50 protein-coding genes and 2 tRNA genes (2 of these 52 cut by a window edge) are annotated in these 57671 nt (G+C 44.0%); 48 read left to right on the top strand and 4 right to left on the bottom strand.

Annotation, left to right across the window (positions count from 1 at the left end):
• From tkt to whiA, 13 genes are all read left to right on the top strand, one after another.
• Positions 1-886, top strand: the 3' portion of a protein-coding gene (gene tkt / locus WMO37_RS10280) for a transketolase (RefSeq protein WP_349154959.1). 1103 nt of this gene lie to the left of the window's left edge; 886 of the gene's 1989 nt are visible here — the last part of the coding sequence; its start codon lies beyond the left edge, outside the window; it ends in the stop codon at positions 884-886.
• Positions 887-1044: 158 nt separating this feature from the next.
• Complete coding sequence (locus WMO37_RS10275; RefSeq protein WP_022433178.1) at positions 1045-2256, top strand: iron-containing alcohol dehydrogenase; 1212 nt, start codon at positions 1045-1047, stop codon at positions 2254-2256.
• A 153-nt stretch (positions 2257-2409) separates the two neighbouring features.
• Entirely contained in the window at positions 2410-2961 is a 552-nt protein-coding gene (locus WMO37_RS10270; RefSeq protein WP_022433177.1) for an RNA polymerase sigma factor, read from the top strand.
• Entirely contained in the window at positions 2954-3931 is a 978-nt protein-coding gene (locus tag WMO37_RS10265) for a hypothetical protein (RefSeq protein WP_022433176.1), read from the top strand. Before WMO37_RS10270 ends, WMO37_RS10265 begins: the two co-directional genes overlap by 8 nt.
• A gap of 52 nt (positions 3932-3983) precedes the next feature.
• Positions 3984-4961, top strand: coding sequence for an AAA family ATPase (locus WMO37_RS10260; RefSeq protein ID WP_022433175.1), 978 nt, complete (start codon positions 3984-3986; stop codon positions 4959-4961).
• On the top strand, positions 4962-6047 hold the full coding sequence (locus tag WMO37_RS10255) for a DUF58 domain-containing protein (protein ID WP_349154958.1): 1086 nt from the start codon (positions 4962-4964) through the stop codon (positions 6045-6047).
• 33 nt (positions 6048-6080) lie between these two features.
• Positions 6081-8501 carry a transglutaminase-like domain-containing protein gene (locus tag WMO37_RS10250; protein ID WP_349154957.1) on the top strand — a complete coding sequence of 807 codons (2421 nt, stop codon included), beginning with the start codon at positions 6081-6083 and terminating at the stop codon, positions 8499-8501.
• Between the two features lie 12 nt (positions 8502-8513).
• On the top strand, positions 8514-10334 hold the full coding sequence (gene uvrC, locus WMO37_RS10245; RefSeq protein ID WP_022433171.1) for an excinuclease ABC subunit UvrC: 1821 nt from the start codon (positions 8514-8516) through the stop codon (positions 10332-10334).
• Between the two features lie 241 nt (positions 10335-10575).
• On the top strand, positions 10576-11523 hold the full coding sequence (gene hprK / locus WMO37_RS10240) for an HPr(Ser) kinase/phosphatase (RefSeq protein WP_227089830.1): 948 nt from the start codon (positions 10576-10578) through the stop codon (positions 11521-11523).
• Positions 11513-12475, top strand: coding sequence for an ROK family glucokinase (locus WMO37_RS10235; protein WP_349154956.1), 963 nt, complete (start codon positions 11513-11515; stop codon positions 12473-12475). The genes hprK and WMO37_RS10235 overlap by 11 nt, the downstream gene beginning before the upstream one ends.
• Positions 12462-13424 (top strand): UDP-N-acetylmuramate dehydrogenase, encoded by a 963-nt coding sequence (gene murB, locus WMO37_RS10230; RefSeq protein ID WP_349154955.1) that lies wholly within the window; start codon positions 12462-12464, stop codon positions 13422-13424. The genes WMO37_RS10235 and murB overlap by 14 nt, the downstream gene beginning before the upstream one ends.
• Before the next feature lie 28 nt (positions 13425-13452).
• Positions 13453-14325: an RNase adapter RapZ gene (gene rapZ, locus WMO37_RS10225; RefSeq protein WP_022433167.1), complete on the top strand. Its 873-nt coding sequence runs from the start codon at positions 13453-13455 to the stop codon at positions 14323-14325.
• Positions 14326-14336: 11 nt separating this feature from the next.
• Positions 14337-15281, top strand: coding sequence for a DNA-binding protein WhiA (gene whiA, locus WMO37_RS10220; protein WP_349154954.1), 945 nt, complete (start codon positions 14337-14339; stop codon positions 15279-15281).
• A 76-nt stretch (positions 15282-15357) separates the two neighbouring features.
• On the opposite strand, the gene WMO37_RS10215 is transcribed toward whiA, so the two are convergent.
• Positions 15358-16116 (bottom strand): SDR family NAD(P)-dependent oxidoreductase, encoded by a 759-nt coding sequence (locus tag WMO37_RS10215; protein ID WP_349154953.1) that lies wholly within the window; start codon positions 16114-16116, stop codon positions 15358-15360.
• A gap of 16 nt (positions 16117-16132) precedes the next feature.
• Positions 16133-16720, bottom strand: a complete 588-nt coding sequence (locus WMO37_RS10210; protein WP_349154952.1) for an HD domain-containing protein — start codon at positions 16718-16720, stop codon at positions 16133-16135.
• A 275-nt stretch (positions 16721-16995) separates the two neighbouring features.
• On the opposite strand from WMO37_RS10210, the gene WMO37_RS10205 reads away from it, so the two are divergent.
• The 6 genes from WMO37_RS10205 (at position 16996) to WMO37_RS10180 (ending at position 22956) form a co-directional block, all read left to right on the top strand.
• On the top strand, positions 16996-17547 hold the full coding sequence (locus tag WMO37_RS10205) for a YcxB family protein (protein WP_349154951.1): 552 nt from the start codon (positions 16996-16998) through the stop codon (positions 17545-17547).
• A 1-nt stretch (position 17548) separates the two neighbouring features.
• Positions 17549-18130 (top strand): N-acetyltransferase, encoded by a 582-nt coding sequence (locus WMO37_RS10200; protein WP_349154950.1) that lies wholly within the window; start codon positions 17549-17551, stop codon positions 18128-18130.
• Positions 18131-18229: 99 nt separating this feature from the next.
• Positions 18230-19624 carry a citrate/2-methylcitrate synthase gene (locus tag WMO37_RS10195; RefSeq protein ID WP_022433161.1) on the top strand — a complete coding sequence of 465 codons (1395 nt, stop codon included), beginning with the start codon at positions 18230-18232 and terminating at the stop codon, positions 19622-19624.
• A gap of 29 nt (positions 19625-19653) precedes the next feature.
• A complete protein-coding gene (gene aroA, locus WMO37_RS10190) occupies positions 19654-20946 on the top strand; it encodes a 3-phosphoshikimate 1-carboxyvinyltransferase (protein ID WP_349154949.1) in 1293 nt (430 codons plus the stop codon).
• 34 nt (positions 20947-20980) lie between these two features.
• Entirely contained in the window at positions 20981-21649 is a 669-nt protein-coding gene (locus tag WMO37_RS10185) for a GntR family transcriptional regulator (protein ID WP_349154948.1), read from the top strand.
• 191 nt (positions 21650-21840) lie between these two features.
• Positions 21841-22956, top strand: coding sequence for an SGNH/GDSL hydrolase family protein (locus tag WMO37_RS10180; protein WP_349154947.1), 1116 nt, complete (start codon positions 21841-21843; stop codon positions 22954-22956).
• A gap of 3 nt (positions 22957-22959) precedes the next feature.
• Here WMO37_RS10180 and WMO37_RS10175 read toward each other — a convergent pair whose 3' ends face one another.
• Both WMO37_RS10175 and WMO37_RS10170 read right to left on the bottom strand, forming a co-directional pair.
• Positions 22960-23376, bottom strand: coding sequence for a GNAT family N-acetyltransferase (locus tag WMO37_RS10175; protein WP_349154946.1), 417 nt, complete (start codon positions 23374-23376; stop codon positions 22960-22962).
• A gap of 238 nt (positions 23377-23614) precedes the next feature.
• Positions 23615-23902 (bottom strand): CD225/dispanin family protein, encoded by a 288-nt coding sequence (locus WMO37_RS10170; RefSeq protein ID WP_349154945.1) that lies wholly within the window; start codon positions 23900-23902, stop codon positions 23615-23617.
• A gap of 140 nt (positions 23903-24042) precedes the next feature.
• Between WMO37_RS10170 and WMO37_RS10165 the strand changes: the two genes are divergently transcribed.
• The 29 genes from WMO37_RS10165 to WMO37_RS10025 form a co-directional block, all read left to right on the top strand.
• A complete protein-coding gene (locus WMO37_RS10165; protein WP_349154944.1) occupies positions 24043-24726 on the top strand; it encodes an RluA family pseudouridine synthase in 684 nt (227 codons plus the stop codon).
• 213 nt (positions 24727-24939) lie between these two features.
• Positions 24940-26037 carry an AI-2E family transporter gene (locus WMO37_RS10160; RefSeq protein WP_349154943.1) on the top strand — a complete coding sequence of 366 codons (1098 nt, stop codon included), beginning with the start codon at positions 24940-24942 and terminating at the stop codon, positions 26035-26037.
• Positions 26038-26074: 37 nt separating this feature from the next.
• Complete coding sequence (gene proS / locus WMO37_RS10155; protein ID WP_022433151.1) at positions 26075-27514, top strand: proline--tRNA ligase; 1440 nt, start codon at positions 26075-26077, stop codon at positions 27512-27514.
• Positions 27515-27694: 180 nt separating this feature from the next.
• Positions 27695-28939 carry a CCA tRNA nucleotidyltransferase gene (locus tag WMO37_RS10150; protein WP_436970287.1) on the top strand — a complete coding sequence of 415 codons (1245 nt, stop codon included), beginning with the start codon at positions 27695-27697 and terminating at the stop codon, positions 28937-28939.
• A 321-nt stretch (positions 28940-29260) separates the two neighbouring features.
• Positions 29261-30298: a YutH/CotS family kinase-like spore coat protein gene (locus WMO37_RS10145; protein WP_022433149.1), complete on the top strand. Its 1038-nt coding sequence runs from the start codon at positions 29261-29263 to the stop codon at positions 30296-30298.
• Positions 30299-30393: 95 nt separating this feature from the next.
• Positions 30394-31734, top strand: coding sequence for a PEGA domain-containing protein (locus WMO37_RS10140; RefSeq protein ID WP_349154942.1), 1341 nt, complete (start codon positions 30394-30396; stop codon positions 31732-31734).
• Between the two features lie 112 nt (positions 31735-31846).
• Positions 31847-33052 (top strand): DegT/DnrJ/EryC1/StrS family aminotransferase, encoded by a 1206-nt coding sequence (locus WMO37_RS10135; RefSeq protein WP_349154941.1) that lies wholly within the window; start codon positions 31847-31849, stop codon positions 33050-33052.
• Between the two features lie 54 nt (positions 33053-33106).
• Positions 33107-33793 carry a sugar transferase gene (locus WMO37_RS10130; RefSeq protein ID WP_022433146.1) on the top strand — a complete coding sequence of 229 codons (687 nt, stop codon included), beginning with the start codon at positions 33107-33109 and terminating at the stop codon, positions 33791-33793.
• 54 nt (positions 33794-33847) lie between these two features.
• A complete protein-coding gene (locus WMO37_RS10125; protein WP_349154940.1) occupies positions 33848-34936 on the top strand; it encodes a glycosyltransferase in 1089 nt (362 codons plus the stop codon).
• The gene (locus WMO37_RS10120; protein WP_349154939.1) at positions 34923-36785 is read left to right on the top strand and encodes a polysaccharide biosynthesis protein; all 1863 of its coding nucleotides are present in this window, start codon (positions 34923-34925) and stop codon (positions 36783-36785) included. The genes WMO37_RS10125 and WMO37_RS10120 overlap by 14 nt, the downstream gene beginning before the upstream one ends.
• A 20-nt stretch (positions 36786-36805) precedes the next feature.
• A complete protein-coding gene (locus WMO37_RS10115) occupies positions 36806-37873 on the top strand; it encodes a glycosyltransferase family 4 protein (RefSeq protein ID WP_349154938.1) in 1068 nt (355 codons plus the stop codon).
• 121 nt (positions 37874-37994) lie between these two features.
• Complete coding sequence (locus tag WMO37_RS10110; RefSeq protein WP_022433142.1) at positions 37995-39089, top strand: glycosyltransferase family 4 protein; 1095 nt, start codon at positions 37995-37997, stop codon at positions 39087-39089.
• A gap of 7 nt (positions 39090-39096) precedes the next feature.
• Positions 39097-40371, top strand: coding sequence for a glycosyltransferase family 4 protein (locus WMO37_RS10105; RefSeq protein ID WP_349154937.1), 1275 nt, complete (start codon positions 39097-39099; stop codon positions 40369-40371).
• A complete protein-coding gene (locus WMO37_RS10100) occupies positions 40368-41144 on the top strand; it encodes an ABC transporter permease (protein WP_022433140.1) in 777 nt (258 codons plus the stop codon). The genes WMO37_RS10105 and WMO37_RS10100 overlap by 4 nt, the downstream gene beginning before the upstream one ends.
• 22 nt (positions 41145-41166) lie before the next feature.
• Positions 41167-42429 (top strand): ABC transporter ATP-binding protein, encoded by a 1263-nt coding sequence (locus WMO37_RS10095; protein WP_022433139.1) that lies wholly within the window; start codon positions 41167-41169, stop codon positions 42427-42429.
• A 17-nt stretch (positions 42430-42446) separates the two neighbouring features.
• Positions 42447-42908: a hypothetical protein gene (locus tag WMO37_RS10090; RefSeq protein WP_349154936.1), complete on the top strand. Its 462-nt coding sequence runs from the start codon at positions 42447-42449 to the stop codon at positions 42906-42908.
• A gap of 32 nt (positions 42909-42940) precedes the next feature.
• Positions 42941-44023 carry a glycosyltransferase gene (locus tag WMO37_RS10085; protein WP_349154935.1) on the top strand — a complete coding sequence of 361 codons (1083 nt, stop codon included), beginning with the start codon at positions 42941-42943 and terminating at the stop codon, positions 44021-44023.
• 3 nt (positions 44024-44026) lie between these two features.
• Positions 44027-45208, top strand: a complete 1182-nt coding sequence (locus WMO37_RS10080) for a glycosyltransferase family 4 protein (protein WP_022433136.1) — start codon at positions 44027-44029, stop codon at positions 45206-45208.
• Between the two features lie 41 nt (positions 45209-45249).
• Positions 45250-46449 carry a glycosyltransferase family 4 protein gene (locus tag WMO37_RS10075; RefSeq protein WP_022433135.1) on the top strand — a complete coding sequence of 400 codons (1200 nt, stop codon included), beginning with the start codon at positions 45250-45252 and terminating at the stop codon, positions 46447-46449.
• Positions 46439-47488 (top strand): glycosyltransferase family 4 protein, encoded by a 1050-nt coding sequence (locus WMO37_RS10070; protein WP_349154934.1) that lies wholly within the window; start codon positions 46439-46441, stop codon positions 47486-47488. Before WMO37_RS10075 ends, WMO37_RS10070 begins: the two co-directional genes overlap by 11 nt.
• Positions 47489-47495: 7 nt before the next feature.
• Positions 47496-48608 carry a hypothetical protein gene (locus tag WMO37_RS10065; protein WP_349154933.1) on the top strand — a complete coding sequence of 371 codons (1113 nt, stop codon included), beginning with the start codon at positions 47496-47498 and terminating at the stop codon, positions 48606-48608.
• 2 nt (positions 48609-48610) lie between these two features.
• Positions 48611-50200: an MBOAT family O-acyltransferase gene (locus tag WMO37_RS10060; RefSeq protein ID WP_349154932.1), complete on the top strand. Its 1590-nt coding sequence runs from the start codon at positions 48611-48613 to the stop codon at positions 50198-50200.
• A 373-nt stretch (positions 50201-50573) separates the two neighbouring features.
• Complete coding sequence (locus tag WMO37_RS10055; protein WP_349154931.1) at positions 50574-51644, top strand: mannose-1-phosphate guanylyltransferase; 1071 nt, start codon at positions 50574-50576, stop codon at positions 51642-51644.
• Between the two features lie 45 nt (positions 51645-51689).
• Positions 51690-52718, top strand: a complete 1029-nt coding sequence (gmd, locus tag WMO37_RS10050; protein WP_349154930.1) for a GDP-mannose 4,6-dehydratase — start codon at positions 51690-51692, stop codon at positions 52716-52718.
• 25 nt (positions 52719-52743) lie between these two features.
• A complete protein-coding gene (locus tag WMO37_RS10045) occupies positions 52744-53694 on the top strand; it encodes a GDP-mannose 4,6-dehydratase (protein WP_349154929.1) in 951 nt (316 codons plus the stop codon).
• 85 nt (positions 53695-53779) lie between these two features.
• A tRNA-Tyr gene (locus WMO37_RS10040) sits at positions 53780-53861 on the top strand.
• A 40-nt stretch (positions 53862-53901) separates the two neighbouring features.
• Positions 53902-53988 (top strand) — tRNA-Leu (locus WMO37_RS10035).
• Positions 53989-54066: 78 nt separating this feature from the next.
• The gene (locus WMO37_RS10030) at positions 54067-55845 is read left to right on the top strand and encodes a hypothetical protein (RefSeq protein ID WP_349154928.1); all 1779 of its coding nucleotides are present in this window, start codon (positions 54067-54069) and stop codon (positions 55843-55845) included.
• A 27-nt stretch (positions 55846-55872) separates the two neighbouring features.
• Positions 55873-57671, top strand: partial view of a hypothetical protein gene (locus WMO37_RS10025; protein WP_349154927.1) — the 5' portion only. The gene runs 901 nt beyond the window's last position; 1799 of the gene's 2700 nt are visible here — the first part of the coding sequence; the start codon lies at positions 55873-55875; its stop codon lies off the right edge, out of view.

Here is a 57671-nt window from a genome sequence, read left to right as displayed (position 1 = left end):
TAAACAGCTCATGCCAAACCTGATTGGCGGTTCAGCCGACCTTGCACCGTCCAATAAGACAAACATGAAGGATGCCGGTGATTTTTCAAAAGACAATTATGCAGGCACCAATCTGCATTTCGGCGTCAGGGAACAGGCGATGGCGGCAATCGGCAACGGACTTGCACTGCATGGCGGATTAAAGGCATTTGTAGCGACATTCTTTGTATTCAGTGATTATACAAAGCCAATGGCAAGACTGTCCGCATTAATGAATCTGCCGCTGACATTTATCTTTACACATGATAGCATCGGTGTCGGAGAAGACGGACCGACACACGAACCGGTTGAACAGCTTGCGGCATTCCGCTCTCTGCCAAATTTCTGTGTATACAGACCGTGTGACAGAACAGAAACCGCAGCGGCATGGTACCGTGCAGTTACTTCAAAAGACCAGCCGACAGCACTTGTGCTGACAAGACAGAATCTTTCACAGATGCAGGGGTCTTCAAAGGAAGCGTTAAAGGGTGGCTATATCTTAGAGGATTCTAAGAAGGAAGTGCCGGATGCCATCATTATTGCCAGTGGTTCGGAAGTAGAACTGGCAGTTAATGCAAAGGCAGAACTTGCAAAAGACGGCGTGGACGTGCGTGTTGTCAGTATGCCGAGTATGGAGGCATTTGAAGAACAGACAGCAGAATACAAGGAATCCGTTCTTCCGAAGGCATGCCGGAAGAGAGTTGCGGTCGAAGCGCTTTCAGACTTCGGCTGGTACCGTTACGTGGGCTTAGACGGCAAAGTTGTTTCCATGACAGGCTTTGGCGCATCCGGTCCTGCGGCATCACTGTTTGAAAAATTCGGATTTACAACAGAAAATGTTGTAGCGACTGTAAAATCTGTTTTATAAAAGTATTGAAAAATTTATGTAAAACATACAAAAAATTCAAAAAAAACACTTGCAATTCACAGCAGATAATACTATAATAAACTCAAGATTGTTGAAAAATTAACAAAGTCCTGTGGGGACATTCAACAAAATACATAGTATATGGAGGATTTTGAGTTATGACACGTTTTACATTACCAAGAGACTTATATCACGGAAAAGGATCATTAGAGGCATTAAAGACACTGGAAGGTAAGAAAGCCATTATCTGTGTAGGCGGCGGTTCTATGAAGCGCAACGGCTTCTTACAGAAGGCAGAAGACTACTTAAAAGAAGCAGGAATGGAAGTAAAACTGTTTGAGGGCATCGAATCCGACCCGTCAGTAGACACTGTCATGAAGGGTGCTAAGGTTATGGAAGAATACGGACCGGACTGGATTGTAGCGATTGGCGGCGGTTCTCCGATTGATGCAGCAAAGGCAATGTGGGTAAAATATGAATATCCTGACATTACATTTGAAGAAATGTGCAAGGTATTCGGTATGCCGAAGCTTCGTAAAAAAGCACATTTCTGTGCAGTATCTTCTACATCCGGTACAGCAACGGAAGTTACGGCATTCTCAGTTATCACAGATTACGAAAAAGGTATTAAGTATCCGCTGGCTGATTTTGAAATCACACCGGATGTTGCAATCGTAGACCCTGAACTGGCTGAAACAATGCCTGTAAAGCTGGTAGCCCATACAGGTATGGATGCAATGACACATGCCATTGAAGCGTATGTATCAACCGCAAACTGCGATTATACAGACCCACTGGCACTTCATGCAATTAAGATGATTCATGAAACACTGATTAAGTCATACAACGGAGATATGGCAGCCCGTGATTCTATGCACAACGCACAGTGTCTTGCAGGTATGGCATTCTCCAACGCATTACTCGGTATCGTTCATTCAATGGCACATAAGACCGGTGCTGCATTTGAAGGCGGACATATTATCCACGGTGCTGCCAATGCAATGTATCTGCCAAAGGTTATCAAATACAATGCCAAGAATGAGGAAGCTGCCAAGAGATATGCAGAAATTGCAGATTTCATTCACTTAGGCGGTAATACAACAGAAGAAAAGATTGATAAACTCATCGAACTGCTCCGCAAGATGAATGATGAACTCAATATCCCGCACTGCATCAAGCATTATGGTGAAGGCGGACTTCCGGCAGAAGAAGGTATTGTACCGGAAGATGAGTTCTTAAAGAAGCTTCCTGAAATTGCAGCAAACGCAATTCTTGATGCCTGTACAGGTTCTAATCCTCGTCAGCCAAATCAGGAAGAAATGGAGAAATTACTGAAGTGCTGCTATTATGACACAGAAGTAGATTTCTAATCAATAAGCTTATAACGGAAAAATAAATTTTCCATTTTACGTTTCTCCTTTCATAAATGCCGTATTTTTCATAGAATATATGAAAATACGGCATTTTTTTTGCAACTATATCATGTCCGGTTTCGTATAAAGAATAAGAGGAGGTGGCAGGAAGTGTTTGAAACAGATGAAACGCTTATCAGGCGCATATTACAGGGGAAAGACCGTGAGGCAGGTGAACTGCTGGTTGAACGGCATTATAAAAGAATATATAAAGAGATTTACTTAAAAACTTCAGATGAGGAGCTTGCAAAAGACCTTACGCAGGAAGCATTTATACAGATATTAAAAAATCTATATCAGTTTGACAGTAAAAAGGCGTCCTTTAAGACGTGGATTACAAGAATTGCCTGCAATAAAGTGATTGATTACATGAGAAGCCGCCAGCACCATGAAATGCTTATGACTGAAATTTTGGACGATTATGATAAAGAAGATGCGCACAATCTTGAGGAACGTGTGACAAACCGCATGGCAACACAGCGGGTAGAGCAATTACTTGAAAAAGAGGAAGTACAAAACCAGAAGATATTTAACCTGAAAGCACAGCAGGGTTACACATTTGAAGAAGTCAGTACGATTACGGGGGTAACAAAAACTGCTGTAAAAAACCGCTATTACTCCATGGTGAGAAAGATGAGAAAGGAGCTGAGTGATTATGAGTAGGATTAAATATCCGGGTGAACAGGAAATGAAGCGCCAGATTCAGGTGATTTTGGATGAGTCCGGCATGTTTGAAGATGACGAAAAAAGTCAGGGTTATACAGAGTGTGTGCAGGTGAAGAAACGTCCGGCGGTAAAGACGGCGATTTTATTTCCCCTGGCAGCCGCGGCGGTAATGTTTCTTGTTGTCACTGCGGCAGGACTGATACCGCAGCAGACAAATTCCAGGGTCGAACCGATGACAAATGTGCTGACGGATGATACAATAAGATCAGTATCAAAAACACAGCTAAGCGACGATATTACGGTTCAGATTTGTACAGACTGTTCTTATCTGCCATTAAAAGCATCCGGGTCAGACAGCGTATCGGACAGACAGATACAGTTTAGTTATACGTATCCGAAAATTTATTATCAGGGAACAGAGGTGGAGTCTGTTACGCGCTATTACGAGGACAGAATCGAACAGTTAAAAACACAGGCGCAGACACAGTTTAAGAATGTTGCCTTTGTAAAGGATTTGGATATTCCGGTAAAGATTTCATATCATTGTTCGGCATTAAACGATGTGACCGCACCGGAAAATAATCTGGTGTCAATTTATGAAAATTATTCGGAGAGTTATACAGCATACGATAAAGATGGGGCGTATGTTACGGTAATGACCAATGCTGTTTATGGTGGGAATTTTAATGCAAAGACAGGAAAGAAGCTCTCTTTAAATGAACTTTTTGAAGAAAATGACTTGTCAGGGCTGGAAAAAGAATGGATCGGTATCGGACAGACAGAACAGGAATTACAGACGATTGCAGATACGGATGCATGGTATTTATCGCAGGACGGACTGGCACTGTGTATCAACGGCTGTGAAAACGATTATGAGAATAACGCAGGAAAGCTGCGGTATCACAATGTTTCATGCAAAACAAATGTCGTGGCTTATGACACGCTTTCCGGATTAAAGAAAGGCTAAAAATCCACAGGCAGAATGAATACAGGAAGATACGGCAGAATGTGAGGAGAGTATGCCAAACGAGATGGAAGAATTAGAATTTTATTTAAAAAAGGCAAAACAGGTTGTATATGAAGTCAAAAAGACAGTTGTCGGCAAAGATGAGGCTATCTGCAAACTGCTGATGGCAATCTTAGCAAAGGGACATATTCTGATTGAAGATATTCCGGGGGTCGGAAAGACAACGATGGCGCTGGCATTTTCAAAGGCACTGGGACTGGAATGTAACCGGCTGCAGTTTACACCGGATATTATGCCGTCGGATCTGACGGGATTTAACTTATACAACCGTCAAACAGGGCAGTTTGAGTACAAGCCGGGAGCTGTGCTGTGCAATATTTTACTGGCAGATGAAATTAACAGAACCTCGCCAAAGACCCAGTCTGCGCTGTTAGAGGTGATGGAGGAGCGCAGGGTGACGGTGGACAGCCAGAGCATTGAGCTGCCAAAGCCGTTTATGGTCATGGCAACACAGAATCCGTTTGGTTCAATCGGAACACAGAAACTTCCGGAATCCCAGCTTGACCGTTTTATGATTCAGATATCACTGGGATATCCGACCGTGGAAGATGAAATTGCTATTTTAAAAAATAAGACAAACGGCAGTCCGAAAATTATTTCGGAAAAGGTGCTGACAGCAGAAGAATTAATGGCAATGCAGGCTTATGTGGAACAAATCTATGTCGATGACAGGGTTTATGATTATGTGGCGCGGATTGCAAAGGCAACGAGAAACAGCCCGGAGATTTTACAGGGCATCAGTCCGAGAGGAAGTATCGCGGTGCTTGCGATTGCCAAGGCGGAAGCGTTCTTACGCGGACATACTTATGTGCTGCCGTCGGATATCCAGTATGTATTAATGGATGCTGCGGCACACCGTATTATTGTGGATAACGGATTGAGAAATGGAAATGTGACGGCAGAAACGGCATTAAAAAATGTGCTTGAAACCGTTTCCGTGCCGAAACTGGATGTGAAAAGGGTCGTTTAAATGAGAAAAAGAAGACTTTTGTATATCGTCTGTCTGCTGGGGGTATTCTGGCTGAATGTCATCTATGTCGAATACCAGTTCTTTCTGCTGCTGGTACTGCTGATTGTTGTTCCGGCGATTTCCGGGGTGCTGTTTGAACTGGCGGCAAACGGATTAAAGCTGTATCTGAACATTCCACAGAAGGAAGTGCATCCCGGACAGCTGGTGACAGTGTGCATTAAGGCCGTAAACCGCCATGTGATATTTTTAGGGAAACAGCAGTTTCAGATTGGCGTGGTCTATCTGAATACTCCGGGAAATGAAAAGGAAATGCTGCAATGTGACGGAGTTACGGAAAAAGTACAGCAGACAATGGCGGAATTTAGTCCAAAGCACTGCGGCATCGCACAAATTGACATTGAAAAAGTATTTTTGCAGGATTATCTGGGGCTGATTGGTACACAAAAGAATTTTCGCGGAAGCTGCCAGCTTGCCGTACTGCCGGAGCCGGTTTTATCCACGCGGGTCAGGACGGGGATGGAAAAACAGCAGGAATACCGCTATTCAGCGGTAGCAGATGACGATTCGGATATTCTGGATTTGCGGGCGTTTCGTCCGGGTGATAATTTAAACCATATCCACTGGAATTTAAGCCTTCGTACAGATGATTTGATTGTGCGGCAGTATGGAGAACAGATTGATGTAAAAAAAGTGATTCTTGTGGATTTAAGCATTTTGAACACAGCGCAGTACAGGAGCCGGATGGATGCAGTCTATACAGCAGTGGCTTCCATTGCCAATTTATACGTTGAAAATGAGGTGAATACGCTGATTCTTGCATGGAACGGACAGAAACAAAGTGCAGAGTATCTGGAAGTCCATGACCGGACAGAATTAAACCGTGCCATGATACGGCTGATGCAGATTCCATGCAGCAGCAGGGCAGGAGAGCATGCAGCGGCGGTATATTTAAAGGACATTGAAGCACAGGGACAGCAGGCATTATTTGTGACAGCAGGAAGCTATGAGAATAACAAAGTAAGAATTGTCAATGTGGAAAAGATACAGTTACAGGAACTGATCGATGAACTTTGGGAAAAGATATAAGGGACAGAAATTAGAAACAAGGGGTAAGACAGCATGGAAGAAAATCGTGAAATCAGTTACATCGTAAGAATGCTTCTTACAACAATCGGATCATATGGAATTATAAGGGTGCTGACTTCATGCGCCCTTTTTCAGGTATCGGATATGGCAGTGATTTTTGGAATTTTGGCGGCTGCTGTTATTTGTGTGTACGGACTGTACGGCAGAAAAAAGCATTTTTTAATCGTGACGGGGATTATATTTGCCGGATTGTCCGTTTTGAGTTTTGGCATTTTAAGAGCCGGATTCTGCCACATTTATAATGACTGTATGACAGCCCTTGAAAAGCCATACGGACTGAGTCTTGGCAGAATTGCCGTAAAGGAAACGGCGGCGCGGTCGATGCAGGAAACAATAGCGGTGTTGTTTATTGCAGTTCTTGTGACATTTGCAGCAGCAGTTATTGTGATTTACCTGCACAGTATGCTGGGGACACTGCTTTCTATTCTGCCGTTGCTTATTTTATTCGTATCGCTGGGAGCAGTCCCGGACAGCTGTACATTTTTTCTGTGTATCAGCTACGTGCTTGGTGTTTCGGCTTTGCAGGGGCAAAAAGGCGGGGAACAGCAGTCACTGATGGTTTTGTTTTTATGTCTGATTGCACTGACGGTTTCGGTTATTGTGCGCCCGCCGGTAAACTATGAACGGTTTCAGGTATTTCAGGTGTTAAATGAAGAAGCGAAAAACTGTTTTTCATGGGTCGGCGGAGATTTAGAAACAGATGTTGACCTTGCAAACGGTGGAATTAATAACGGGGAACTGGGGAAAATTGATGGTATCCGCTACAGCAACCAGACCCTGCTGACAGTAACCACGCAAAGTACCGGGAAAAATCAGTATTTTCCGAGGTTTATCGGGTTGGATTATGATACAGGCCGGTGGTCAGAGCTGCTAAGCAGTACACTAAAAAACGATCAGAAGGAAAATCTTGTGGATTATATGGATACACAGGCGCAGGCGCAGCAGTATATTGAAAATACAGTGGGCAGTTATTACCAGATGATAAAAAAAGTACCATATATTCTCCGGTATACGGATGGAACGACACAGAACGGAACCAATGTCATTGCCGGTGTGAATAGTTACAGTGCTTTTAATAATCTTTTGGAGTATCTGCGGTATGAGTATCTTGGCGGTGGTGCGCCTTTGTATAAAAATATGGTTTCTTATCAGAATCTGGTAAAAAATAATTATCTTGATGTGCCGTATGATGTACGGGAAGTGATTGAAAATCTGCTCGGAGAAACCAGCGTTACAACGACGGAACAAAAAGAAAATTATATTAAATATGTAAAAGATTATCTTTCACAAAACTATACTTACAATATGTTTCCGGGGAAAGTGCCGGAAAATGAAGATTTTGTAAAATATTTTCTGACAGAAAGCAAAGAGGGATATTGTACATATTTTGCAACGGCGGCAGTACTGATGTACCGCTGTGCAGGAATTCCGGCAAGATATGTCGAAGGATATGTGGCGGCAGATGATACTATAAAGTCGGGAGTTCCGATACAGACGACACAGACAAGAAAGACATCGGACAATGTGCAGACGGAAGAAAATGTTGTTGAATATCAGGTGGATTTAAAGGACAATGCGGCACATGCATGGGCAGAAGTCTATATGGACGGTTACGGCTGGGTTACGGTGGAAGTGACACCGTCGGCATCGGCGCAGGGCAGTACCGGTGCAGCCACAGAAGCAGGCGCATCATCCGGGGAAGGACAGAATATACAGCAGGAATTACAGACAGAAAGCCCGTCAGAAGTTTCCACAGACGGACAGGAACTGACACAGGATGCAGCCGTACAGCCGTTGGAACAGCAGACAGATTCAGTTCCGGAAATTTCACAGGGTGCAGCCGGAGAGGCAGATAACACGGCACAGGATGACAGCAGTGCAGGTAGTACGGATGTGGGGAAGGCGCAGACAGAATCTGCTTTTACACGGCTTGTAAAACAGTATCCGCTGCTTTGGATTCCAATCGGACTGATATTGCTGTTTACAGTAATGTCTGCTATAATTCTGATACGGTATTTTACTGTCAGACAGATGCGCACAGCAAAGAAAAGAAAGACAGATATTAAGAGTATGGTACAGGAAGAACGGCAGGAAATGGTGATGGAGGCTTACCGTAGTTTTGAAAAAATGCTTGCGGCAGCGGGATATGGCAGAACAAGCGGTCTGGAGTACGAAGCGTATGCGGGCTATCTGACCGAGGCGTCGGAAATTTTTAAGGAAAATCATATCAAACGGATTTTTGATCTGGTACTGCGGTGTTCATTTTCCGAAATACCGGTCAGTGAGCAGGAGTACCGCGGATACCGCAGGGATATGCAGAATATCCGCAATGCCATAGAACAAAAGCTTGGATTTTGGGAAAGACTGTATTTTAAGTATATACGGTTGTTTTAAATAAGGAGAGGTATGTTTGATTTAGAAGATGAGTTAAAGAAACTCCCGGCAAAGCCGGGAGTTTATATTATGCATGACAATACGGATACGATTATTTATGTGGGAAAAGCTGTGAGCCTGAAAAACAGGGTGCGGCAGTATTTTCAAAGCAGCCGGAATCATTCGTCCAAAATAAAGAAAATGGTTTCGCACATCGCTTATTTTGAGTATATTATTACAGATTCCGAACTGGAAGCGCTGGTTTTGGAGTGCAACCTGATTAAGGAGCACCGCCCGAAGTATAATACGATGTTAAAGGACGATAAAACCTATCCGTTTATCAAAGTTACGACAGGTGAAGCGTATCCGAGAGTTTTATTTTCAAGGGATATGAAGCATGGCGCGGGCAGATACTTTGGCCCGTATACTTCGGCAGGGGCGGTCAAGGACACGATTGAACTGCTCTGCAAGCTCTATAAAATCAGAACGTGCAGCCGCAATCTGCCAAAAGATGAGGGGAAACAGCGCCCATGCCTGAATTACCATATCGGGCAGTGCAGTGCGCCGTGCCAGGGATACATTTCTGAAATCGAATACAGAAAAAACGTAGATAGTGTGCTGGAATTTTTAAACGGCAATTATGATAAAATTTTAAAACAGCTGACGGCGCAGATGAATGACTGCGCGGAAAAACTCGAATATGAAGAAGCGGCGCGCTTCCGGGATTTAATCCAAAGTGTTAAGCAGGTGGCACAGAAGCAGAAAATTACGGCAGATGACGAAACCGACCGTGACGTGGTGGCGTGTGCAAGTGACGGCACGGATGCGGTGGTACAGATTTTTTATATCCGCAGCGGAAAGCTTCTCGGCAGGGATCATTTTCATATGAGCGTGGCGGAAGGTGATACCAGAAGTGATATTATCAGCGGATTTTTAAAGCAGTATTACGGCGGGACACCCTATATTCCAAATGTAGTAATGCTACAGGAAGAAATTGAAGATGCGCAGATTATCAGCGAGTGGCTCGGCAGTATGAAAAAGCGCAAGGTGTCTGTTGTGACACCGAAAAAAGGCACAAAGGAAAAACTCGTGGAGCTGGCATATAAAAATGCACAGATGGTGCTGCTTCAGGATACGGAAAAGATTAAACGGGAAGAACAGCGGACGGTCGGTGCAATGCAGGAAATTGCAGACTGGCTTTCCCTGCCGCATCTGGTACGCGCGGAAGCTTATGATATTTCCAACACCAGCGGTATTGAATCCGTTGGTTCAATGGTTGTTTTTGAAAACGGACGGCCAAAGAAAAATGATTACAGAAAATTTAAGATAAAAACGGTGAAAGGACCGGACGATTATAAAAGTATGCGCGAAGTACTGACAAGGCGTTTTCTGCGCGGAAAAGAGCAGTCGGAAGGATTTGCGGTATACCCGGATATTATCATGATGGATGGCGGCAGAGGACAGGTCAATATTGCACTGGAGGTTTTAAAGGAGCTGGATTTACACATTCCGGTGTGCGGCATGGTCAAAGACGACAATCACAGAACCCGCGGACTCTACTATAATAATATAGAAATTCCAATTGACAGGAACAGTGAAGGGTTTAAGCTGATTACAAGGATTCAGGACGAAGCACACCGTTTTGCCATTACGTATCACAGAAGCCTGCGAAGCAAGGCACAGGTTCATTCGGTATTAGACGGTATTGACGGTATTGGTCCGGCAAGAAGAAAGGCACTGATGAAGCATTTCTTAGACATTGAAAAAATCCGTACGGCACCGGTGGAGGAGCTGATGAAGGTGGACGGCATTACGGAAAAGGTGGCAGAAAATATTTATGCGTTTTTCCATTAAAAACCCATAATTGACCGCGTACTATACGGTGTGATAAAATAAAAATACTAAAAAGTCAGTGTAAAGAGTGCGACAAAGTCGCCCAGAAATAAGAGGATAGTGTGAAAAATCCTTAAATCAAAGATTTTTCACACAACAGAATTTGTGCCGCAGGCGTCACGAATTCTGTTTATATCGCAGGACTGAATAATCAGTCCGCGATTCCTCCGGCATTAAAAATGCCTGCGGAAAGAGGAGTAGTATGAATGGAAGCGAAAGAGTGAAGCTGTCTAAAGTCGTTGAGAAGATGCAGCTTGAGAACATGACACCACAGATTGATATTTCAGGAACATGGCTTCATATTCCGGAGGTCAACAGACCGGCATTGCAGTTGACCGGGTTTTATAACCAGTTTGATAATGACCGGTTACAGATTATCGGAAATGTAGAATATTCATATTTAAAAAGCCTTTCGGAAACAGAGCGGTATGAGCGGTATATGCAGCTGCTTTCAAGCAATATTCCGTGTCTGGTATTCTGCCGCGGATTAGAGCCGGAACCGAAAATTTTAGAGCTTGCGGTGAAATGCCAGATACCGATTTTTAAATCACAGGAAGCGACCTCTTCCTTTATGGCAGAGGTTATCGGCTGGTTAAAGGTACAGCTTGCACCGTGTATTGTTATTCACGGGGTGTTGGTTGATGTATATGGTGTCGGTGTGTTAATTACCGGTGAAAGTGGTATCGGTAAGAGTGAAGCGGCATTGGAACTCATTAAAAGAGGACACCGTCTTGTAACCGATGATGCAGTAGAAATCCGCAAAGTCAGCAACGAAACGCTGGTCGGTTCTGCGCCGGGTGTCACAAAGTATTTTATTGAACTGCGTGGTATCGGCATTATTGATGTTAAGACCCTGTTTGGTGTAGAAAGCGTTAAAGAAACCCAGCAGATTGATATGGTTATGCAGTTAGAAGACTGGAATAAAGACAGGGAATACGACAGACTGGGTCTGGAGGAAGAATATACAGAATACCTTGGCAATAAAGTGGTATGCCACGCACTGCCGGTACGTCCGGGACGAAATCTTGCGGTTATTGTAGAAGCGGCTGCGGTCAACCACAGACAGAAAAAAATGGGTTATAATGCGGCGAAGGAATTATACCGCAGAGTACAGGAAAATCTCATGCGGGGAGATGATGATGATGAATAAAGTTCTTTTTGGCATTGATATCGGCGGTACAACTGTAAAATGTGGATTATTTACACTGAATGGGGAACTGCTTGAAAAGTCAGAAATTCCAACGGATAAGCAGGATAACGGAAGCCGGATTCTGTCTGATGTGGCAGCACATATACGGAATATATTGGAAAAAAGGTGCCTGACAGTTTCAGATGTGGCGGGTGTCGGTATCGGTGTGCCGGGTGCGGTGACACCGGACGGCATTGTTAATAAATGTGTTAATTTAGGCTGGGATATCAAAGATGTTGCAAAAGAAATGCAGACATTTCTGCCGGTCTTTGTAAAAGTGGGAAATGATGCCAACATGGCGGCACTCGGTGAATTCTGGAAGGGCAGTGCGAAAGGCTATCAGAGCGTTATGCTGGTAACGGTAGGAACCGGTGTCGGCGGCGGGCTGATTATAGACGGAAAGCCGGTTGCCGGTGTACATGGTGCGGCGGCGGAAATCGGGCATCTGCCGATTGTGGAAGGCGAACAGGAAGCCTGCAACTGTGGGAAAAAAGGCTGTCTGGAGCAGGCAGCTTCCGCGACAGGCATTGTACGTGTTGCAAAGCGGATTCTGGCAGCAGCAGAAACAGAATCGGTTCTTAGAAATATAGACAATCTTACGGCAAAGGATGTATTTGATGCGGCACAGGCGGGAGATGCGCTTGCTGTGCAGACGGCAGAAATGGTCTGTGAATATTTAGGCAGGGGGCTTGCGTGCGTGGCGGCAGTTGTAGATCCGGAGTGCTTTTTAATCGGCGGCGGGGTATCCAAGGCAGGTAAATATTTTACGGATTTAATTGGGAAATATTATCAAAAGCATGCATTTCACCCAAGCCGCGGTACGAAGATTGTAACGGCACAGCTTGGTAACGATGCAGGCATGTATGGCGCGGCAAAGCTGGCGGCAGACAATATAAAGAATGGAGCAGAATAAAGAAATGGATAGGCTGGCAGAAATATTTGGAAAAGAAAATGTACTCAAAGATGAACCGATGAGCAGACATACGACATTTCGTATCGGGGGAGCGGCAGATTTCTTTGTTAAAGTACAGACAATATCGCAGCTTCAGGAAGCCATGCGCTATTTAAAAAAAGAGCAGATTCCATTTTATATTGTCGGAAATGGAAGCAATCTTTTAGTGCGTGATGAGGGTGTGCGCGGTGTTGTATTGCAGCTGGGGGAGCGTTTCAGCGGTTATGAATTTCTGCACGAAACGCCCGGCAGTGTGGCACAGTCAGGCACGGCGGTTGACAAGAATCAGATTGTGATGGTGCGTGCAAAGGCGGGTTCCCTGCTTGGCAGACTGGGTAAAGAATTTGCGGAATACAGTCTTTCGGGATTTGAATTTGCTTCGGGAATTCCGGGAACACTCGGCGGTGCGGTTTATATGAATGCCGGGGCTTACGGCGGAGAAATCAAAGACATTTTAGTGCGTGCAACCCTTATGGATATGGACGGCAGTCTGTTTGAATTTACGAATCAGCAGATGCAGTTCGGATACCGCAAAAGCATTGCGGCAGAGAAAAATTATATTGTACTGGAAGCCGATCTGGCGCTGCACGTATCATCGAAAGAAGAAGTGCTTGCAAAAATGGCAGAGCTTTCCGCACAGCGCAGATTAAAACAGCCGCTGGAATATCCGAGCGCCGGAAGTACGTTTAAACGACCGGAAGGATATTTTGCAGGCAAGTTAATTTCCGATGCCGGATTAAAAGGATTTTCTGTCGGCGGCGCACAGGTTTCCGAAAAACATGCCGGATTTGTGATTAATACCGGCAATGCAACGGCTGCAGATGTCATTGCACTGACTGATGCCGTGCGCGATAAAGTATTTGAAAAATACGGTGTAAAACTGGAATTAGAGATAAAGCAGTTAGGATAGGCTTTCAGTGAAAGGACGGCTCATCGTTATGAAAATGGTTATTGTTACAGGAATGTCGGGTGCGGGCAAATCAACGGCACTCAATGTATTGGAAGACGAAGGCTATTATTGCGTCGATAATATGCCGATTTCCTTAGTCGTAAAATTTGCGGAGCTGGCGGCAGGTCAGGAAGAAGGATATTCAGACATTGCGCTGGGAATTGATATCCGCAGCGGCAACGCACTCGGGGAATTCGATGAGGTTTTAGATGAGCTTTCCCGCAGGCACTACCGGTATAAAATCCTGTATCTGGACTCAAGCGATGAGGTGCTTGTCAAACGCTATAAAGAAACGCGCAGAACGCATCCGCTTGCAAAAGATGACCGTGTTGATAAAGGCATTGCAAGAGAGCGCAAAAAGCTGGAGTTTTTAAAGAAGCGCGCGGATTACATTATTGATACCAGCCAGCTTCTGACAAGGGAATTTAAGCAGGAGCTTGAAAAGATTTTTATTCAGGGAGAGCATTACAACAACCTGTTTGTAACCGTGTTATCCTTTGGATTTAAATACGGGATTCCGTCGGATGCCGACCTTGTTTTTGATGTCCGTTTTCTGCCAAATCCCTACTACGTCAGTGAATTAAAGCCGCTGACGGGAAATGATAAGGCGATTCAGGATTATGTCATGGGATTTAAGGCGGCAAGGGATTTTTTGGACAAAATTACGGACTTAGTGGCATTTTTACTGCCCAACTATGTGCAGGAGGGAAAAAACAGCTTAGTTATTGCGATAGGCTGTACCGGTGGAAAACACCGCTCCGTGACACTTGCAAATGCCCTTGCGGACAGGTTAAAACACACGGAATACGGCTGTAAGGTCGAACACCGGGATATAGATAAAGATACGAAACGTAAAAAGTGAGGACAGGAAACATGTCGTTTTCATCTGAGGTGAAAGAAGAATTAGGAAAAAGGCTGGATACGGCAAGGCACTGCCAGATTGCGGAATTTGCCGCCATTATGGCATTTTGTGGAAAAATGCGCAGTGACAGCGGTGAGGAAATGCAGATTGAGGTCATGACGGAAAATGAAGTCGTTTTGCGGAAATTCATCCTGCTGGCAGAAAGCATTTTTGAAATGGAAGAACACGATTTTGTCATTGAACATGAGGGAAAGAAAAACAGTCTGATTCATGTGTATATTAAAGAGCCGGTTTATGTTACAAAGATTCTGATGACATTAAAGTGGTGTGATGAGCAGTTTACGCAGATTGAGCCGGTTTTTGTGCATCCGATTCTGGTGCAGAAGGAGTGCTGTAAAAAAGCATTTATCCGCGGGGCGTATCTTGCGGCGGGTTCAATCAGCGACCCTAACAAATTTTATCATTATGAAATTGTCTGCGAATACGAAGAAGATGCGGTGCAGCTACAGGAATTACTGCTGTATTTTGAGCTGGATGCCAAGGTGATTCAGCGCAAGCGCAATTACATTGTATATTTAAAAGAAGGAAATAACATTACAGATGTACTCAATCTCATGGGTGCGGTGGTGTCCCAGATGAATCTGTATAATATTATGATTTTAAAGGGGATGCGAAATGATGTAAACCGCAAGGTCAACTGTGAAACTGCCAATTTAAATAAGACGATTGAGGCGGCGGTCAAACAGATCCGCGACATTGAATATCTGCGGGATACGGTCGGATTAGAGAGCCTGTCGGACGGACTGCGCCAGGTCGCCTATGTGCGCCTTGAAAATCCCGATATGAATTTAAAGGACATCGGGGAACGCTTAAATCCGACAGTTGGCAAATCCGGTGTGAATCATCGCCTGCGTAAAATCAGTGAAATGGCAGAACAGCTTCGCGGAGAAGCCTAAGGCGCCAACCGGCATAAACAGACATAAAGGGCAGATGAGAAAACGTCCGTGCGGATTTCTCATCTGCCCTTTGCAGTTAGTAGCCTTTCTTTTTTTGCTGTTTAGAAAGAATGGAAAGTAAAATCTTTTTCGGTGTGAAGCGGCTGCCCCATACGGCGGCACGCATAAGTGGTGATGGTACAATCGTAAGCGTACCTTTTGACATTTCCTTTAAGCAGTAAGAAACACAGCGTTTTGCGGAAATGCCCGGAAGGGCGAAAGTGACATTTGCCGTTTCGTTAAAATTTGTATTGACAGGACCCGGACAGAGCATACTGATATGGACATTGCTGTGTACTTCCTGTAATTCCTGATAAATGGCATTGGTCAGGCTGGTGACGTAGGCCTTGGTTGCGTAATAAGTAGACATATACGGTCCGCCGGGCAGCAGTCCGGCACTGGAAGCAACATTTAAAATGTAGCCGCGGTCTTTTTTCATCAATTCCGGCAGCAGTTTGCGCGTTAAAATGTGCAGTGCTTTGATGTTCACATTAATCATGTCCAGTGATTTTGATAAATCCGACTGCGCGAAGCGGTCTAAGTCGCCAAATCCTGCGTTGTTAATCAGAATTTGGATATCAAGCGGTTTTAATTCTTCTGTAAGCTGCATACACTGTGCTTCTTTGGATAAGTCGCAGGAAATGATGCGGCATTTGCAGGCAAGTTCTGCGGCAAGTTCTTCTAACGCTTTGGTGTTACGTGCCACTAAAATCAAGTTGTAGCCGCGTGCGGCAAGCTGCGCTGCAAATTCTTTTCCGATGCCGGAGCTGGCACCGGTGATACATGCTGTAGGCATAAAATCCCTTCTTTCTTTAATTTATGATGGTTCCTTTTTCGATGTTTTCACGAATGATACGGTCAACGACCTCAAATAACTGTTCTGAGCCGAGGCGGGTTTTGGACTGACGTCCGTAAACCTGTTCTGCGGTAACACCGTGTTCACGCCAGTCTCCGCCGCCGTTGCTGTTATTTAAAAGTAACGGCTGTAAATTATCCATGGAATGTGCAAATTTAGATTCCGGTGTTTCATACGCTTCAAATTCGTCAAACAGCGCAGTCAGTTCTTCTTTTTGTTCGTCTGGAAGCAGGGAGAAAATGCGTTCCTTTGCGGCATCTTCCCTTGCTTTCTGCGTTTTTAAGCCCTCGGCATCATACGCATACGTATCGCCTGCATCAATTTCCACAATATCGTGAATCAGGCACATCAGCATAACTTTTGCAATGTCTACAGGCTCATTGGAATATTCCTGCAGCAGATATGCCATGATAGCCATATGCCATGCGTGTTCGGCATCATTTTCATTTCTTCCGTGCCCCGACAGGTGGGTCTGTCGGAAAATATTTTTTTCTTTGTCAATTTCCAGCGCAAAATCCAGCTGTTGTTTTAATCGGTTATTCATACTATCCTCATTCCTGAGCAACTTGTTGCGAAGTGGCGATGAGAAATTCGCACAGGCGATTTCTCATCTGCCATTATAGCTATTTGTTTTTGCTCAGAAACAAATAGCCTTGTGAAAAATAAGCGCATCAGCGTTATTTTTCACATTATCTCCATTTCATACTAATCTCCTGATTCTTATTGTAACTTTTTCAATTCTGATTTACAATAAGAACATATTTGTTTTTCATAAGGGAAAAGAAAATGTCCGGACGCCGGATAAAGGGGTATAAGTATATGGTAATAAAGAATCAGACAAAAATGAAAAAGGAGCATATTCAGGCAGTCATGCGCGCGGCAAATTTCGACAATGACCGCTATAAAAAGTTTAAGCTGATGTACAATTTTTTCGGACTGTTATTCGGCATGATGTTTGTGCGCTATCTCATATTTGAAATGCTTGGAAGCAGTGAGCGCCAGCCGGTCATGATGGTGTTATACGGCATTGTGGGAGCAGTCTTTTTGTATATCGGCATGTACGGCATGGATAAAAGCAATTATAAAAAGTATTACCGCATTTACGGCAATATGATAGGAATTACGTTTACTTACGAGGCAGACAGTGAAGGAATCCGCATGACTGATGAGGAAGGCGACAATGAATTTTTTGAATGGGAACGCATGTTAAAATGGGTAGAAGATTTAGACAGCTTTTTTGTATACATGGGGCTGGAGGAGTGCCTGATTTTAGACAAGAACAGTTTTGTGGAAGGAACGGACATTAATTTTAAGGAACTGCTGACGGCGGTTGCGGGACTGAAAAAAGAGGAAAATGGAGATGAGTATTAGCATGACAGAAAAAGTATATATGCGTGAACTGACCGAACAGGAAATGACAGAAATTTATCAAAGTCATCTGGTTGAGGATTTTCCGGCGGGGGAGGTAAAGCCGCTGGCACATATGTTAGAGGGCAGAAAAAAGGGACAGTATGAGGCATACGGGCTGTTTGAGAAGGATACGTTAAAGGGTTATGCGTATTTTATCAAAAACAGCACACAGCCGATTGCACTGCTGGACTATTTTGCGATTGTCCGGGGGCTGCGGAGTGCCGGTTACGGTTCACTGTTTTTAAAGAAATTACAGGCAATGTGCATAGAACAGCAAAAACAGCTGATTCTGGAAGTGGAAAACCCGGATTATGAAACGAGGGAAGATAAAAAGGTACTGATGCACCGCCGCATTGCATTTTATCAGAAAAACGGCATGCAGTTAAGCGGTGTGACATGCAATTTTTATGACAATGAATACCGCATTATGTATGCGGGAGCGCATTGTGAAGATACAAAAGTGCAGGAAATAACGATGAATACATATCTGAACTTTTTCGGTGCAGATGTTGTCCGGAAACGTGCGGTATTTCATGTGCTTTAATGCTGTAGCGAATTGACAAAGAAAAGTAAATGTTGCATAATACATTGAAGACTTTTTTGAAAATGAGAAAAGACAACGGGGAAAAAAGGAGGAAGCAATATGAATAATCAGCAGATGATGGAATTGACAACCGTAGAAAAGAGTGAGTTTGAACAGTTGGTATCTGAATGTACCCGCTCCGGTTCAATTGATTCCAATTTGTATATTGAATACGACGTTAAGAGAGGTCTGCGTGACAGTAACGGTAACGGTGTGCTTACCGGTCTGACAGAGATTTCCGACGTCTGCGGATGTCATAGTGTGAACGGACGAAAGATTCCGGTGGACGGTGAATTATATTTCCAGGGATACAATGTGGAAGATATTATCAAGGGTTCATCCAGAGACCGTTTCCGTTTTGAGGAAGTGACGTATCTGCTGTTATTCGGTTCGCTGCCGGATGATAAGCAGTTTGAAAGCTTTCTTAGAATCCTTACGGATTTACAGGAACTTTCTGGTGCGTTTATCCGTGATGTTATCATGAAGGCAACCAGTGCGAATCTGATGAATTCCCTGATGAAAAGTATTTTAAGCCTGTATTCTTACGATGAAAATCCGGACGATATTTCCGTGCCGAATGTCCTGCGCCAGTCATTACAGCTGATTGCAAAAATGCCGCTGCTTGCGGTTTATGCATATCAGGCATACAGACATTACAAGCTGGACGGCACACTGATGATTAAGAATCCGAAAAAGGGCTATTCCACAGCGGAAAATATTTTATATATGTTAAGAGATGACGGACAGTTCAGCGAACTTGAAGCCAAGGTACTCGACATCTGTCTGGTACTTCATGCAGAGCACGGCGGCGGTAACAACTCTACATTTACAACACACGTTGTTACATCTTCCGGTACGGATACGTATTCTGCGATTTCTGCATCAATTGCATCTTTAAAAGGACCAAAGCACGGCGGTGCCAACTTAAAGGTACAGAAAATGTTTGCAGACATCGAAGCAAACTGCAAGGATTGGGAAGACAGAGAGGAAGTCTGTGCATATCTTAACAAAATTCTTGATAAGGAAGCCTTTGACAAGGCAGGACTGATTTACGGTATGGGACATGCTGTTTATACCAATTCTGACCCGCGTGAAGTGATTTTAAAGAGATTTGCAAAGCGCCTGTCAGAGGAAAAGGGCATGCAGAGAGAATTTGCACTGTATGAACTGGTAGAAAAGGAAGCCGGGGAACTGATTATGCACAAGAGAAAGCTGTTTAAGCCGGTTTGTGCAAATGTCGATTTCTACAGCGGATTTGTATACAGTATGCTGGGAATCCCGGAAGAATTATTTACTCCGATTTTTGCGATTGCAAGAATTTCAGGATGGTGTGCACACCGCCTGGAAGAACTTGTTAATGCAGGAAAGATTATCCGTCCGGCATATAAGTATGTGGGACATCACAGACCATACTGCACAATGCAGGATCGAAATGAAGGAAAACAGCCGAGATAGGCGAATATAGATAAAAGCAGGAGAAGAAAATGTCACAGTATAAGGTAAAAACAGTTCATCACCCGCTGAACTGTACGGTTGAAGTACCGGGGTCTAAGAGTATCACAAACAGGGCACTGTTAATGGCGGCGCTTTCAGATGGGGAGTGTACGCTTCATAGCGTGTTATTCAGCGATGATTCAAGACATTTTTTGACAAGTTTAATTGCCCTTGGATATGTCATTGAAGTCAATGAGGTGGATAAGTATGTGCTGATTCACGGAAAAGGCAGACAGATTCCGAAGAAGGAAGCAGCGATTGATGTAGGAAGTGCGGGTACGGCAGCAAGATTTTTAACGGCAATGCTGGCACTTTCCGATGGGGCATATACCATTCAGGCATCAGAACAGATGAAAAAACGTCCGATGCGGCCGCTGTTTGAGGCGCTGACCTCGATGGGGGCGGAATTTACATTTTTAGAAAAACCGGGACATCTTCCGGTACAGGTTAAGGGTGCGGCATTTGGCGGAAAAAAGCCTGCCGATAAGGTACAGGTAGATATCAGCGAAAGTACACAGTTTTTAAGTGCATTGCTTATGGTTGCGCCGATGCTTGAAAATGGTTTAAAGATTCACATTACCAGTAGAAAAACAGACGGCTCGTATATCCGCATTACAACGAAGATGATGCACCAGTTTGGCTGTAACGTAGTTCATGAAGGCAGTTTATATGCGATTGCACCGGCAGAGCGGTATATGCCGGGAACATATCAGATTGAGCCGGACGTATCGGCGGCATGCTATTTTTATGCAGCAGCGGCGCTGACAGGCGGACACGTTATTGTAAAAAATGTGCATTCAACCTCCATGCAGGGTGATATGAAATTTATTGACGTTTTAAAACAGATGGGATGTGCCGTTACGGAAGAACGAGAAGGCATCTGTGTGACAGGACCAAAAGACGGTGTATACAGTGGAGTGGACATTGATATGAATGATTTTTCAGACCAGACCATGACACTGGCGGCGCTGGCACCGTTTGCCCAGACACCGACGTATATCCGCAACATCGGACATATCCGTTTACAGGAGTCTGACAGAATCCATGCCATTGTAACGGAGCTTACACGGCTTGGCATTGAAGTAAAAGAAGAAGAATCTGCAATTTTAATTTATCCGGGAACGGTAAAGCCTGGAATTGTCAGTACATATGATGACCACCGTATGGCAATGGCATTTGCACTGCTCGGTATTCGTGCGGAAGGAATTGTGATTGATAACTGTGAGTGCTGCCGAAAGACCTTTGAAGATTACTTTAAGGTACTGGATCGGGTACTTGCGTAAATGACAGCAAATCAGCGGGAAATGGGGTGTGCAGTTGGACAGCAGGCGACAGGGGTCAGCGAAAGACTATGTGGTACAGGAGCTGATTCATGACATTATAAATATAAAGTTAAAGCCGGGAGAAAAGTTATGTGAACCGGCATTGTGTGAGCGCTTCGGGGTCAGCCGCACACCGTTTCGGGAAGCGGAACTGGAACTGGCACAGCGGAAATTAATCGTTGTCCGTCCGAAGATTGGCACATTTGTATCGTTTATTGATAAGGAACTGGTAGAGGAAGTGCGCCATTTAAGAAGCGTTCTGGAAGCGGAGCTTGCGGTGATGGCATGCTCTATGCTGACAAAAAAAGATATTGACCGGCTCTGGGAAAATGTTGCGGTCTGGGAAATGTATATGCAGCGGGGCGATTACGAGAAAATTTTACAGCTGGATCAATCGTTTCATGCCATGGTGTATGAGATGTGCGGCAGAACTTACTGGCACGAACTGGTGGAAAGTATTTCGCCGCATTTTGACAGGACAACCGTGCTGAGTTTCCAGTGCAGACCAACGGACAGTATTTTATCGGATCACAAAAATCTAGTGGAAGCCATAGAAAAGAAGGATACAGGACTTGCAGGGCAGGTGGCAAGGCAGCACATGGAACGCTATTCCGAAAATATTGATACTATTTATGAACAGTTTAGTGAATATTTTGCAAAATGATGAAAGTTACAGCTCTTTATGGGCTGTAATTTTTTTAGTAAAGTGGAACATTGATAATAAAATATCAATGTGCTATTATATTTGTAAACATTTACGGACAAGTACGATGAATATAAAAGCAGATTTTAGCAGAGTTAAAAATCGAGTTGACGTAAAAATCAGTCAGAGTATGGTGAAAAGGGGAAAATAGCATGCAGATTCATGTATTGGGAGATTCAATTGTAACGGCGTATGGCAGTGATGAGAACAATTTTATTGGCGGCTGGGGCGACCATTTAGACAGTTTTTTTAAAAAGGAAGTACCGGTGCTTGTTTATGCAGAAGGCGGCAGGAGCAGCCGGAGTTTTCTAAACGAGGGCAGGTTTATGAATTATGGAATATTTTCAAAGGATGAATTTCCGTATGGCATGGGACCGGCATATGACAGGATTTGCCCCGGGGATTATGTTCTGATGCAGTTTTGTCATAATGATGATGAGAGCAAAGGATACGGCACCTATGTAGACAGGATGACACCGCTTGGAAAGCCGGATAGTCATGGAATTTATCCGACAGTCGTGCCTGATGAACAGATGAAGGTGTCAACCGGACAACTTCCGTCGGAATATGCTGCACTGCTGAGAAAAAACGGAATGACAGAGCAGGAAATAGCTGTTTATGAAAGAAAGTACCGGGAACTGATTTTGCAGTACGGTGAAAAATACTGGTCGTATGACTGTGGTGCAACTTATAAAGGCTATTTGAAATTTTATATTGATAAAATAAGGGAACGTGGAGCAGTTCCGGTATTAGTAACACCACCGCCGCGTCAGTATTATAAAAATGGAAAAATTGCGGCAGTTGCAGGACAGCATGGTGGAGAGGATGCATTTGGCGCATTTCCTTATGTGAGGGCAATCAGGCAGCTTGGAAGACAGGAAAATGTTGTTGTATTGGATTTGTTTCAAAGAAGTCTGGAGTTGCTGGAGCAGCTTGGAGAAATGGCGGCAAAAAGTCTTCAAAGCATTAAAGATAAAGAGGGCGTAACGATTGGGGAAGCACGGTACGGCAGACCAAAGAAATGGGTGGAGGATTATGATGTATATTGGGAAAAGGGGAATTTTACAGTGGATAACACACATCAGAACCGTCTGGGGTCATATCTGTATGCGGCAATGATTGCAGACTGTATCAGTGAGCAGCTTCCCAATCTGGCGCAATGGCAGCTTCCATGTGCATCAAAGTCTATGCGTTGTCCGGCGCGGATTCGGACACTAATTCCAGTAATGGAAGCCGCAGTGCATCATATTGGTATAAAGATAGTATAAAAATTACAGTTTTTTTTCCATATAAATATGCGGGCAGTTTTCGTCCAGGTATTCTTCACCCTGACGGACAAAGCCCAGTGTTTCATAAAAGCCTGCGGCGCGCACCTGCGCAGAAATGCCGATTTTTTTGGCATTTTTAGCAGTGACATAGGACTGTGCTTCTGTTAAGAGCAAAGAACCCAGCCCCATGCCGCGGTAAGGCTTTAAAACGGCGATTCTTCCAAAGATATAGATATTTTTTACTGTATCAAAAAAAATTCTGCAAGTTGCAATTGGATTGTCATTTTCGTATCCGACAAGAAAATGCGCTTCGTTATCTTTCTCGTCAAATTCGTTTTTAAATCCCTGTTCTTTTACAAAAACTTCTTTCCGGATAAAAATGGCGTCTTCAGGTAAAGTATCAAAATGTTTTATCTTCATAATGGTTCTCATTTCTGTGGTTGTTTTATAAATGTTTTTGTTAAATTGGTAAATTGTATGATACTATATTGGAGGGGAAAGTGTCAATTTAATCGATGGAGGCGTAAATTCGGTGGTAAATGATGTATTAGAATTGGAGAGCGATAAAATTATTGCGCGGATTCGTGCGGAATTATTAAAGTAGAAAATCATAAAAACAGGGAGCGGTTCAGCAATTCCTGAATAACTCCCTGTCTGATTAAAGAAAAAGTATGCTTACCATTCCGAAGAAGAGACGGAATATAATTTTGATAATGCCGAGAATAACACCGATTAGTAAAGCAATTTTTACAGTCTTAAAATTAGATTCATATTTTTCATAATTGCCCTGCATATAAGCGGTGTTTGCAAAAACAATGTATACAATGGCAACGATGCCGCAGATTTTATTGGCAAGAAGCAGACATACAATGCTTAGTGCCAGCCACAGACTAAAGGAAGGGCAGGACTGATTTGGAGGCATTGGATTATTATTATAATTGTTCATGAGAAAATCTCCTTTAATTTTAGTAAGAGTATATATGCTATTGTAGAGGATTACACAATATTCGTCAATAAGGAAATAATAATCGGAATTACAGGAACAAATACTGGGAAAAAGCACATTAGTAGTAGAAAGGAAAAAACGTGAAAATTATCTATGAAGATACGGAAAAATTAATTGTAGAAAAACCGGCAGGGGTATTGACCCAGTCGGCGCGTTCCTTTGATACAGACCTTGTCAGTGAAGTGCTGACCTACAGAAGGAGCAAAAAAGAAACAGCATATGCGGCAGTTATTAACCGGCTGGACAGACCGGTTGGCGGGCTGGTGCTGTTTGCAAAGACAAAGCAGGCGGCGGCGCGGCTGTCAAAGGAAATGCAGCAAAATACACTGAATAAACAGTATTATGCGTTGATTTGTGGAAAACCGGAGCAGTCAAAGGGAACGTTTGTGGATTATCTGCAAAAAGATGCGAAAGCGAATCTGTCCAAAGTTGTTTCAAAGGAAAGCAAAGAAGCAAAGCGGGCAGAGTTAGAATATGAAGTACTAAAAACCGTGTATGTACAAGCGCATGAACAGATGCCGGTTACACTTGTAAAAATTCATCTGATTACCGGAAGACATCACCAGATACGGGTGCAGTTTGCTTCCCGCGGACTGCCGTTACTGGGAGATACCCGGTACGGCGGCCAGACAGAAGCAGACTGCCGGATGGCTTTACAAAAAAGCGGAAAACCGCTGATACAGCGGTATGAAATTGCGTTGTGTGCGTATGCACTGACCGTAGACAAAAAGACTTATGAACTTGCACTGCCGTGGCAGGTTTAAATTCTAAAAAAAACGGAAATACTGTTCTCATAAAAGCGGCATAAAAATGCCTGCGGAAATCGAGGGAGTATGAAAAATAATGCTGATGCGATTATTTTTCATACGGTTGTTTATTTTCAGATGAAAACAAACAACCTTGATGGCAGATGAGAAATCGCCTGCGCGAATTTCTCATCGCCACTTCGCAGCAAAGCTGCTCAGAATCGAGGGAGTATGAATAATAAAGAATCAGTATGGACGTTTAGGCGGCGGATGGTATTGCTTTTGGGAAGCGGTGTCATTGTTTTTTTGGTATATCTGGCGGTGCGGTATCTTTTTGTACTGGCATCTCCGTTTATTATTGCTTATGGTATTGCACTGGTGATTGAAAAACCGGTCAATGCGCTGGCAAAGGTGTTCAGAGGGAAAAAGACGCTGGCATCGACTTTGATTGTAACAGGGCTGACCATTATCATTGCGGCGGCGGTTTTTTATATTACATGGCTGGGTGTGGCAGAAATTAAGAGTTTTATTGCTAATTTTGAATATTTATTTATTATGGTACGGCAGAAAACCGCGGGGATTTGTCTGGATGTTGATGGAATGTTAGGGCTTTCGGACGGATGCAGCCTGGAATTTGTATGCAGCTGTGCAGACAGAATCCGGCGCATTTTCCAAAACGGACATCCGGAAGAAGTTGTTAGCAGTGTGCTGCGGATTTCCTTTCCGATTCTTGTAAACACGGCGGTTATTGCAGGTGCAGTCATTGTGTGCCTGATTTCCGTAGTGTATTTATCCGGTGTGCTTGAAAAGGTAAGAAAATGGCGGGAAAACAGCATTTTCAGGGAGGAAGTCTGTGCGCTGACACTGGAACTCAAAAAACTGATACAGGTTTATTTTAAAATAGAACTTATCATTATGCTTATTAATGCCGGAATCTGTATTGCGGGATTGCTGCTTATTCACAATCCGTATGCGGTTGTGATTGGCATTTTAATCGGACTGGTGGATGCACTGCCGTTTTTTGGCACGGGGACGGTACTGATTCCGTGGGCGGTTATTTTACTGCTGTTTCGCAATTACTATGCCGGTGCGGTACTGCTGTCCGTGTATGTGATGACGTATTTTGTCCGCGAAATCATGGAGTCAAAATGTATGGGCGACCGGCTGGGCATTGCACCTTTTACAATGCTGATGGTCATATTTACGGGCATTATGGTGTATGGAATTTTGGGATTTATTTTAGGACCGTTGTCATACTGTATGATGAAAGCACTCATAAGATATTTTGCAAGTGTTCTTGAAAATGCGGGGGGAACGTGGTACACTTGAAGCTATCTAGCGATTGCGAGGAAAATGGAGGAGAATCATGGCTGAAGAGAAGAAGTTAGTTGAGGCAATTACATCCATGGATGTGGACTTTGCCCAGTGGTATACAGATGTTGTAAAAAAAGCAGAACTGATGGGATATTCCAGTGTCAAGGGCTGCATGATTTTTAAACCGGCAGGTTATGCAATCTGGGAAAATATCCAGAAGGAACTGGACAGAAGATTTAAGGAAACAGGCGTTGAAAATGTATATATGCCGATGTTCATTCCGGAAAGCCTGTTAGAGCGTGAAAAAGACCATGTAGAAGGCTTTGCACCGGAAGTTGCATGGGTAACATACGGCGGCTTAAATCCGCTTCAGGAAAGACTGTGTGTCAGACCGACTTCCGAAACACTGTTTTGCGATTTTTATAAAGATGAAATCCAGTCTTACAGAGATTTGCCAAAGGTATACAACCAGTGGTGTTCTGTTGTAAGATGGGAAAAGGAAACAAGACCATTCCTTCGTTCAAGGGAATTCTTATGGCAGGAAGGCCACACAGCACATGCGACAGCAGAAGAAGCTGAGGCAAGAACACAGCAGATGTTAAATGTTTATGCGGATTTCTGTGAACAGGTGCTTGCTATTCCGGTTGTAAAGGGACGTAAGACGGATAAAGAAAAATTTGCAGGTGCAGAAGCAACGTATACAATTGAAGCATTAATGCATGACGGTAAGGCATTACAGTCCGGTACAAGCCATAACTTCGGTGACGGATTTGCCAAGGCATTTGGTATACAGTATACAGACAAAGACAATAAGTTAAAGTATGTACATCAGACTTCATGGGGTATGACAACACGATTAATCGGTGCGCTGATTATGGTACACGGCGATGATTCGGGACTGGTGCTTCCGCCAAAGATTGCGCCGGTACAGGTTGACGTGATTCCGATTATGCAGAATAAGGACGGCGTGCTTAATAAGGCATATGAAGTGAAGGAAGCCCTTGTAAAGGCGGGTCTGCGTGTCAAAGTAGACGACACCGACAAGAAGCCGGGCTGGAAGTTCTCAGAACAGGAAATGAGAGGTATTCCGGTCAGAGTTGAAATGGGACCGCGTGATATTGAAGCCGGACAGGCGATTATCGTAAGACGTGATACCAGAGAAAAGACAACGGTTGCAATTGAATCACTTGCAGAAGAAATCAAGAACATTTTAGACAAGATGCAGACTGAAATGTTAGAGCGTGCAAGAACACATCGTGAAGCACATACCTATGTTGCGACAAATTACGACGAATTTAAAGATGTTGTTGCCAATAAGCCGGGCTTTGTAAAGGCAATGTGGTGTGGTGACCAGGCATGTGAAGATAAAATTAAAGAAGAAACAACGGCAACTTCAAGATGTATGCCATTTGAACAGGAACACCTTTCCGATGTATGTGTATGCTGTGGCAGACCTGCAAAGAAAATGGTTTACTGGGGTAAAGCATACTAAGAGTTGAAATACGTTAAATAAATCCGTCTTGTACGGGTGATTATGGGCGCAACGCAGCATAATGGCTTGTATAAGGCGGATAATTTTATTTATTTTCAAAAATTACGGTGACAGACAGAAACAAAAATGAAAAGTGGAATTGAAATGGGAGCAGGAATGGAACAACAGGAAAAAAATGAAATCAGGCTGGAACTGCCGGAAAAAGTGCGGCAGATAATAGAACAGATTCAGAAACACGGATTTGAGGCATATGCGGTTGGCGGCTGTGTAAGGGACAGTCTGCTTGGCAGAACGCCGGATGACTGGGACATTACCACATCGGCAAAGCCGCAGGAAGTCAAGGCAATTTTTCCAAGGACGATAGATACGGGTATTGAACACGGCACGGTAACGGTCATGATGGGAAAAGAGGGATTTGAAGTGACAACCTACCGGATTGACGGCGCTTATTTAGATGGCAGACACCCGGAATCCGTGGAATTTTCTTCAAATCTGGTTGAAGATTTAAAGCGCAGGGATTTTACGATTAATGCCATGGCATATAATGAACAGCAGGGGCTGGTAGATGTATTTGAAGGCATAGAGGATATGCAGAGGAAAGTTATCCGTTGTGTCGGCAATCCCAAAGAGCGTTTTGGCGAAGATGCACTGCGCATGATGCGCGCAATCCGTTTTTCGGCACAGCTTGGTTTTGAAATTGAAGAAGAAACATACCGTGCTGTAGAAGAACTGGCACCGACACTTGAAAAAGTCAGCATGGAGCGGATACAGGTGGAACTGGTAAAGACTCTTTTGTCCGCACACCCGGATTACGTGCGGTTTTATCAGGAAACAGGACTGTTTTGTGATGTATTGCCGCAGGCGGATGTTATTTTGTCCGGAAAATTTAAAAATCCGACGTTAAAGCTTCTTACACATGCTAAAAATACGTCGGTACTGCGCTATGCGGCGCTGTTTTACCATGCCGGACCGGATACGGCAAAAGAGGCGTTAAAGCGGCTGAAACTGGATAATTACACGGTCAATACGGTATCAAAGCTTCTGTTGTATACACAGAAGTCTATAGAGGAAAATGAACCGGCGGTGCGTGAGGCAACTTATACATATGGAAAAGAGATGATGCCGCTCATTTTTGCACATCAACATGCGCTGTTAGACACGACAGAGGAGCTGGTCGGCATTGGCATGACGACAAAGCGCAGGCATCTGGAAACCGTAGAGCGGATGTATGAAGACATTATAAAGCGCGGCGACTGCATTTCTATCAAAGACCTGGATATTACGGGAAATGACCTTATGGAATACGGACTTACCGGAACGCAGATTGGAAAGACGTTAAAAGACCTGCTCCATATTGTGCTTGAAAATCCAAAGCTCAATGAGAAGGAAACGCTGGTTGCCATGATAGAACATTTAGACCTCTAAAAATGTGTTCATTTTTTACCATTACCCCTCATATGATAAGTTGGGAAGTGCGAAAATCCATAAATCAAAGATTTTCGCACGACACTTTGTGCCGCAGGCGCCGCAAAGTGTTATTATCGCAGAGCCAAATAAGATATGGCTCGCGGTTCCTCCGGCATTAAAATGCCTACGGAGTTTGAAGAAGCCTTAAATCAGAGCTTCTTCAAACGGCTATTTGTTTCTGAGCGAAAACAAATAGCCATGATTGCAGATGAGAAATCGCCTGCGCGAATTTCTCATCGCATCTTCGCGACAAGGTCGCTCAGGAATGTGGGGAATGGTATGAATGAGAAATCGCTAGAGGTGTTGAAACAGTATGATTTTGAAGTGAACCGCGTACTGCGGGGACGCGGCGGTATGATTTTAAATACGGACCGCGGTGTGAAATTATTTCTGGAATGTGTAAAAAGTGATAAATATTATGAGCGTGAAAACGACATTACAAGACGTGTTGCGGACAGCGGATTTTTGTGGGTGGATACCTATGTGCAAAACAGCAGTGGGGAGATTCTGACACCGGATGAAGACGGCAGACGGTTTTATGTCAAAGACTGGTATGAAGGAAAAGAGTGTAATGTGCGGGATTTAAAGGATTTGTGCAGGGCGGTGCAGACATTGGCACAGCTGCACCTTGTGCTTTTAGAGGTTGCAGGAGAGTTTTCCGGTACCACAGAAGAACAAAATGAAAAGGATGTGAAAGCCAAAGCTTTGTCAGGCATTGAAGCGGGAGGAGAAACCCAGCTGCGCCTGATGTATACACGCCATATGAAAGAGCTGAAACTCACGGGAAATTACCTGAAAAATAAAAAAAAGAAGTCCGAATTTGAGCAGCTTGCATATAAGAATATAGGAAGCTTTTTTTCGGAGGCGGAAAAAGCAGTACAGCTGCTTGCAGGACCACAATTTCAGGAGCGTCTTTCTTATGCGAAAAAAACAGGTGAGCTATGTCATGGCAGCTATAATTATCACAATATTATATTTTCTAACGGAAATACTGCGGTTACTAATTTTGATAAGTATAAAAATGAATGTCAGATTAGTGATTTGTATCAGTTCATGCGTAAAATTCTTGAAAAATACGACTGGGATATCCAGACAGCCTATAAGATGATGGAAGAATACGACAAAATCAAGCCGGTCAGCGATACTGAGCGGGCGCTGCTTGCGGCACTGTTTGCATTTCCAGAAAAATTCTGGAAAGTCATGAATTACTATTTTAATTCCAATAAGGCATGGATTCCGCCAAAAACGAAAGAAAAACTGGAAAAAGTCGTGCAGCAGAATGAAAAAAGACAAAAATTTTTAGAAACGCTTTTGTAAAAATATGAAAAAATGATGGCAATAATTGCATATACCGTCCGCTTGTGATAGAATTGCCCATGACAGTCGAAAAGAATATTGGGGTACAGATATTTATGAATAATAAAAAAACGATAAAAAAAATATTTGCGGTTTTCCTGCTTCCGGCGCTTTTATTGTCCGGCTGCGGAAAGCAGAGCAGCAATAAGACACTGATTCCGGGCAGTTCTATTCTGCCGGCACCGACAAAGGCAGTGACGGAAATGGAAACAAAGAAAGCCAATCAGATTGATTTAACAGGAGTGCTTACGTACGTCAATACAGACGATCTGATTATGCACTTTGTGGATATAGACACAGGAACAGAATATGAAGTAGCGTATACGGGTGGTACGGATATTCAGGACAAATACGGAAAAATTATTGCGGCAACAGGGACGCAGCTGGGTCAGATTTATGATGTGACCTGCAATAAGAGCGGAAAAGCGACTGAGATTCACGGCTCATCAGATGCATGGGAAAAGAACAGCCTGACCGGTGTTGAGTTTGATGAAAGTGCAAGGAGAGTGAAGCAGGCAGGCAGCTCTTATGTTTACGCTTCCTATGCGGCAGTGCTGTCAAATGCCAATAAGATTAATATTGCACAGATTGTTGCACAGGACGAAGTGACACTGCGCGGTGTGGGAGATACCGTTTATTCAATTACAGTTGATAAGGGGCACGGATACATTACCTTTCAGGGTGTAGATGCATTTATCGGCGGCTATGCAAGTATCGGAACAAAGCAGTTATTTGAAGTGACAAGCGGAATGCTTACAACAACACAGGAAGGAACTTATACAGTTGAGCTGCAAAAGGGAAGCCTGACGGGAACAAAGACCGTGACAGTGGCAAGAGATGCTTCCGTGACAGTGGATTTTAGTGAATTTACAACAAAAGCGACCCAGCGGGGGGCTGTGAACTTCTCGATTACACCGGCAAATGCGGTGATGACGATTGACGGCGTAGAAACGGATTATTCACAGCCTGTTTCCTTAGCCTACGGAAAACACCGCGTGGTATTGTCCGCAAACGGCTACGAGCAGTATGTTGAAACGGTTGCAGTCAGCCAGGCGTATCAGACGGTTGTGATTGACATGACGGCATCATCAGCAACGACGACAGCCGCAAGTTCAACCAAGACGGCGACAACGGCAGCGAATAAAGCAACGACAGCAGCGGATTTAACTTCGGGCTATACCGTAAATATTACGGCGCCGGAAGGGGCGGCACTGTATGTAGACAGTGTTTACATCGGACTTGTGCCATGCTCATTCCATAAATCCTATGGAAGTAAGACGATTACGTTATCCAAGAGCGGATATAAGACGGTCAGCTATACGGTTGCCATTGCCAATGCAGCAGGAAACTTAACGTATGCGTTCCCGGATATGGAGGAAGGCAGTGACGCGCAGTAGCCGCCGTTCTGCATAGAAGAATACAGGATAAATTAATGAATAAACCGGTTTTGTACGGATAAGCTAGTATAAAACGGATACCACGCCGTCAGACGGCAGATTGTGAGGAACTATGACGAAGAAATTAAACATACCGTTTTCACCTCCGGATATTACAGAAGAAGAAATTCAGGCAGTGGCAGAAGTGATGCGGTCAGGATGGATTACAACAGGACCAAAGACAAAACAGTTCGAAAAAGAGATTGCGGCATACTGCCATACACAAAAGGCAGTGTGCATGAATTCGGCAACCGCCTGTCTTGAAATGACACTGCGGCTGTTTGGAATCGGAGAGGGCGATGAAGTCATTGTTCCGGCATATACTTATACAGCATCAGCAAGCGTTGTCTGCCATGTGGGGGCAACGCTTAAGCTGGTTGACTGCGCGCCGGGCAGTTTCCATTTGGATTATGATGCGTTAGAACAGGCAGTGACGGAAAAGACAAAAGCCATTATTCCGGTAGATATTGCGGGTGTTATGGTGGATTATGACAGAATCCGCGCGCTTGCAGAGCGTAAAAAAGCACTGTTTCACCCGGCATCGCCGTTACAGGAAGCACTGGGACGCATTTTGATTCTGGCAGATTCGGCACATGGCTTCGGTGCGAAAAGAAACGGAAAAATGAGCGGCGAGTGTGCGGATTTTACAAGCTTTTCATTTCATGCCGTAAAGAACTTAACGACCGCAGAGGGCGGCGGGCTTGTATGGCGCGATATTCCGGGCGTGGATAACGAAGAGCTGTATCACAAATTGATGCTGTTAAGCCTGCACGGACAGTCCAAGGATGCACTGGCAAAGACAAAGCTTGGTGCATGGGAATATGATATTATAGGAACATATTATAAATGTAACATGACGGATATTATGGCGGCTGTCGGACTGGTGCAGTTTGCGCGCTATCCGAAGCTTCTTGCAAGAAGGAAAGAGATTATAGAGCGGTATAATAAAGGGCTTGCAAAGCTTCCGGTAGAGGCACTTACCCATTTTGACGATACGGTAACTTCAAGCGGACATCTCTATCTTGTGCGCCTTACAGGAAAAGGTGAAGAATACCGCAACGATATGATTACCAGGATGGCGGAAAACGGTGTGGCATGCAATGTCCACTTCAAGCCGCTGCCAATGCATACGGCATATAAAAATCTGGGATTTCATATCGAAGATTTTCCGAATGCCTATGAAATGTATCACAACGAGATTACACTGCCGCTGCATACCTGCCTGACGGATGAACAGGCAGATTATGTGATTGACACATTTTGCAGCCTTGTAAAATAATAAATGGTGGCAGCAGCCGTTCACAGTAAATGGCGCCCGGAATAGGAACAGATTATGGAATTAAGAGAGTGGACAAACCTTCCCGATAAAATGCGGACAAAAGAGGTCCGGAAATATTACAACATCCTGGTAAAACGCAGCGCGTGGTTTAGGGCAAAACGAATACTTGATGTGATTGTGGCTTCCATTATGTTTGCCGTACTTGCACTGCCGATGCTTATTGTCGCGGTATTGATAAAGCTGGATTCTCCGGGACCTGTATTTTTCAGGCAGGAGCGTGTAACCCAGTACGGAAGGATTTTTAGGATATATAAATTCCGTACCATGGTCAACAATGCAAGCCGCATGGGTACGCAGGTGACAGTCAGCAATGATGCGCGTATTACGCGTGTCGGAAGGTGGCTTCGTAAATTAAGAATTGATGAATTTCCGCAGCTGTTTAACATTTTAGCGGGTGATATGACACTGGTCGGCACAAGACCGGAGGTTTTAAAATACGTGGATGCCTATACGCCGGAGATGTATGCGACACTTCTGCTTCCTGCGGGACTGACTTCAAGGACAAGCATTGCGTATAAAGATGAGGAAAGGCTTCTTTCAAATGCAGAAGACGCAGATAAGGTTTATATAGAAGAAGTGCTTCCGGCAAAAATGAGATATAATCTGGAAAGCCTGAAAAAATTCGGACTGAAATCGGATATGAGTGTACTATGGAACACCTTTGTATCGGTGATTCATTAAGGAAAAGCAAATATCGGATTTTTGCAGCCGAAGTTGTTTAGAATGAGGAAAGTTATGTTTATTACGATATGTGTGATTGCGTATAATGAAGAACAGACACTGCCTGCGATTTTAAAGGATATTGCGGCGCAGGATTATGCACATGGCAGCATGGAAGTGGTGCTGGTCGATTCTGCATCGACAGACCACACGAAGAAAATCATGCAGGAATTCGCAGCACAGAATACAACACAGCCCGATATGGGATTTGTAAGCGTAAGCGTGCTTGACAATCCAAAGCGGACACTGCCGTGCGGCTGGAATGTTGCCCTGAAAGCCTACCGCGGAGAAGCCATTTTAAAGGTTGATGCGCATGCATCCATTCCGAAAGACTTTGTTACGAAAAATGTGGCGGTGTTAGAGAGCGGGGAAGATGTGTGCGGCGGACAAAGACCGAACATTATCGAACAGCCGACACCGTTTCGCAATACATTGCTTCTGGCAGAAAGCTCCATGTTTGGTTCGAGTATTGCACCGTACCGCAACAATCCCGGCAAAAGCTATGTGAAATCCATGTTTCACGCAGCGTACCGCAGGAAGGTATTTGAAACCATCGGCGGATTTGATGAGCGGCTTGCAAGAACCGAAGACAATGAAATCCACTATCGTATGAGAAAGGCGGGCTTTAAGCTGTGCTTTGACCCGGAGATTATTTCCTATCAGCATATCCGTCCGGATTTAGGAAAAATGTTAAAGCAGAAATATGCCAACGGCTACTGGATCGGACTGACAACCGGTGTGTGCGCACCGTGCCTTTCCCTGTATCATTTTGTGCCGTTTGCCTTTGTGATGGCAATTATCCTGTCGGTACTTTTTTGTACAGGCTTTGCCATTGCAGGCAGCATAACGGCACTTAGCGGGGCGGCACTGGTGATTTTCAAAGTTATAGCGGGGCTTACGGGGCTGATGTGGGTGCTGTACGGACTGCTGGCGGTCATTATGGCGCTGGCGGCGGTGATTGGTGCACCGGAAATACGAAATAAAACCTGTCTGGCACTTCCGTTTCTATTTTTAATGCTGCATGTCAGTTATGGAACCGGAACGGTCATAGGATTGATAAAAATGCCTTTTTGGGCGAAAGGAATAAAAAATGGAAGAAACTAGAAAAGACAGGATACAGCTTCTCGTCAGAAGAATATGCCTGATTATTACGGATATCCTGTTAGTAAACGGATGTGTATTTTTATCGTTGCTGATGCGTTTTGAAATCAGCATTTCGGCAATCCCGGAGGAATATCTGCTCAAGTATCAGAAAAACATGATTCCTTTTACGATTGTTGCCATTATTATATTCTGGTGTTTCAGAATGTATCACAGTTTATGGCAGTATGCCAGCATTGCGGAACTTTATAAAATTGTGGAGGCCTGTATTGTAACGGAATTTGCCCATATCTGTGTAACGGCATACATGGGCTGGATGCTTCCGAGAAGCTGTTATTTTACATCCGGGGTATTTTTAATCGTTGCAATGAGTGCCAGCCGTTTTATGTACCGCATGATACGTACCGTCTTGCAGAATTACCGCCACACCGCAGAGCAGGTGCGGATTATGATTATCGGTGCGGGTGAGGCAACCAACGTATTAATGCGTGAAATCCAGAATTCGCGTTATATGGACAACTCCAAGGTGGTCTGTATTATTGATGACGATACACAGAAGGTCGGAAAATATATCCGCGGCGTCAAGGTTGTCGGCACAAGAAATAAAATTAAAGAAGTTGCAAAGGTCTATGACATTGATGAAATTATTTTTGCGATTCCGTCTGCATCCATGGAAGACAAGCGCAACATTTTAAATATCTGCAAAGAAACCGACTGTAATTTAAAGATTCTGCCGGGCGTTTACCAGATGGTAGATGGCGAAATTAACGTCAATTCTATCCGGAGCGTTGATGTTTTGGATCTGCTCGGCCGTGACCCGATTGAAGTCGATCTGGATTCCATTATGGGGTATGTTAAAGATAAGACAATCCTTGTCACCGGCGGCGGCGGGTCTATCGGTTCGGAGCTTTGCAGACAGCTTGTAAGCCACAAGCCGAAGTGCCTGATTATATTTGATATTTATGAAAATAATGCATATGAAATCCAGCAGGAATTAAAGATGACCTACCCGGATGCCAATGTGGTAACACTGATTGGTTCTATCCGGAATATTTCCCGTCTGGAAAGCGTTTTTGCACAGTACCGTCCGGAAATTGTATATCATGCAGCGGCACATAAGCATGTACCGCTGATGGAAGACAGCCCGAATGAAGCCGTTAAGAATAACGTTGTCGGCACATGGAATGTTGCGAAAATGGCGGACAAGTACGGTGTCGGCAAGTTTGTAATGATTTCTACGGATAAGGCGGTCAACCCGACCAATGTCATGGGGGCAACCAAGAGAATCTGTGAAATGATTATCCAGTCGTACAACGAGCGTTCACAGACGGATTTTGTAGCCGTGCGTTTCGGTAATGTACTCGGAAGCAACGGTTCGGTCATTCCGCTGTTTAAAAAGCAGATTGAAGCGGGCGGTCCGGTAACGGTCACAGACCCGAACATTATCCGTTATTTTATGACAATACCGGAGGCGGTTTCGCTTGTTTTACAGGCGGGTGCTTACGCAAAGGGCGGAGAGATTTTTATTCTGGATATGGGAGAGCCGGTCAAAATCGATGATCTGGCAAAGAACCTGATCCGATTATCCGGCTATACGTTAGGCGTCGACATGGAGATTAAGTATACGGGACTGCGTCCGGGTGAAAAGCTCTATGAAGAACTGCTGATGAAAGAAGAAGGTCTGCAGGATACCGCCAATAAGCTGATTCATATCGGCAAGCCGATTGAATTTGACAAAGAACATTTCTTTGAGCATCTGGAAGAATTAAAAGAAGAAGCTTATGCAGAAACGGGAGATATCCGCACACTGATACAAAAAGTGGCGCCGACCTATCACCCAAAAGAAAACTAGGAACAAGGAATTAAAAATTTATGGGACAGTATTATGCAATCAACGGCAGCTTTCTGCTGGAACCCGCACTGGGCGTACAGCGGTATGCGGCGGAGATTCTAAAGCAGATGAATAAAATGGCTCCGGCATATAAGGAGTGCCTGCGGCTGGTGCTGGTGCTGCCTGAAACACCGCGCATTGAGGAAATCCGCCGGGAATTTTCAAATATTGAAGTACGCTGTGCGGGAAAAAGCAGGCGTGTAAAAGTGTGGGAGCAGGTCTGTTTTGCACGTTTTTTAAAAAAAGAGAAGGCAAAGGGAATCTGCCTGTGCAATACCGTGCCGTTGTTTTCAAAGGGCGGGCTGGTCTGTGTCCACGATATTGTCTTTAAGACACACCCGGAATATTTTAAAGAGCCGGGTGCATGGCATGAAATTTTATACCGTAAATGGATGTATACACACGCATTTCATAAGGCAGATATCATTGTGACGGTCAGTGAGACGTCCAAAAAAGAAATTTTAGAGCAGTACAGGGTGCATGCAGGACAGATTTATGTGGCAGGGAACGGCTGGCAGCATATGGACCGTAAAGATACGGATGAAACCATTTTCCAGAAGTATCCTAAGCTTACGAAAGGGGCGTATTACTATTATCTGGCATCGCTTGCACCGAATAAAAATCTGTCATGGATTTTAAAAAATGCCGCAGGAAATCCGGATAAAATCTATGTGCTTTCGGGAAAACCGCTGGGCGATGATTCCGGGGTGGAAAAACTGGATAATGTCATCTGCACGGGCTATGTGTCCGACAGCGAAGCGCGGGCGCTGATGCAATACTGCCGGGCGTTTTTATTTCCTTCTACGTATGAAGGCTTTGGCATACCACCGATGGAAGCGTTGTGCATGGGGGCGCCGGTGGTGCTTGGCGATATTCCGGTGCTGCATGAGATTTACGGAAATGCGGCGTATTACGTGGACTGTGACAATGCGGACATCAGCATTGAACAGCTGTTAAAAGAAGGCGGCAGGGAAGCGCCGGAAACGGTATTATCCCGGTATTCGTGGGAAAAATCCGCACGGATTATGATGGAAGCTTTGACAAAATAGTGTAAAACGAGTATAGTGATACTGTTTGATAAAAAGTTACAGCTGGAGAATAAACACACCGAAAACGGTTATCATAAAAACAACGATAAAAAAGCCGCACAGACGGCAGAATGGATAGAATATGAAGATTGCAGTAGATGCCCGTACATTAGGCAGCAGACCTAGTGGTGTGGGGATGTATCTGAATGATTTCTTAAAGGTTCTGATGAAATACCGGGAATTTGAGTTTGTACTGCTTTCCGATGTGGCAGAAAGCGAGTACATCCGATATTTTATGGAAAAGGGAATTCCCGTAATTACACAGGGGAAAGCCGTATACCGCAGTGCGGGCGTGTATTCCTACTTTTCATTTATTCAGAAACAGTTAAATGAAATTCAGCCGGATTTATTCTGGGAGGTCAATACCATTATCCCAATCCGCTTAAAAGGAAATTTTAAAACCATGATTACAATTCATGATATGTTTCCGATTGAATATGTCGAATATTTTGGCATTGTTTACAGCCTGTATTTTAAACATAATCTTGCAAAGACATTAAGAAATACGGATATGATTCTGTACAATTCAATACAGACGAAAAAGACAACAGAAAAGCTTTTTCCGGCGGCACGAAAAATTGCAAACTGCAATGCCTACATCATTGCCAATCCGTTAAAGGACACATGGGAAACAACGGATAAAGGTTACTTTTTATATGTAGGCAATATGGAAAAGCGCAAAGGCGTGGATCTCTTATTAAAGGGCTACCGCAGATACCGGGAGCTTGGCGGCACAAAGGAGCTGATTCTTGCAGGGAAAATGCAGGAAGACGATATTGACAGTCTGTTAAAGCAAACCATGGCACAGACAAAGGGCATTACGTATCTGGATTATGTGACCCATGATAAAAAACATCAGCTGTTTGCAGACTGCTCCTGCTTTGTATTTCCGTCTAAGGCGGAGGGCTTTGGCATGCCGTTAATTGAAGTCATGAAGTTTGGAAAGCCGATGATTGTGGGCAATCTCGATATTTATGATGAAATTATCGGACAGCATGGAGACCGTTTTGATTTAAACGGCACCGAACAGCACCAGATTGACAATCTGGCAGAAAAAATGCTGCATTTTAACAGCAATGTCGATGAAGAAGCCTATAAAGAGATTATTGCAAAATATGCACCGGAGAAGCTTGGCAGAATCGTCCGGGATTTTATTTTAACGATACAGAAAGGTTGAACCGTTTATGAGTCTTTCAAAAGCAGCATTAAACATGGCGGAAGCCCTGCGTCCGGTGCTGGTAAAGCTGATACCGCAGAAAATGCTGAGTGCAGTTAAAGCAAAAGTCATCGAAAAAGGTGCAAAAGACCTTGAAAAAACAGAGATTACACCATTTGAGCCGCAGGCACACAAAAAGGGCATCAACCTGATTGGCAGCATCAAAAGCGATACGGGATTGGGACAGAGTATGCGCCTGGTCGCTGAAATTTTAGAAAACAGCACATGGGATTATACAGTGTATGATTATTTTGTGCCGCCGGGGGGCAGCAGAACCAACGAAGCTTTTGACGGTAAAATTACGCAGACCGGTCCGTATAATATCAATCTGATTCACGTTAATCCGAGTGAACTGCCGCTTGCCTTTATGGACGTGGGTAAGAATCAATGGGATACGCGCTACAATATCGGATACTGGCTGTGGGAATTAGAGGAGTTTCCAAAGGAGTGGCTTCCGGCATTTCATCTGCTTGATGAAGTGTGGACACCGTCCGAGTTTATTTCGCAAAACTTAAGAAAATATACAGATAAGCCGGTCTATACCCTGCCCTACAGTGTTACGGCACCGGCAGATGCGGCATATGACAGGGATTATTTTCATCTGCCAAAAGACCGCTTTTTATTTCTGATGATGTATGACAGCGGGAGCGGCATGGTGCGTAAAAATCCGCTGGGTGCGATTGAAGCATTTAAACAGGCATTTGACCGGGAAAATAAACAGGTCGGGCTGGTCATTAAAATGAACCGCTCGGAACAAAGCGAAAAAGATATTGAGAATATCCGCACAAAACTTGACGGATATGATAATATATATTTTATATGCGAAACACTGTCTAAAACGGCAGTCAACAGCCTGACGGCATGTGTGGATGTTTTTGTATCCTTACACCGGGCAGAGGGCTTCGGACTGGTCATGGCAGAGGCGATGCTGCTTGGCACGCCGGTCATTGCAACAAACTGGTCTGCCAATACGGAATTTATGAACCGGGAATCTGCCTGTATGGTGGATTACAAAAAAACGGCAATAGAACAGGATATCCCGCCGTTTAAAAAGGGGTATCACTGGGCGGAAGCCGATGTGGCACAGGCGGCGGCTTATATGAAGCGGCTTTGTGAAGATTCTGCATTTTATGAGCAGAAAAAAGCGGCGGCAGGGGCATATATCCGGGAAAAGACCAAAATGCAGCATTCTGTCAGTCTGTTAGAGGACAGACTGGGAAAAATATTGGAGGAAAGAAAGTGAAGCAGTTAAGAGAATTATATGAATACAGGGAAATGATTTTCAGTCTTGTCAAAAAAGATTTACGTGGCAGATATAAAGGCTCTGTATTGGGATTTTTGTGGACATTTATCAATCCGTTATTACAGCTTGTCGTGTTTACCCTTGTGTTTTCGGTTATCATGAAAGCAGGTTATGAACAGTATTATATGTTCTTATTTGTGGCACTTGTTCCATGGATGTTTTTTGCTTCCAGCGTACAGGACGGTTCAACGAGCATTTTAAGGGAAAAGGATATGGTCAAAAAAATCTATTTCCCGCGTGAGGTACTGCCGATTGCAACGGTAACGAGCGGCTTTGTCAATATGCTTTTAACCTTTATTGTTATTTTTGCGGCACTGCTTGTCAGCGGAAGAAAAGTGCAGTTTCTGGGACTTGCCTGCCTTCCGGTCGTTATGATTGTAGAATACATACTGTGTCTTGGCATTGCATTAATTGTTGCATCCCTGACCGTGTATCTGCGTGATTTACAGTATATTCTCGGTATTTTAGTGATGGCGTTACAGTATATGACACCGGTGATGTACGGAAGCGATATGGTTCCGGACTGGGCAATGCCGATTTTCAGACTCAATCCGATGACACCGGTGATAGAAATTTATCGTGATATTTTATACTACGGCAATGTGCCGCAGATGTCATCTTTACTGCTTGCACTATTTATCGGTATTGTATTTATTATTGTAGGCGAATTGTTATTTAAGAAGCTGCAAAAGGGCTTTGCAGAGAATTTCTAATAGAGAAAGGCTGTTTTTGGATATGAAAAATGAGGAAAATGCAATCGAGGTAAGGGACGTTACCAAGACCTTTAAAGTGTATTATGATAAAGGAACGGAATTAAAGGAAAAACTGTTGTTTTGGAAGCGCAACCGCTACGAAAACCGTGTGGTTTTAGACCATATCAGTTTTGAGGTCAAAAAAGGCGAAGCCATCGGACTTGTCGGTAAAAACGGTTGTGGAAAGAGTACAACCTTAAAAATGCTTACAAGGATTATCTATCCGAACTCCGGTGAAATCGAAATGTGCGGACGGGTATCAAGCTTAATCGAACTGGGTGCCGGTTTCCATCCGGATATGAGCGGCAGGGAAAACATTTACACCAATGCGGCAATTTTCGGACTGACAAAGAAAGAAATTGATGAGCGTCTAGAGGAAATCATCGCATTTTCTGAGCTGGAGGAATTTATCGATAATCCGGTAAGGACCTATTCCTCCGGGATGTATACACGACTGGCATTTTCTGTTGCGATTAATGTTGATGCGGATATTCTGCTGATTGATGAAATCCTTGCCGTAGGGGATGCCAATTTCCAGGCAAAGTGTTTTAATAAATTAAGAGAAATTAAGGCAAGCGGCACAACGATTGTGATTGTATCCCATTCTCTCGGACAGATTGAGCAGATTTGTGACCGTTCAATCTGGATATGCGAAGGTAAAATTGCAATGGAAGGAAAACCAAAGGAAGTCCATCTGGAATATCTGGATTATATGAATACCCAGAGAATCGACCAGCAGGAAAAAGAACGGTTACGCCTTCAGAAGCTGGAATTACAGAATATGCAGGCAGAAGAAGAAAAAAAACGCAAGGCAAAAATGAAGCGTTACGGTTCGGAAGATGCCAAGTTTACGCAGATTAAGATGTTAGATGCCGATGGAAAAGAGCAGACGACGTTTCGTACCGGTGAAAAAATGGTGCTGGATTTAAGCTATCATGTAGAAAAGAAAGTAACGGATGCCGTATTCGGCTACGGAATTTTCAGAAGTGACGGACTCTGGGTTTACGGAACCAATACCCGTATTGACCGCGTAGACAACTTTGATATTGATAAGGATGGCAGGTTTGTCATTACCATGCCGGAACTCAATCTCATTCCGGGACAGTACTGGCTGGATATTACGATTGAATACGGAGAAGGCAATCCGGTGGATTACTATAAAGAAGCCCTCAAATTTGAAGTGGTATCGAATATGACGGACGTGGGTGTCGCAAGAATCGCGCATTCATGGGAACTTGAGATTTAAGGATAGAGGAGAGAACAATGGAACAGGAACAGATTAATATTGAGGATATTATGCAGGAAATCCGTGCGGAAATCCGTGCAAAGGGATATGCAGACAATGAAATTCCGTTTAGCGATATTGCCTGTCTGGTAGGCGGTACGGAAGTGCCGTTTGACCTGAAGGATTACTTAGACGATATTTCTATGATGGATGAGAGCAGAACCGTGCTTGCATACCGTGACATTTCATCGACACGTAAAGGGGTAGGCAAACTCATTACCTTTGTCAAAAAGGTGATCCGTAAGATGGTATGCTTCTATGTAGAACCGCTTGTAGACGACCAGAACCGCTTTAATGAACTGACAACAAAGGTTGTGGCACAGACGGTCCGCAGATACAATGATGATGATGCGCGTATTGAGGAACTTGAGAAGAAGATTTATAAGTGCGAGCGCCGTATCCGTGAACTCGAAGAAGAATTAAAAAAGAATCAGGCGTAAATGCTTAAGAATGAGGATTAGGAGGATTTACCGTGAAAATCTATCAGCTCCTTCCGACGCTTGCATTTGGGGACGCAGTCAGCAATGATGCCCTTGCGTTGGAAAAAGTGATTCGGGAAATGGGATATAAAACCGAAATCTTTGCAGAAAGCATTGATGCGCGCCTGCCAAAGGGCAGTGCAAAGTTTGTGGAAAAGCTGCCGAGGCTGAATGAAAAGGATATCATTTTATATCACTTATCTACCGGAACAAAGTTAAATTACCGGCTGGCACAGATGCACTGCAGAAAAGTTATGGTGTATCACAATATTACGCCGCCGCAGTTTTTTGAAGAATACAGTGTCAAGGCGGCGCAGCTGTGCCAGAACGGATTAGAAGGTGCCTCTTATCTTGCCGATAAGGTGGATTACTGCCTTGCCGTGTCAGAATACAACAAACAGGATTTAATCCGTATGGGATACACCTGTCCGATTGATGTCCTGCCAATCCTGATACCGTTTGATGATTACGCAAAGACACCGTCACAACAGGTTATTGACCGCTACAGTGACGGTTATACCAATCTTATTTTTACGGGAAGAATTGCACCGAATAAACGTCAGGAGGATGTCATCCGTGCATTTTACGACTATAAAAAGTTTTATAACCCGAAATCCCGCCTGATACTGGTGGGCGGACATAACGGCATGGAGCGGTATTACCACCGCTTAAAAAGTTACATTAATGCACTGGAACTGGAAGATGTGGTATTTCCGGGACATATTAAATTTGATGAAATTCTCGCATATTATAAAATTGCAGACGTCTTTTTATGCCAGAGCGAGCATGAGGGCTTCTGCGTGCCGCTTGTAGAAGCGATGTATTTTGATGTGCCGGTTGTGGCATACGATTCCTCGGCGATTGCAGGTACGCTCGGCGGGGGCGGATTTTTATTAAAGGATAAAAATCCGGTAGAAACGGCAGGTGTGATTAACCGTGTTGTGACCGATGAAGCACTGCGGACACAGATCATCAAAAATCAGCAGGCAAGACTTGCCGATTTTGACCACAAGGTAATTGAGGCGCAGTTTAAGACGTATCTGGATACGTTTATAAACGGCGGACGGAAAGGATAAGTCATGAAAAGAAAACTGGCATTTGTTGTCCAGCGCTACGGTCTGGAAGTAAACGGCGGCGCGGAGCTGCTTTCCAGACAGCTTGTTGAACATTTACAGCAGCAGTACGATATTGAAGTGCTGACAACCAAAGCAATTGAATATACAACATGGAAAAATGAATATACCAACGATGTGGATGTGATTAACGGTGTGACCGTCAGACGTTTCGGTGTGGACAAGCCGCGTGATTTAAACCGGTTCGGTAAATTTTCAGGAAAAGTCATCGGCAATCCGGAGCATACCATGGAGCAGGAAGAACAGTGGTTTGAAATGCAGGGACCGCATGTACCGGAACTGATTGATTATATCAAAGACCATGCAGATGATTATGAAGCATTCATTTTTATGACCTATCTGTATTATACAACCGTTAAGGGACTGCCGCTTGTTAAAGATAAGGCAATCTTAATTTCAACGGCGCATGATGAACCGCCGATTTACTTAAAGACATTTGATACACTGTTTCAGATGCCGAAGGCACTTTTCTATCTGACCGTGGAGGAAAAGAAGTTTGTGGAACGCAAATTCCGCAATGAGCGCATTATCAACAATGACGGCTACGGCGGAAGCGGCGTGGAAGTGCCGGATACGATTGATTCACAGTTCTGTAAAAATAAATACGGTATTGACAATTACATGGTTTATGCCGGAAGAATTGATGAAGCGAAGGGCTGTAAGGAATTATTTGACTATTTCCTGCGCTATAAAAAGGAAAATCAGAACGATTTAAAGCTTGTCATGATGGGGAAACCGGTTATTCCGATTCCAAAAAGTGACGATATTGTAAGCCTTGGCTTTGTGAGCGACCAGGAAAAGTTCGATGTCATGTCCGGGGCGAAGTTTCTGATTATGCCGTCACCGTTTGAAAGTCTTTCCATTGTGGTACTGGAGGCAATGACACTTTCCGTTCCGGTTGTGGTAAACGGCAGATGTGACGTCTTAAAGGGTCACTGTGTCCGCAGTAACGGCGGACTGTATTATAAGTCTTACTATGAATTTGAAGGGTGTGTAAACTACATGCTGACGCACCCGGATACGGCGGCAGGCATGGGTGCAAACGGAAGGAAATATGTCGATGCCAACTATACATGGGAAAAGATAACGGACAGATTTATTGATATTGTAGAAAGGGTTTGCAATTAGTGTAAAAAATCACACTGATGTTGCTCAGAAACAGAGGTAGTATGAAAAGAATTGCATTTGTGGCGCCTTGGTACGGGGATAATATTCCGGGCGGTGCTGAGGCGGCATTGCGGGGCATAACAGATCATTTATTTGCAGCGGGCATGGATATTGAAATCCTGACAACGACTGTGGAAAAATTTACGGCAGACTGGAATAAGGATTTTTATAAGCCGGGCAGTTATACGAGCAAGAACGGAATCCCAATCCGCCGTTTTAAAATCAGAAAGCGCAATACGGCGGCATTTGATGCGGTCAATGCAAAGCTGATACAAAAAAGCGGACTGACATTGGAAGAAGAAAATACGTTTCACAAAGAAATGATTAACAGCCCGGATTTGTATGACTATATCCGTGAGAACAGAGCGCAGTACAGCTGCTTTGTTTTTATTCCTTACATGTTTGGTACAACGTACTGGGGTGTGCAGGCATGTCCCGGACAGGCGGTGCTGATTCCGTGTTTTCACGATGAAAGCTATGCACATATGAAGACTTTCCGTACCGTTTATTCGGAAGTGGCGGGGATGCTTTTTAACGCACAGCCGGAGCAGGATTTAACGGAGCATCTGTGTGATACGAGCCGCATGAAGACGGAAGTCATGGGGCTGGGCATGGATACGAAGCTGACTTATGATGCGGATCGTTTCCGTAAAAAATACAATATTAACGACCCGTTTATTTTATATGCGGGACGTAAAGATAAGGGTAAAAATATCGACACACTGGTACAGTATTTTAAGCGCTACAAACAGAATGAGCAGGATAACTTAAAGCTGGTGTTAATCGGCGGCGGGGAGCTTGAAATCCCGACGGAAATTAAAAACGATGTCTATGACTTAGGCTTTGTGGATTTACAGGATAAATATGATGCGTACGGTGCAGCCACACTGCTTTGCCAGCCTTCTAAAAATGAAAGCTTTTCCTTTGTGATCATGGAAAGCTGGCTGTGCAGACGCCCGGTACTCGTACACGAAGGCTGTGCGGTTACGAAAAATTTTGTAAGCTGCTGCAACGGAGGACTGTATTTCGGCAATTATTATGATTTTCAGGAAACTGTAAAATATATTTTAAATCACCCGGATATCGCTGATATCATGGCAAAGAACGGACACGACTATGTGTGTGATAATTTTGCCTGGGATATCATGGTGGAAAAATATAAGCGCTTTTTTAAAGAATTAGAGGAGCAGCATGCGAAGTAAAAAGAAGTATTTGATTGACGGAAGATTTCTGAATTCAATGACAACAGGGATTGACCGGTATGCGTATCAGCTGTTGGCATGTCTGGATAAAATCTGTAAAGAATCAGATATTGCCATTTTAGTTCCGGCAAATGCAAAGGAAATTCCTGCGTATAAAAATATCCGTGTGATTGTCAAAAAACGGACACGCTTTTGGACACAGCTGGTATTTGGTCCGTATGCACGGCTGCACGGCAGGATACCGGTCAATCTGTGCAATGAAGCTTCGGTGCTTGCACCGAAGGGCATTGTCTGTCTGCACGATGTCTGTTATGCGGAATCTGAAAAAATGTATCCGTTTCTGACAGAATTTCCGAAAGAGGAACGGGACTGGTTTTTAAAGATTTATCAGAGAATCTGTAAAAAAGCGGACAGGCTGGTTACGGTATCGGAATTTTCAAAGCAGCGGATTCATGCACTGTTAGGCGTGCCGGACGAAAAGATTGCGGTAATTGGCAACGGCTGGCAGCATTTTAACGGCGTTACGCCGGATATGCGCATTTTTGAGCAATATCCGCAGCTTAAAAGAAAAAAATATTTTTTTACACTGACTTCCGTCAACCGTAATAAAAATCTTGACTGGGTTTTAAAGGCGGCTGAAAATAACCCGCAGGCGCAGTTTGCGGCGGCGGGCAGGAAACTGGACAGCGCCGTGGATTTTTCGCAGTATCCGAATGTGACATATGTTGCAGATGTTTCGGATTGTGAGATTAAAGCGCTGATGCAGGAAGCAAAAGCTTTTATTTTCCCATCTTTTTATGAGGGCTTTGGAATCCCGCCGTTAGAGGCGATGAGCGTGGGAACACCGGTCATTGTATCCCATGCGGCAAGCCTGCCGGAAATATTCGGTACGGCGGCGCATTATATAGAGCCGGATAATCCGAGAGTTGACATAGAAAAGCTGCTGGCACAGCCGGTATCGGAAAAAGAACCGGTGCTTGCACGTTACAGTTGGGAGAAATCAGCAGAACAGCTGCTGTCATTATTAAAGGAGAATTAAAACGAAAATGAAAAAGAGTATGCCATGGATCAGGTGTGCGGGATTTTTAGTGGGACTGGCGGTCATTCTTGGGATTTGTGACTTTTGCTTTGCACCGTCTGGTTATGTAAGGTTTATCCTGCATGAAGTGAACCGAAAAGATACGCAGTATGATACGATTATACTGGGTGCATCGCATGCACGAAGTGCAATTAATCCGGAATATCTGGATGAAGAACTGGGAACCAATACACTCAATCTTGCAATTCCGGGGGAAACGGTAAAAGATGCGTACTATTTGTTAAAAGATGCGTGTGAAAGCAATGATGTGAAGACGGTAATTATGGATGTGGATTACCAGTACTGGATGGATGAACAGCCGCAGGGCTATTTTACGGAACCGTTTATCTGTCAGAATATTACGAATTTAAAGGTAAAGACGGAATATCTGCTGGATAACTGGGATACGATTGATTTAAGAAATGTTTTAGTAAGACGGTTGAGCTGGGACTGCACATGGTCTTCCGTAAAGCAGAACATCAGTACGAAAATGACAGAAGCTTACCGTGAATATTCTATTGAAGCAGCAGGGGTTGACGGCAAAGTTGAAGGCGCAGACGGTCCGTATATCGGCAAGGGCTTCTTTTACCGTGACACTTTTGGCGGTAAACCGGGTGGTGCCGATTATATTGATTTGTGGGTCGGCCGTGATAACGCCGGTGTCGACGTAAATGTATCTGAGCAGTTTGGCTGGATTAACGATTACTGTAAGGAAAACGGAATTGAACTCATCTGCGTGACGTCACCGATTGCGCCGGCAGCGATGCAGAAACTCGGAATGGGCAAAGTACATGATACGCTGCAAAAAGCTTTTGATGAATTGGGGCTGAAGTATTATGACTTTAACAAGGCACTGATGAGTTTTGTCCCGAGAGATGATATTCATTACGGTGATCTTGAAGGCCATATGGGCGGTGCGCTTGCCAATACATATTCACAGGCGTTTGCTAAATTGTTAAAAGATGCACAAGACGGTGAAATTCAGGAATCGGATTATTTTTATGCATCCTTTGATGAAATGTATCAGACGATGAAAAGCGATTACACAAAAGCTACGGGACTTGAATGGGAGGGATATTAAAAATGTCATTTACAACACTTCATTTTTTTCTGTTTCTTGCAATGGGTGTGCTGATTTACTATCTGCTTCCAAAGAAGCTGCAGTGGGTATGGCTGCTCGTATTAAGTTATTTATATTACTTTACATTCAGTATTAAGACATCGGTCTTTTTGATATTTACAACGGTCGTCACGTATACGGGCGGCATCCTGTTGACCCGCATGAATGAAAGCAGTAAGGCCTATCTGGCAGCCAATAAGGAAACATTGGACCGTGCGGCAAAAAAAGCCTATAAAGAAAAGGTCAAGAAAAACAAACGCCGTGTCGTAGTGGCAATGCTTCTGCTGTGCTTCGGACTGCTTGGCGTTGTAAAATATTTAAATTTCGTGATTGAAAATATTGATGCACTGGTGCTGGCGGTCGGACACGGACAGTATTTTGAGCCGGTCAACATCATTTTACCGCTGGGAATTTCATTTTACACTTTCCAGTCCATCAGTTATATTATTGATGTTTATCAGGGAAAATACAGCGCTGAAAAGAATATTTTTAAATATGCGCTGTTTGTATCTTTTTTCCCACAGCTGTTACAGGGTCCGATCGGCCGTTTTGACCGGCTGGCGCGCCAGCTTTATGAAGGACGTTCTTTTTCGTTAAAGGCAGCCGAGTTTGGCTTGCAGCGGATTCTTTGGGGCTGTTTTAAGAAAATGGTACTGGCAGACCGTGTGGCAGGATTTGTTACAACGGTATTCGGCAATTATACGGAATATGGCGGCTGGTATAATTTAGTGGCAGTATTACTGTACTGTGTACAGCTGTATGCGGATTTTTCCGGCGGTATTGATATTGTAATCGGTACGGCAGAGATTTTTGGAATCCGCATGGACGAAAACTTCCGTCAGCCGTTCTTTTCAAAATCCATCGGAGAATTCTGGAGAAGATGGCACATTACACTGGGGACATGGATGAAGGATTACATTTTCTATCCATTTTCTCTTTCAAAGCAGATGAACCGCTTCGGTAAGTGGAGTAAAAAGCATCTGGGCAATACCGTGGGAAAGGCAATGCCAATCTGTCTTGCCGACCTTTTGATTTTCTTCGTTGTCGGTATATGGCATGGCGCAGCATGGAAATATATCGCATACGGTATGTATAATGGTATTATTATTGCCGTAAGCAGTCTGTTAGAGCCACTGTATGCAAAGGGCTTTGAAAAGACAAAGATTCACAAAGAATCGAAGGCATGGACGGTGGTTCAGATTATAAGAACCTTTATCCTTGTCAATATCGGCTGGTATTTTGATATGGCGGTGTCATTTAGTGCGGCACTGGTCATGATGAAAGAAACCTTTACAAAAATGAGCATGAGCCAGTTTACCGGTACGGCATTTTTAGAACTTGGCATGGGTAGGAGAGATTTCCTGATTGTGCTGGCAGGCTGTATCATCATTTTTATTGTCAGTCTGCTTAAAGAACGCGGTGTGGCAGTCCGGGAGGCAATTGCGGCAAAGCCGCTCATTGTCCGCTGGGCAGTCTGGTATGCGTTTATTGTCATTATTTTTATTTTTGCCTATACAGGTGATGGTTCAGCATTTATTTACGCGAACTTCTGATACAATAATCCATAAGCGGAGGAGAGACAGCCATGATACACATGAAATTGTATCATGGCTGCTGCTTTTTATGTGTAACTTCGTAAACAAATGTACATAATGATATACGTACAAAGTGCAGGAATGGTTTGTATATAAATAAGAAATACACGCTTGTTGACAGGAAAAACAGAAAACGGTATAATTGACACCAAATTGAGAATGCCGCAGGAGCGGCAGAAATGGAGATCAGTGTGACAAAACCTTAAATCAAAGCTTTGTCACACAGCACTTTGTGCCGCAGGCGTCACAAAGTCGCTTTTTATCGCAGAGCCAAATAAGATTTGGCTCGCGATTCCTCCGGCATTAAAATGCCTGCGGAATGGAGATTAGTATGAAGAAAACAGCACTCATTATGGCAGGTGGCAAGGGTGAACGTTTCTGGCCGAGAAGCCGTGTAACACTTCCAAAGCAGTTTTTATCCCTGACAGACGACGGAAAGACCATGATTCAGCTGACAGTTGAGCGTATCCGCCCACTCGTAGAGCTTGAAGATGTTTATATAGCAACGAATAAGAATTATAAGGAGCTTGTAAAGCAGCAGCTTCCAGGATTGCCGGAGGAAAACATCCTCTGTGAACCGGTTGGAAGAAATACAGCACCGTGTATCGGACTGGGTGCCGTTCATGTGGCAAAAAAATATGACGATGCCGTGATGATTGTATTACCGTCCGACCATCTGATTAAGCACAATGATATTTTTGCGGAAACTTTTACAAATGCGTGTGCGCTTGCAGAGGAAGGTGAAAATCTTGTAACCGTTGGTATCACACCGAACTATCCGGAAACAGGCTACGGTTATATCAAGTATGACAGCGCTGCAAAGAATGGGGAGAGCTATCCGGTACAGCGATTTGTAGAGAAGCCGGATTTAGAAACCGCTAAGTCTTATCTGGCAGATGGCAGCTATCTTTGGAATTCAGGCATGTTTGTCTGGAGAGTGTCTACGATTTTAGACTGCTTCAAAAAGTATATGCCATCCACCCATGACGGTCTGTTAAAGATTAAAGAAGCCGTGGGAACACCGCAGGAAGATACTGTACTGGAAAAGGAATTCCCGAACCTGGAATCCCAGTCCGTCGATTACGGTATTATGGAAAAGGCAGAAAACATTTACACACTGGCAGGAAACTTCGGCTGGGATGATGTCGGTTCATGGCTGGCAGTCGGAAGAATCAAGCAGAATGACGAGAACGGCAATGTCGTCAATGGCAATGTTGTTACAGTCAATACGAAAAACTGTGTCATTGAAGGAGCTGACAAGCTCATTGCAACCGTAGGACTCCGGGATGTTGTGGTGGTGGATACAAAGGATGCCACGCTGATTACAACGAAGGAAAATGCCGGAGAAATCAAGCAGGTACTCGCAAAATTAAGAGAGTCCGGCAGAAATGAATATTTATAAAAATAAATAATTATCCAATAATAATAATTGTATAGGAGAAGAATGATGAAAAGCGCATTAATTACAGGAATCACAGGACAGGACGGGTCTTACCTTGCAGAACTTTTACTGGAAAAAGGTTATAAAGTATATGGTCTGATGAGAAGAAAGAGCGTAGTAGACTATGGTAATGTAGACCATATCAAGGATAAGATTCACTTTATCTATGCAGATATGCAGGATATTGTATCTTTAATCACAGCCATGAAGATTTCGCAGGCAGATGAAGTCTACAATCTGGCTGCACAGTCTTTCGTTGCAACTTCATGGGATACACCATGTACGACAGCAGACATTGATGCCATCGGTGTTACCAATATGCTTGAAGCAATCCGCATTGTAAAACCGGAAGCAAGATTTTATCAGGCTTCAACATCAGAAATGTTCGGTAAGGTACAGGCAATTCCACAGGACGAAACAACACCGTTTTATCCGAGAAGCCCATACGGCGTTGCAAAGCTTTACGGACACTGGATTACAAAGAATTACAGAGAAAGCTACGATATGTATGCCTGCTCAGGTATTCTTTTCAACCATGAAAGTGAAAGACGTGGTCTGGAATTCGTAACAAGAAAGATTACACATGCGGTTGCACGCATTAAGCTGGGTGTACAGGATCATGTAGAACTGGGAAATCTGGATGCAAAACGTGACTGGGGTCACTCAAAGGATTACGTGCGCGCAATGTGGCTGTTATTACAGCAGGATCATGCAGAAGATTACGTAATTGCAACCAATGAAACAAGAACGGTCCGTGAATTTGCACAAGCTGCATTCAAGGCAGCCGGCATTGAGGTGGAATTTGAAGGCGAAGGCGTGAATGAAATTGCAAAGGATAAGGCAACAGGAAAGGTTGTATTAAAGGTAAATCCGGATTTCTTCAGACCGGCAGAAGTAGAACTTTTAATTGGTAATCCTGCAAAGGCAGAAAAAGAACTTGGCTGGGAAAGAGAAATCAGTTTTAACGAACTGGTAGAACGCATGGTAAAGAATGACCTTGCAATCGTAGAAAAAGAAATCAAGTCAGCCAACTAAAATACATGCCAAATGGGAGAAAACTATGAAAGCATTGATTATCGGGGGCGGCGGATTCGTAGGCCCGTATCTGGTAAATCATCTTCATGATGATTTAGGATATGAGGTCGCCGTAACAAAGACCGCAAAAGAACAGCTTGCCCTTTCAAATGCAGTCGTCTATGATTGTGATATTCTGAATAAAAGTGAGATTACCGATGTGTTGGAAACAGTGCGCCCGGATTATATTTTTCATCTGGCTGCACAGTCTTCGGTATCGGTATCGTGGAAAAATCCGGCGCTGACCATTGATGTCAATATCAAGGGTGCGGTCAATATGCTGGATGCTGTTCGCGAACTGGATTATAAGCCGCGTGTACTGTTGATTGGTTCAGGAGAAGAATACGGACATATCCGGCAGGAAGAATGTCCGATTATTGAAGATACGGTGCTTCGTCCGGGAAATATCTATGCGGCAACAAAGTCCTGCCAGAATATGCTTGGCAGCATTTATGCGGCGGCATACCATATGGATGTCATGATGGTCCGTGCATTTAATCATATCGGTCCGAACCAGACACCGCTTTTTGTAGTTGCGGATTTCTGTAAACAGGTGGCAGAGATTGAAAAAGGAATCAAAGACCCGGTGATGTATGTCGGAAATCTTTCGGCAAAGCGTGATTTTACCGATGTGCGTGATGTTGTAAGAGCATACGCCCTACTGGTGCAGAAGGGAAAAGCCGGTGAAACCTATAATATCGGAACAGGACATGCACTGGCAATTCAGGAAATTTTAGACCGGATTATTTCACTCTCGGATAAGAAAATTGAAGTCCGGGTAGATGCACAAAGACTGCGTCCGGTCGATGTGCCGATTATTGAACCGGATATTTCAAAGGTACATGACTGTACCGGCTGGAAACCACAGATTCCGTTGGAGCAGACCTTACGGGAAACACTGGAATACTGGAGAGCGCAGGACTTATGTCAGAAGTAAAAGTTTTTAAATTTATAAAAAAAACAATTGCCAACGACATAAAGATATGATAAAATAACAAAATGTGAGCGATATGCTCACGTTTGGACGGATTCCCGAGTGGCCAAAGGGGACAGACTGTAAATCTGCTGGCGATGCCTTCGAAGGTTCGAATCCTTCTCCGTCCATTCTGTTTCATCTATATAAAAGAAACGGAGTAACAATCAGGCCGGCGTGGCGGAATTGGCAGACGCACAGGACTTAAAATCCTGCGGGACTTATACTCCCGTACCGGTTCGACCCCGGTCGCCGGCATATAAATTTTGGAAAAAGACTGTCGTTTATACGGCAGTCTTTTTTGTTTTAATAAAACGAAAAGGAACGAATCATTTTATGAAAAAAGAACAAGTATGGGAATTTGTGAAAAAATGGTATAAAGATGCGGCTGCACTCGTATTTATTACGTTGGCAGTTACTGTTTTGGTAGTGCATTTTCTGGGACTTCGAGGACAGGATTTAACATATCCGCTTGAATACAAGGGTGGTGATGAAATGTCAGCGCTTGTATCGGTAAGGCTGGTGCAGGAATCCGGATGGAATATCGGAACGGACAAACTGACAGCATTGGATGGGTATTATTATAATACCTCGGATGTCATTGCAGGTCTGCATAATGCAGATGTATTTTTTGAGAAATTATTTTTATGGATTACGGGCGGACAGGTTGCCAAAACGGTCAATCTTGTCTATTTATCCGCATTTTATATGATTGCCTATGTGGCATATTTTGTTCTCAGACAGCTCCGCATTAAAGAGTGGCTGTCAACAGGCGGGGCGCTCGTATATGCTTTCCTGCCGTTTATCTTTATCCGCGGCATCGGGCACATTGTATTGTCCTGCTACTATTTTGTTCCGCTTGCGGTATTAATGTGTATCTGGCTGTATGAAGATGAACGCTTTATGCTGCCGGGCAAGGGCTTTTTTAAGTATAAACGCAACTATGCGGGCTTTATCATGGCATTTTTAATTGCCAGCGAAGGCATTGGTTACTGGCAGATATTTGCCTGCTTTTTCTTAATGGTGGCAATGCTTACGGCACTGCTCCGCACGAAAGACTGGAATTATTTGAAGCGCGGCTGTATCAGTATCCTCAGTGTGATTGTATGCGTTGTGATTTCCATTATCCCGGAAATTTTTTACAGGATTGTACATGGTGGAACAGGACTGGAAGGCAGAATCCGCAGTATTGCCGATTCTGAAACGTACTGTTTAAAGATTATCCAGCTGCTGCTTCCGGTAAACGGACACGGTATCAGACCGCTTGAAAAGCTGATTTATGCGTATAATGAATATGTACCGTGTGTCAATGAAAACTGGACGGCATACATCGGCATTGTCGGTGCGGTCGGATTTTTATTCCTGCTGGTATGGCTTTTTACAAGAAGAAAGAACGAAAGCACGCTTACAAAGCGCCTGACAGTACTTGCAGACCTCAATATCTGCGGGATTCTGCTGGCAACAATGGGTGGTTTCGGTTCTATCATATTTATGACGGGCATTGAAATTATCAGAGGATATAACAGAATCTCCGTATTTATCGGATTTTTTGCCATAACCGCGGTTTGCCTGCTTTTAAATGAGTGGGAAGGAAAGATTGCGAAAACCGTATGGAAATGTGTATACATGGGCGGAGTTGCCCTTGTGATGCTGTTTGCCATCTGGGAGCAGAATCCGTCCGTATCTTTTAATTTTGAAAGTAATAAAGAAGAATGGATAAGTGATGCGGATTTCTTTGCACGGGTGGATGCAGTCATGGATGAAGATGACAGTATATTCCAGCTTCCGTATGCAGAGTATCCGGAAGGGGATATTCAGAATGATATGGGACATTTATCACATTATATCGGATATCTTCATTCTGATAAGTTAAAATGGAGTTTTGGTACAACAGACGGAAGTGACACGGATATCTGGTATGAACAAACGGCTTCCCTGCCGGTTGATAAGATGATTCAGGAAATTTTATCAAAGGGTTTTGACGGTCTGTATATTAACCGCGATGCCTATGAAGAACCGGAGTGGACGGCGCTGGAAAAGAGTGTGCAGGAATATACCGGTGTGACACCGGTTGTAAGTAATGATGAAAGACTGGTTTTCTATAAATTAAGATAAATTTAAGAGAATATTGGAGGGTTTGACGTGAATAGTACAGCAGTGGTACTGATGATAATAACAGTGCTTACGTATGGAATTGTATGTATCGGAAAAAGGATGGAGCTGATGGATGCAGTCACCGTTTCTTTTGCAGTGCTGCTTGCAGGCTTTGGCATGTCAGGAGGAATTCTTGCCCTTTTCGGCGGATTTTCGCTCAATAAGACACTGGCGGTTTTATGGCTATTGTCTGTTGTGGAGGCGGTAATCTGCCGGATTGCGGGAGGAAAACCAAATGTCTGTTTAAAGCAAACGGAAAGTATCGTCAGACCCTTTTTGCGTACACTCATTTTATTATGTCTGGCAGGTCTGGTGTATGTGGTTACAATGCATTTCCAACCGGAAGATGACGTCATGATTAATGCAGGCAAAGGGTTTACACAGTATCTGTGGCTGGTATCCGGCATTGTGCTTGTGCTTGTGTGTGTGGCGGATATCCTGATACACTGCATGGGGTATATAAAAGCAGAAAAAACGGCACAGAAGATTTTGCCGGAACTTTTCGTGGCAGGAATGGTTATAACGGCAGCAGGCATCGTTATTGAGGCAGGCGTGCACAGCGGAATAGCAGGCATTTTGACGGCGGTGTTGCTGCTTGTGGCAGCCGGGGCAGCAGGCGTGGGACTTTCGATGCTTTATCAGCAGAGAGATTTTGCAGAACTTGTCCTGCTTGGTGTATCGGAAACAGTGCTTGCATATCTGCTTTCAGCGGGCATTTTAATCGGATTGAATATTTTTTCACTGGAAAGAGCGGCAGCGTTGACACTGGGATTTACAGTGGCAGCGGCGGGAGCGGCTTATGCATATAAAAAGACAAAGCCGTCCTGCACATTCCAGTGGAAGAAAAATCTTATAGGGATTGGCTTTTTGCTGGCGGTGATACCGCTTGTGGGGACGACATTCGGAATGTTTGGCATGGGACAGGACGAAGGCGTTTATCAGGCAAAGGCAATCGGATATGTCTATGGTTATAATAATAATTTCATGACATTTGACGAGTACGGGGATTGTGTATCAGCATCGGATAAAAGTGATTACATGGCGGCAATCGGAAATCATCTGGAGGGATATAATTTTACGCTGGATGAAGAACAGGTGCAGGGCGTGGCACAAAATGATACAACCGGCAGTCTGCATGGGGTACATACATTCAGTGCGCTGCTTGCCGTATATGCAAGAGTTTGCGGCGTGGAGCATATGATGCAGCTGGGAACATGGATTCTGGCATTATCTGTATTTCTTTTATGGCTTGTGCTTGAAAATCTGGAAATAAAGACACTGTATAAAGCGATTGCACTCTTTTTATATGTGTTGTCACCGCAGGTTTTGTGGCAGGCAAAAACCTCTCTTGTGGAAACAACGCTGGCATTTGTCATTTTAGCAATGCTTTATCTTTTAACAGACAAAAAGCATGAAGAATACCGCTGGCTCTTTTGCATACCGGTCGTTGTATTTGCATTTTTACATATTACAATTTATGTATTTATGCCGTTATTTGTGCTGATGGCATACGGATTATATTTTAAAACAGGCAGGAAAAGCTATATTGCCGGGGCAGTTGTCATGCTTGCCGGATATCTTGCAGGTTTTTTCATGATGCATGCAAGTTCGCTTACATATGTGTATGGCAACTATGACCGTTTATATATCGGACCGGTAGGCCCGTCAAACCTCAAAGCCTTTGTAACGGCGGTGTCCGTGGCAGGAATCGTGTTTTCGCTGGTGCTTGGACTTCTTCCGGTAAAGAAAAACACAAAAGCGGTATCCGTAAATGCACAATCTATGCG

This window comes from Lachnospira intestinalis (assembly GCF_040095895.1).
Classification (GTDB): domain Bacteria; phylum Bacillota; class Clostridia; order Lachnospirales; family Lachnospiraceae; genus Lachnospira; species Lachnospira intestinalis.
The sequence above is the reverse complement of the archived record's forward strand: the minus strand, read 5'-3'. Positions and strand labels throughout refer to the sequence as shown.

Excerpts from the sequence above, each read along its gene's own strand:
- WMO37_RS10200 (WP_349154950.1), top strand. The coding sequence starts at position 17,549 with ATGACAGAAAAAGTATATATGCGTGAACTGACCGAACAGGAAATGACA.
- WMO37_RS10145 (WP_022433149.1), top strand. The coding sequence starts at position 29,261 with ATGAATGAGAAATCGCTAGAGGTGTTGAAACAGTATGATTTTGAAGTG.
- WMO37_RS10210 (WP_349154952.1), bottom strand. The coding sequence starts at position 16,720 with ATGAATAACCGATTAAAACAACAGCTGGATTTTGCGCTGGAAATTGAC.
- WMO37_RS10205 (WP_349154951.1), top strand. The coding sequence starts at position 16,996 with ATGGTAATAAAGAATCAGACAAAAATGAAAAAGGAGCATATTCAGGCA.
- WMO37_RS10175 (WP_349154946.1), bottom strand. The coding sequence starts at position 23,376 with ATGAAGATAAAACATTTTGATACTTTACCTGAAGACGCCATTTTTATC.
- rapZ (WP_022433167.1), top strand. The coding sequence starts at position 13,453 with ATGAAAATGGTTATTGTTACAGGAATGTCGGGTGCGGGCAAATCAACG.
- WMO37_RS10090 (WP_349154936.1), top strand. The coding sequence starts at position 42,447 with ATGGAACAGGAACAGATTAATATTGAGGATATTATGCAGGAAATCCGT.
- WMO37_RS10265 (WP_022433176.1), top strand. The coding sequence starts at position 2,954 with ATGAGTAGGATTAAATATCCGGGTGAACAGGAAATGAAGCGCCAGATT.
- WMO37_RS10140 (WP_349154942.1), top strand. The coding sequence starts at position 30,394 with ATGAATAATAAAAAAACGATAAAAAAAATATTTGCGGTTTTCCTGCTT.
- WMO37_RS10195 (WP_022433161.1), top strand. The coding sequence starts at position 18,230 with ATGAATAATCAGCAGATGATGGAATTGACAACCGTAGAAAAGAGTGAG.
- WMO37_RS10250 (WP_349154957.1), top strand. The coding sequence starts at position 6,081 with ATGGAAGAAAATCGTGAAATCAGTTACATCGTAAGAATGCTTCTTACA.
- WMO37_RS10030 (WP_349154928.1), top strand. The coding sequence starts at position 54,067 with ATGAAAAAAGAACAAGTATGGGAATTTGTGAAAAAATGGTATAAAGAT.
- aroA (WP_349154949.1), top strand. The coding sequence starts at position 19,654 with ATGTCACAGTATAAGGTAAAAACAGTTCATCACCCGCTGAACTGTACG.
- proS (WP_022433151.1), top strand. The coding sequence starts at position 26,075 with ATGGCTGAAGAGAAGAAGTTAGTTGAGGCAATTACATCCATGGATGTG.
- WMO37_RS10255 (WP_349154958.1), top strand. The coding sequence starts at position 4,962 with ATGAGAAAAAGAAGACTTTTGTATATCGTCTGTCTGCTGGGGGTATTC.
- hprK (WP_227089830.1), top strand. The coding sequence starts at position 10,576 with ATGAATGGAAGCGAAAGAGTGAAGCTGTCTAAAGTCGTTGAGAAGATG.
- WMO37_RS10055 (WP_349154931.1), top strand. The coding sequence starts at position 50,574 with ATGAAGAAAACAGCACTCATTATGGCAGGTGGCAAGGGTGAACGTTTC.
- murB (WP_349154955.1), top strand. The coding sequence starts at position 12,462 with ATGGAGCAGAATAAAGAAATGGATAGGCTGGCAGAAATATTTGGAAAA.
- WMO37_RS10075 (WP_022433135.1), top strand. The coding sequence starts at position 45,250 with ATGAAAAGAATTGCATTTGTGGCGCCTTGGTACGGGGATAATATTCCG.
- WMO37_RS10110 (WP_022433142.1), top strand. The coding sequence starts at position 37,995 with ATGAAGATTGCAGTAGATGCCCGTACATTAGGCAGCAGACCTAGTGGT.
- WMO37_RS10065 (WP_349154933.1), top strand. The coding sequence starts at position 47,496 with ATGAAAAAGAGTATGCCATGGATCAGGTGTGCGGGATTTTTAGTGGGA.
- whiA (WP_349154954.1), top strand. The coding sequence starts at position 14,337 with ATGTCGTTTTCATCTGAGGTGAAAGAAGAATTAGGAAAAAGGCTGGAT.
- WMO37_RS10215 (WP_349154953.1), bottom strand. The coding sequence starts at position 16,116 with ATGCCTACAGCATGTATCACCGGTGCCAGCTCCGGCATCGGAAAAGAA.
- gmd (WP_349154930.1), top strand. The coding sequence starts at position 51,690 with ATGAAAAGCGCATTAATTACAGGAATCACAGGACAGGACGGGTCTTAC.
- uvrC (WP_022433171.1), top strand. The coding sequence starts at position 8,514 with ATGTTTGATTTAGAAGATGAGTTAAAGAAACTCCCGGCAAAGCCGGGA.
- WMO37_RS10180 (WP_349154947.1), top strand. The coding sequence starts at position 21,841 with ATGCAGATTCATGTATTGGGAGATTCAATTGTAACGGCGTATGGCAGT.
- WMO37_RS10260 (WP_022433175.1), top strand. The coding sequence starts at position 3,984 with ATGCCAAACGAGATGGAAGAATTAGAATTTTATTTAAAAAAGGCAAAA.
- WMO37_RS10130 (WP_022433146.1), top strand. The coding sequence starts at position 33,107 with ATGGAATTAAGAGAGTGGACAAACCTTCCCGATAAAATGCGGACAAAA.
- WMO37_RS10120 (WP_349154939.1), top strand. The coding sequence starts at position 34,923 with ATGGAAGAAACTAGAAAAGACAGGATACAGCTTCTCGTCAGAAGAATA.
- WMO37_RS10160 (WP_349154943.1), top strand. The coding sequence starts at position 24,940 with ATGAATAATAAAGAATCAGTATGGACGTTTAGGCGGCGGATGGTATTG.
- WMO37_RS10135 (WP_349154941.1), top strand. The coding sequence starts at position 31,847 with ATGACGAAGAAATTAAACATACCGTTTTCACCTCCGGATATTACAGAA.
- WMO37_RS10080 (WP_022433136.1), top strand. The coding sequence starts at position 44,027 with ATGAAAAGAAAACTGGCATTTGTTGTCCAGCGCTACGGTCTGGAAGTA.
- WMO37_RS10275 (WP_022433178.1), top strand. The coding sequence starts at position 1,045 with ATGACACGTTTTACATTACCAAGAGACTTATATCACGGAAAAGGATCA.
- WMO37_RS10170 (WP_349154945.1), bottom strand. The coding sequence starts at position 23,902 with ATGAACAATTATAATAATAATCCAATGCCTCCAAATCAGTCCTGCCCT.
- WMO37_RS10125 (WP_349154940.1), top strand. The coding sequence starts at position 33,848 with ATGTTTATTACGATATGTGTGATTGCGTATAATGAAGAACAGACACTG.
- WMO37_RS10060 (WP_349154932.1), top strand. The coding sequence starts at position 48,611 with ATGTCATTTACAACACTTCATTTTTTTCTGTTTCTTGCAATGGGTGTG.
- WMO37_RS10045 (WP_349154929.1), top strand. The coding sequence starts at position 52,744 with ATGAAAGCATTGATTATCGGGGGCGGCGGATTCGTAGGCCCGTATCTG.
- WMO37_RS10070 (WP_349154934.1), top strand. The coding sequence starts at position 46,439 with ATGCGAAGTAAAAAGAAGTATTTGATTGACGGAAGATTTCTGAATTCA.
- WMO37_RS10105 (WP_349154937.1), top strand. The coding sequence starts at position 39,097 with ATGAGTCTTTCAAAAGCAGCATTAAACATGGCGGAAGCCCTGCGTCCG.
- WMO37_RS10115 (WP_349154938.1), top strand. The coding sequence starts at position 36,806 with ATGGGACAGTATTATGCAATCAACGGCAGCTTTCTGCTGGAACCCGCA.
- WMO37_RS10235 (WP_349154956.1), top strand. The coding sequence starts at position 11,513 with ATGATGAATAAAGTTCTTTTTGGCATTGATATCGGCGGTACAACTGTA.
- WMO37_RS10095 (WP_022433139.1), top strand. The coding sequence starts at position 41,167 with ATGAAAAATGAGGAAAATGCAATCGAGGTAAGGGACGTTACCAAGACC.